46 protein-coding genes, 2 rRNA genes and 1 riboswitch (2 of these 49 running past the window's edge) are annotated in these 53986 nt (G+C 67.2%); of the genes, 11 read left to right on the forward strand and 37 right to left on the reverse strand.

Going from position 1 to position 53986, the window contains the following annotated elements; all coding sequences use genetic code 11:
- From ACQY8B_RS23065 to ACQY8B_RS23110, 10 genes are all read right to left on the reverse strand, one after another.
- Positions 1–1007 carry the 5' portion of an ABC transporter substrate-binding protein gene (locus ACQY8B_RS23065; protein WP_422088840.1) on the reverse strand. The gene continues 163 nt to the left of window position 1, outside the view, so only the first 1007 of its 1170 coding nucleotides appear in the window; its start codon is at positions 1005–1007; the stop codon falls past the left edge of the window.
- Between the two features lie 44 nt (positions 1008–1051).
- Positions 1052–1777: a bifunctional nicotinamidase/pyrazinamidase gene (pncA, locus tag ACQY8B_RS23070; protein ID WP_422088841.1), complete on the reverse strand. Its 726-nt coding sequence runs from the start codon at positions 1775–1777 to the stop codon at positions 1052–1054.
- Between the two features lie 28 nt (positions 1778–1805).
- Entirely contained in the window at positions 1806–2540 is a 735-nt protein-coding gene (locus ACQY8B_RS23075; RefSeq protein WP_422088842.1) for an ABC transporter ATP-binding protein, read from the reverse strand.
- Positions 2541–2599: 59 nt separating this feature from the next.
- Entirely contained in the window at positions 2600–3400 is an 801-nt protein-coding gene (locus ACQY8B_RS23080) for an ABC transporter ATP-binding protein (RefSeq protein ID WP_422088843.1), read from the reverse strand.
- Positions 3397–5331, reverse strand: a complete 1935-nt coding sequence (locus ACQY8B_RS23085; RefSeq protein ID WP_422088844.1) for an ABC transporter permease — start codon at positions 5329–5331, stop codon at positions 3397–3399. The genes ACQY8B_RS23080 and ACQY8B_RS23085 overlap by 4 nt, the downstream gene beginning before the upstream one ends.
- A gap of 217 nt (positions 5332–5548) precedes the next feature.
- Entirely contained in the window at positions 5549–6754 is a 1206-nt protein-coding gene (locus ACQY8B_RS23090; RefSeq protein WP_422088845.1) for an ABC transporter substrate-binding protein, read from the reverse strand.
- Positions 6755–6824: 70 nt separating this feature from the next.
- Complete coding sequence (locus tag ACQY8B_RS23095) at positions 6825–7409, reverse strand: amino acid synthesis family protein (protein WP_422088846.1); 585 nt, start codon at positions 7407–7409, stop codon at positions 6825–6827.
- Positions 7410–7450: 41 nt separating this feature from the next.
- A complete protein-coding gene (locus ACQY8B_RS23100) occupies positions 7451–8092 on the reverse strand; it encodes an amino acid synthesis family protein (RefSeq protein WP_422088847.1) in 642 nt (213 codons plus the stop codon).
- Between the two features lie 21 nt (positions 8093–8113).
- Complete coding sequence (locus ACQY8B_RS23105) at positions 8114–9031, reverse strand: UPF0280 family protein (protein WP_422088848.1); 918 nt, start codon at positions 9029–9031, stop codon at positions 8114–8116.
- Positions 9032–9039: 8 nt separating this feature from the next.
- The gene (locus tag ACQY8B_RS23110) at positions 9040–10659 is read right to left on the reverse strand and encodes a 6-hydroxynicotinate reductase (RefSeq protein ID WP_422088849.1); all 1620 of its coding nucleotides are present in this window, start codon (positions 10657–10659) and stop codon (positions 9040–9042) included.
- Positions 10660–10982: 323 nt separating this feature from the next.
- Between ACQY8B_RS23110 and ACQY8B_RS23115 the strand changes: the two genes are divergently transcribed.
- The 3 genes from ACQY8B_RS23115 to ACQY8B_RS23125 all read left to right on the forward strand — a co-directional run bounded on the left by ACQY8B_RS23115 (position 10983) and on the right by ACQY8B_RS23125 (position 13775).
- Positions 10983–11756 (forward strand): ferredoxin--NADP reductase, encoded by a 774-nt coding sequence (locus ACQY8B_RS23115; protein ID WP_422088850.1) that lies wholly within the window; start codon positions 10983–10985, stop codon positions 11754–11756.
- A gap of 118 nt (positions 11757–11874) precedes the next feature.
- On the forward strand, positions 11875–12621 hold the full coding sequence (locus tag ACQY8B_RS23120) for a TetR family transcriptional regulator (protein WP_422088851.1): 747 nt from the start codon (positions 11875–11877) through the stop codon (positions 12619–12621).
- Positions 12576–13775, forward strand: coding sequence for an amidohydrolase family protein (locus ACQY8B_RS23125; RefSeq protein WP_422088852.1), 1200 nt, complete (start codon positions 12576–12578; stop codon positions 13773–13775). The genes ACQY8B_RS23120 and ACQY8B_RS23125 overlap by 46 nt, the downstream gene beginning before the upstream one ends.
- Positions 13776–13804: 29 nt before the next feature.
- Here the strand turns inward: ACQY8B_RS23125 and ACQY8B_RS23130 are convergent, their stop codons facing one another.
- From ACQY8B_RS23130 to metH, 4 genes are read right to left on the reverse strand one after another with little or no spacing between them, the layout of a single operon-like run.
- Positions 13805–14206, reverse strand: a complete 402-nt coding sequence (locus ACQY8B_RS23130; protein WP_422088853.1) for a GtrA family protein — start codon at positions 14204–14206, stop codon at positions 13805–13807.
- A complete protein-coding gene (locus tag ACQY8B_RS23135) occupies positions 14203–15177 on the reverse strand; it encodes a glycosyltransferase (RefSeq protein ID WP_422088854.1) in 975 nt (324 codons plus the stop codon). Before ACQY8B_RS23135 ends, ACQY8B_RS23130 begins: the two co-directional genes overlap by 4 nt.
- Positions 15174–17003: an ArnT family glycosyltransferase gene (locus ACQY8B_RS23140; protein WP_422089097.1), complete on the reverse strand. Its 1830-nt coding sequence runs from the start codon at positions 17001–17003 to the stop codon at positions 15174–15176. Before ACQY8B_RS23140 ends, ACQY8B_RS23135 begins: the two co-directional genes overlap by 4 nt.
- A gap of 54 nt (positions 17004–17057) precedes the next feature.
- Positions 17058–19772 (reverse strand): methionine synthase, encoded by a 2715-nt coding sequence (gene metH, locus ACQY8B_RS23145; protein ID WP_422088855.1) that lies wholly within the window; start codon positions 19770–19772, stop codon positions 17058–17060.
- Between the two features lie 79 nt (positions 19773–19851).
- Positions 19852–19927: riboswitch (S-adenosyl-L-homocysteine riboswitch) on the reverse strand.
- 187 nt (positions 19928–20114) lie between these two features.
- Here metH and ACQY8B_RS23150 point away from each other — a divergent pair.
- On the forward strand, positions 20115–21071 hold the full coding sequence (locus ACQY8B_RS23150; protein ID WP_422088856.1) for an esterase/lipase family protein: 957 nt from the start codon (positions 20115–20117) through the stop codon (positions 21069–21071).
- A gap of 16 nt (positions 21072–21087) precedes the next feature.
- Entirely contained in the window at positions 21088–22017 is a 930-nt protein-coding gene (locus ACQY8B_RS23155; protein WP_422089098.1) for a lipase secretion chaperone, read from the forward strand.
- A 12-nt stretch (positions 22018–22029) separates the two neighbouring features.
- On the opposite strand, the gene ACQY8B_RS23160 is transcribed toward ACQY8B_RS23155, so the two are convergent.
- Complete coding sequence (locus ACQY8B_RS23160; protein WP_422088857.1) at positions 22030–22467, reverse strand: PACE efflux transporter; 438 nt, start codon at positions 22465–22467, stop codon at positions 22030–22032.
- A 123-nt stretch (positions 22468–22590) separates the two neighbouring features.
- Here ACQY8B_RS23160 and ACQY8B_RS23165 point away from each other — a divergent pair, with 123 nt between their 5' ends.
- Positions 22591–23517 (forward strand): LysR family transcriptional regulator, encoded by a 927-nt coding sequence (locus tag ACQY8B_RS23165; protein WP_422088858.1) that lies wholly within the window; start codon positions 22591–22593, stop codon positions 23515–23517.
- Positions 23518–23524: 7 nt separating this feature from the next.
- Here ACQY8B_RS23165 and ACQY8B_RS23170 read toward each other — a convergent pair whose 3' ends face one another.
- From ACQY8B_RS23170 to ACQY8B_RS23240, 15 genes are all read right to left on the reverse strand, one after another.
- Positions 23525–24187 (reverse strand): SH3 domain-containing protein, encoded by a 663-nt coding sequence (locus tag ACQY8B_RS23170; RefSeq protein WP_422088859.1) that lies wholly within the window; start codon positions 24185–24187, stop codon positions 23525–23527.
- Positions 24188–24354: 167 nt separating this feature from the next.
- The gene (locus ACQY8B_RS23175) at positions 24355–25407 is read right to left on the reverse strand and encodes a homocysteine S-methyltransferase family protein (RefSeq protein WP_422088860.1); all 1053 of its coding nucleotides are present in this window, start codon (positions 25405–25407) and stop codon (positions 24355–24357) included.
- A 40-nt stretch (positions 25408–25447) separates the two neighbouring features.
- Positions 25448–26272, reverse strand: a complete 825-nt coding sequence (gene hutG, locus ACQY8B_RS23180; protein ID WP_422088861.1) for an N-formylglutamate deformylase — start codon at positions 26270–26272, stop codon at positions 25448–25450.
- 7 nt (positions 26273–26279) lie between these two features.
- Positions 26280–27662, reverse strand: a complete 1383-nt coding sequence (locus ACQY8B_RS23185; protein ID WP_422088862.1) for a formimidoylglutamate deiminase — start codon at positions 27660–27662, stop codon at positions 26280–26282.
- Positions 27659–28885, reverse strand: coding sequence for an imidazolonepropionase (gene hutI, locus ACQY8B_RS23190; RefSeq protein ID WP_422088863.1), 1227 nt, complete (start codon positions 28883–28885; stop codon positions 27659–27661). Before hutI ends, ACQY8B_RS23185 begins: the two co-directional genes overlap by 4 nt.
- A gap of 27 nt (positions 28886–28912) precedes the next feature.
- Entirely contained in the window at positions 28913–29485 is a 573-nt protein-coding gene (locus ACQY8B_RS23195; RefSeq protein ID WP_422088864.1) for a HutD family protein, read from the reverse strand.
- 11 nt (positions 29486–29496) lie between these two features.
- Positions 29497–30165, reverse strand: coding sequence for an amino acid ABC transporter permease (locus tag ACQY8B_RS23200; protein ID WP_422088865.1), 669 nt, complete (start codon positions 30163–30165; stop codon positions 29497–29499).
- A gap of 7 nt (positions 30166–30172) precedes the next feature.
- Positions 30173–30934: a transporter substrate-binding domain-containing protein gene (locus ACQY8B_RS23205; protein WP_422088866.1), complete on the reverse strand. Its 762-nt coding sequence runs from the start codon at positions 30932–30934 to the stop codon at positions 30173–30175.
- Positions 30935–30979: 45 nt separating this feature from the next.
- Positions 30980–31714 carry an IclR family transcriptional regulator gene (locus ACQY8B_RS23210; protein WP_422088867.1) on the reverse strand — a complete coding sequence of 245 codons (735 nt, stop codon included), beginning with the start codon at positions 31712–31714 and terminating at the stop codon, positions 30980–30982.
- A gap of 143 nt (positions 31715–31857) precedes the next feature.
- Positions 31858–33585 carry a urocanate hydratase gene (gene hutU / locus ACQY8B_RS23215; RefSeq protein ID WP_422088868.1) on the reverse strand — a complete coding sequence of 576 codons (1728 nt, stop codon included), beginning with the start codon at positions 33583–33585 and terminating at the stop codon, positions 31858–31860.
- A gap of 30 nt (positions 33586–33615) precedes the next feature.
- Positions 33616–35175, reverse strand: coding sequence for a histidine ammonia-lyase (gene hutH, locus ACQY8B_RS23220; protein ID WP_422088869.1), 1560 nt, complete (start codon positions 35173–35175; stop codon positions 33616–33618).
- Positions 35176–35236: 61 nt separating this feature from the next.
- A complete protein-coding gene (gene hutC / locus ACQY8B_RS23225; protein WP_422088870.1) occupies positions 35237–35974 on the reverse strand; it encodes a histidine utilization repressor in 738 nt (245 codons plus the stop codon).
- An 8-nt stretch (positions 35975–35982) separates the two neighbouring features.
- Positions 35983–36777, reverse strand: coding sequence for an ABC transporter ATP-binding protein (locus tag ACQY8B_RS23230; protein ID WP_422088871.1), 795 nt, complete (start codon positions 36775–36777; stop codon positions 35983–35985).
- Positions 36762–37637, reverse strand: a complete 876-nt coding sequence (locus tag ACQY8B_RS23235) for an ABC transporter permease (RefSeq protein WP_422088872.1) — start codon at positions 37635–37637, stop codon at positions 36762–36764. Before ACQY8B_RS23235 ends, ACQY8B_RS23230 begins: the two co-directional genes overlap by 16 nt.
- Positions 37618–38589, reverse strand: a complete 972-nt coding sequence (locus ACQY8B_RS23240) for an ABC transporter substrate-binding protein (RefSeq protein ID WP_081271417.1) — start codon at positions 38587–38589, stop codon at positions 37618–37620. Before ACQY8B_RS23240 ends, ACQY8B_RS23235 begins: the two co-directional genes overlap by 20 nt.
- A gap of 289 nt (positions 38590–38878) precedes the next feature.
- Between ACQY8B_RS23240 and recQ the strand changes: the two genes are divergently transcribed.
- Positions 38879–40771, forward strand: a complete 1893-nt coding sequence (gene recQ, locus ACQY8B_RS23245) for a DNA helicase RecQ (RefSeq protein WP_422088873.1) — start codon at positions 38879–38881, stop codon at positions 40769–40771.
- 20 nt (positions 40772–40791) lie between these two features.
- Positions 40792–41673, forward strand: a complete 882-nt coding sequence (locus ACQY8B_RS23250; RefSeq protein ID WP_422088874.1) for a LysR family transcriptional regulator — start codon at positions 40792–40794, stop codon at positions 41671–41673.
- A 2-nt stretch (positions 41674–41675) separates the two neighbouring features.
- Here the strand turns inward: ACQY8B_RS23250 and ACQY8B_RS23255 are convergent, their stop codons facing one another.
- The 5 genes from ACQY8B_RS23255 to ACQY8B_RS23275 form a co-directional block, all read right to left on the reverse strand.
- Positions 41676–42668, reverse strand: a complete 993-nt coding sequence (locus ACQY8B_RS23255; RefSeq protein ID WP_422088875.1) for a tripartite tricarboxylate transporter substrate binding protein — start codon at positions 42666–42668, stop codon at positions 41676–41678.
- Positions 42665–43462, reverse strand: coding sequence for an amidohydrolase family protein (locus ACQY8B_RS23260; RefSeq protein ID WP_422089099.1), 798 nt, complete (start codon positions 43460–43462; stop codon positions 42665–42667). Before ACQY8B_RS23260 ends, ACQY8B_RS23255 begins: the two co-directional genes overlap by 4 nt.
- A 169-nt stretch (positions 43463–43631) precedes the next feature.
- Complete coding sequence (locus ACQY8B_RS23265; protein ID WP_422088876.1) at positions 43632–44810, reverse strand: nucleoside hydrolase; 1179 nt, start codon at positions 44808–44810, stop codon at positions 43632–43634.
- A 152-nt stretch (positions 44811–44962) separates the two neighbouring features.
- Entirely contained in the window at positions 44963–46576 is a 1614-nt protein-coding gene (locus ACQY8B_RS23270) for a S41 family peptidase (RefSeq protein WP_422088877.1), read from the reverse strand.
- Between the two features lie 117 nt (positions 46577–46693).
- Complete coding sequence (locus ACQY8B_RS23275; protein ID WP_422088878.1) at positions 46694–49018, reverse strand: ATP-binding protein; 2325 nt, start codon at positions 49016–49018, stop codon at positions 46694–46696.
- 115 nt (positions 49019–49133) lie between these two features.
- On the opposite strand from ACQY8B_RS23275, the gene ACQY8B_RS23280 reads away from it, so the two are divergent.
- From ACQY8B_RS23280 to ACQY8B_RS23290, 3 genes are all read left to right on the forward strand, one after another.
- Complete coding sequence (locus ACQY8B_RS23280) at positions 49134–50333, forward strand: threonine ammonia-lyase (protein ID WP_422088879.1); 1200 nt, start codon at positions 49134–49136, stop codon at positions 50331–50333.
- 111 nt (positions 50334–50444) lie between these two features.
- The gene (locus tag ACQY8B_RS23285) at positions 50445–50597 is read left to right on the forward strand and encodes a hypothetical protein (protein WP_422088880.1); all 153 of its coding nucleotides are present in this window, start codon (positions 50445–50447) and stop codon (positions 50595–50597) included.
- Between the two features lie 153 nt (positions 50598–50750).
- Positions 50751–52622 (forward strand): phosphoenolpyruvate carboxykinase (GTP), encoded by a 1872-nt coding sequence (locus ACQY8B_RS23290; RefSeq protein WP_422088881.1) that lies wholly within the window; start codon positions 50751–50753, stop codon positions 52620–52622.
- Positions 52623–52783: 161 nt separating this feature from the next.
- Here ACQY8B_RS23290 and rrf read toward each other — a convergent pair.
- A 5S ribosomal RNA gene (gene rrf, locus ACQY8B_RS23295) occupies positions 52784–52896 on the reverse strand.
- Positions 52897–53024: 128 nt separating this feature from the next.
- Positions 53025–53986, reverse strand: a 23S ribosomal RNA gene (locus ACQY8B_RS23300); it runs 1909 nt beyond the window's last position.

The raw sequence follows: 53986 nt of genomic DNA on the forward strand, positions 1-53986 counted from the left end.
CGGCGCAGGCCCTCGACCATCACGCGCGCGACGATGTAGCCCTCCAGCGCGGTGTAGCTGTCGATCTTCTCGCCGAACTCGGCGCGGTCGTGCTGGTAGTCGGCCACGATGGGCACGCGCTGCGCCTGCGGCGGCGGCACGATGCTGGCCGTGACCAGCCCCGCGAGCTTGCCGTCGAGCCGCTTGGCCGAGCCTGCCGCGTCGGTGATGCCGACCGACAGCGTGTACAGCGGCGCGCCCGCGCCGCTGGCACGGTAGTCGCGCATGAAAACCTCGACCATGCGCCCGGCCATGATCATCAGCACGGCGCCGGGCTTCGCATCGGCAAGGCCCGCGACGACCGGCTTCGCGTCTTCGGCGGCGATGGCCAGCGGGAAGGTCTTCACCACCTTCACCTTGTGGTCGGCCGCCAGCTCCTCGCAGGTCGCGAGGTTCGACTTGCCGAAGGCGCTGTCCTGGTAGACCACGGCAATCGACTGGATGCCGATGGTCGACAGGTGGCTGATGATCTTGCGCAGCTCGAGGTCGTAGCCCGCGCGCACATGGAACAGGTAGCGGTTGGTCTTGGTGCGGAACGACGTGGTGCCCACCAGCGGCGCGAACATCGGCACGCCGGCCTTCTCGGCGAGCGGCATCGCGGCCGCGAGATTGCCGGTTGCCACGTAGCCGGTGAGCGCGAAGACCTTGTCCTCGTCGATCAGCTTCGCGGTGTTGACGGCGGTCTTCGCGGGGTCGTATGCGTCGTCGTAGGTGACGAGTTCGATCTTGCGGCCGTTGACGCCGCCCGACTTGTTGACGCGGTCGAAGTACAGCTTGATGCCCGCGCGGTAGTCGACGCCGAAGTCTTTTGCCGGCCCGCTGAACACGGCCGACTGGCCGATGCGGATGGCGGTGTCGGTCACACCGTTCGTGCCGTTTTCCGCGCGTGCCGACCGCAGCGGGCCGGGGCCGAGGGCCAGGGCAGCGCTGCCCGCCACCATGGCGCGCCTTGAAATGGAGAGCTTCATGCGTCGTGGGTCCCGCTTTTTTTTCTGTTCTTCTCGGCTCGGGCTCAGGCGGCCTGTATGTCGGACGACTGGATGCGCTTGACGCCCTTGGCCGTCATCTGCTTCCACGCCGCGGCCAGCGAGCCGTTGAGGTCGATGCCGCGCGTGGCGTCTTCGATTACGTAGGCCTCGAAGCCGGCCTTGCGCGCGTCCATCGCGGTCCAGGCCACGCAGAAGTCGGTGGCCAGGCCGGTGACGAACACGGTCTTTATGCCACGCGCCTTCAGGTAGCCGGCCAGGCCGGTGGCCGTCTTGTGGTCGGCTTCCTCGAAGGCGGAGTAGCTGTCCATGTCCTTGTGGAAGCCCTTGCGGATGATGAGCTGGGCTGTGGGCACCTTCAGCTCCTTGCCGAGCGCGGCATCGTCGGTGCCCTGCACGCAGTGGTCGGGCCACAGCACCTGCGTGCCGTAGCTGAGCTTGGTGGTCTCGAAGGGCTTCTTGCCGCTGTAGGTGCTGGCAAAGGACGCATGGCCCGCCGTGTGCCAGTCCTGCGTGACGACGATGTTCTGGAACGCGGGCGCCAGCGCGTTGATGACCGGAATGACTTCGTTGCCGCCCTTCACCGCCAGCGTGCCGCCGTCGAGAAAGCAGTTCTGCACGTCCACCACGATCAGCGCGGCCTTGTCGCCGGGCTTGATCTTGCCCGCCGCGAAAGCGTTGAAACCGACACTGCCGAGGCCGCTTGCCAGCCCGAGGGCGGCGGCGGATTTCACGAGGGTTCTGCGATGCATGGCGTGGACTCCGGGGTTGAAGAAAAACTCAGACGCTCAGATAGGCGCGGCGGACTTCGTCGTTGGCCGCGAGCTCGGTCATCGTGGCGTGATAGCGGATCTGGCCCTTCTCGAGCACATAGGCGCGGTCGGACACCAGTTCGGCGAAGTGCATGTTCTGCTCCGACAGCAGGATGCTCACGCCCTGCGCCTTGAGCTCGAGGATCATGTTGGCCATCTGCTCGACGATCACCGGCGCCACGCCTTCGGAGGGCTCGTCCAGCAACACGAGGTAGGGGTTGCCCATGAGCGTGCGCGCCACGGTGAGCATCTGCTGCTCGCCGCCGCTCATGCGGCCTCCGGGGCGGTTGGGCATTTCACCGAGATTGGGGAACAGCTTGAACAGGCGCTCGGGCGACCACAGCGGCGCGTCGGTGCCGTCGGCCCAGCGGCGAGCGGGCTGCTTGCCGACCTCCAGGTTCTCCATCACCGTGAGGTCGGTGAACACGCGCCGGTCTTCGGGCACGAAGCCCAGGCCCAGGCGCGCCGCATGATGCGGCTCGCTCTTCGAGATGTCGTGGCCCAGGAAGCGCACCGCGCCGCGGCGCTTGGCCAGCATGCCGATCAGCGCCTTCAGCGTGGTCGACTTGCCCGCGCCGTTGCGGCCCATGAGCGCGACCACTTCGCCGCGCCGCACTTCGAGGTCCACGTCATAAAGAATCTGCGCGGCTCCGTACCAGGCGCACAGGGCCTTGGCCTGCAGAAGGGGTTCATGCGTGTTCATCAAACTACCTCCGTGCTTCGCACTACGGTGCGAGCTTGCTTGGGGCGGCCCGGCGCTGCTCATGCGGCTTCTCCAACGGCCGCGGCCTTCTTCTCGAATGTCTTGCCGGTGCCGAAGTACACCTCCTGCACCTTGGGATGGTCGCGGATCTCCAGCGGCTTGCCCTGCGCGATGAGTCGGCCGCGCGCCAGCACGATCATGCGGTCGGCATACGCGAACACCACGTCCATGCTGTGCTCGGTGAAGAGCACGGCCATGCCGCGCTGGATGACGAGGTCCTTGGTCAGCGCCATGAGCGAGTTGCGTTCCTTGGGCGCCATGCCGGCGGTGGGCTCGTCCATCAGAAGCAGCTTGGGGCTGTTGGCCATCGCGATCGCGAGCTCGACGCGCTTCACGTCGCCGTACGCCAGCACGCTGCAGGGCCGGTCGGCCTGCGACTTCATGCCGACCTGCTCGAGCAGCGCCAGCGCCTCGTCGCGCTTGTGGTCCGCCGCGCGGCGCCACATCGAAAACAGCTTGCCGTCGTGCGACAGCAGCGCCATCTGCACGTTCTCGACCACGGTAAGCGAGGCAAAAGTTTCGGCAATCTGGAAGGTGCGGCCCACGCCCCGGCGCCAGATGGCACGCGGCTTCTGGCCCACGAGCTCGTGGCCGTCGAAAAGGATCGATCCCTGGTCGGCCTTGAGCTGGCCGTTGACCATGTTGAAGGTGGTGGACTTGCCGGCGCCGTTGGGGCCGATGAGCGCGAGCAGTTCGCCTGCGTGCAGCTCGAAGCCGATGCCGTCCACGGCCTTCACGCCACCGAAAGACTTGCCCAGATTCTCGACCTTGAGCAGGGGTGTGTTGGAGGCGGTCGTCATGCCTTGGCCTCCTTTGCCTCGACGGCCACGGGCGCCGCATCGGGCTTGGCGCGGCGCAGCAGCTTGTCGGTCAACTGCTTCGCGAAGCCGGCGATGCCCTGCGGGAACAGCAGCACGAGGATCAGGATGATGGCGCCGAGCGTGGCGCGCCAGTAGTCGGTGTTGCGCGCCACGGTGTCGTGCAGCCAGCTGAATGTGACGGCACCGACCACCGGCCCGGCCAGCGTCTGGATGCCGCCCAGCAGCACCATCACCAGGCCGTCGACGGACTTGTCGACGCTGAGGCTCTCGGGCGAGATGCTGCCCTTGGAGAAGGCATAGAGCGAACCGGCCAGCCCGGCCGCGGCGCCCGCGACGACAAAGGCCGTCCACTGCATGCGCTTGACGTCGATGCCGATGGCGTCGGCGCGCAGCACCGAATCGCGGCCCGCGCGCAACGCATAGCCGAAGGGCGAGAACAGCACGCGGCGCAGCATCAGGATGCCGGCGGCCACGAACACCAGCGTGAGCCAGTAGTAGGTGCGCTTGTCCGACAGCCATTCCGACGGCCACACGCCCGTGAGGCCGTTGCTGCCGCCGGTGAACGAGTCCCACTGGTAGACGACGGCCCAGGTGATCTGCGCGAAAGCCAGCGTGAGCATGGCGAGGTACACGCCCGACAGCCGCACTGCGAACCAGCCGTAGACGAAGGCGCCGATGGCCGCGACCAGCGGGGCCACGATGAGCGCCGCTTCCATCGGCAGGCCGCTCGCGCGCACCAGCAGCGCGGCGCCGTAGGCCCCGAGGCCGAAGTAGGCGGCGTGGCCGAACGAATGCATGCCGGCCGGCCCCATGATGAAGTGCAGGCTGGCGGCGAACAGCGCGGCGATCAGCAGGTCGATCATCAGCACCGTGGTGTAGGGCGAGTCGGCGGTGAGCAGCGGCATCGCCATGAGCACCACGCCCAGCGCCGCGACCAGCCACAGGTAGCCCTTGCTCGCGCGGCGCAGCGGCTCTTCGGCCATGCCCACATAGCGGCTCGGCGCCTGCGGCCGTCCGAACAGGCCCCACGGGCGCCACACCAGCACGATGGCCATGACGATGAAGTCGACCACCAGCGTGAGCTTCGAGAAGGACACGCTGTAGCCGAAGATTTCCACCACGCCGAGCCAGATGCACACGGCCTTGATCTCCGAGATCAGCAGCGCCGCCGCATAGGCACCCGGAATGGAACCCATGCCGCCCACCACCACGACCACGAAGGCCGCACCGATGGTGTTGAGGTCCATCGCGAGCGTGGCCGGCTCGCGCGGCAACTGCAGCGCGCCGCCCAGGCCCGCGAGCATGGCACCGAGCGCGAACACGGCGGTGAAGAGCCAGGCCTGGTTCACGCCAAGCGCGCTGACCATCTCGCGGTCTTGCGTGGCGGCACGCACCAGCGTGCCCCAGCGGGTGCGCGTGAGCAGCAGCCACATGAGGCCGAGCACGACAGGGCCGACGACGATCAGGAACAGGTCGTAGGTCGGGAACTGCCGGCCCAGGATTTCGACGGAGCCCGACAGGCCCGGCGCGCGCGGCCCGAGCAGTTCGTCAGGCCCCCAGATGTAGAGCACCGCGTCCTTGATGACAAGGACCAGTGCGAAGGTCGCCAGCAGCTGGAACAGCTCGGGCGATTTGTAGATGCGGCGCAGCAGCACCATCTCGATCAGCGCTCCGAGGACGCCGACCGCGATCGCGGCAATCAACACCGCAGGCCAGAAGCCCATGCCGCCGCCGAGCTTCTCGACCAGCGTGTAGGCCAGGTAGATGCCGACCATGAAGAAGGAGCCATGCGCAAAGTTGACGATGCGCGTGACACCGAAGATCAACGAAAGGCCGGCCCCCACGAGGAACAGCGACGAAGCCGACGACAGTCCGGTGAGGAACTGAAGCAGCAATGACGAAAGACTCATCCGAAGGCCTTTTGGTGGCGGTTTTCATTCATGGGGAGAAGCATCCGCATTCAACGCAGCCCCGCGGTCGGCGCCGTCGTGCCCCACCCCAGGCCTCCCCCGACGAAGAGGAAAAATTCCGGGAACACCACGGAACCGGCTTTGCCGCGCCGTTGGTGTTGCCCCGGCAGGGGGGTGGAGGAGCGACACGAAGTGCGCGCAGCCTGGGGGCGAGTCATCAATCCGTGGCGCGCGACTTCTTGACGTCGGCTGCGGAGGGCTGGAACTTGGCGCCGTCGAAGTAGGTGTAGTCGACCATCACGCCCTTGCCGTTTTCGTTCTTCGTCTTGCCGACGAAGGCGCCCATGGTGGACTGGTGGTCTTCGGCGCGGTAGCTGATCTTGCCGAACGGCGTGTCGACCTGCAGGCCCTTGAATGCTTCGAGGAGCTTCGGCGTTTCGGTGCCCTTGGCCTTGGCGACGCCGGCCGCGACCGACTTGATCATGCTGTAGCCGACCACCGAGCCGAGGCGCGGATAGTCGTTGTACTTGGCGTGGTACGCGAGGAAGAAGGCCTTGTGCTCGGGCGTCTGGATGCCGTACCAGGGGTAGCCGGTCACGATCCAGCCGTTGGGCGTTTCGTCCTTCAACGGGTCGAGGTACTCGGGCTCGCCGGTCAGCACGCTGACGACCGCGCGGTCCTTGAACAGGCCTCGTGTGTTGCCTTCGCGCACGAACTTCGACAGGTCGGCGCCGAACAGCACGTTGAAGATCGCGTCAGGCTTGGCGTCGGCCAGCGCCTGCGCCACCGCGCCCGCATCCACCTTGCCCAGCGGCGGCGCCTGCTCGGCGACGAACTCGACGTCGGGCTGCGCGGCCTTCAGCAGCGTCTTGAACGCGGCCACTGCCGACTGCCCGTATTCGTAGTTGGGGTAAACGACGGCCCAGCGCTTCTTCTTGAGCTTGACGGCCTCGGGCACGAGCATCGCGGCCTGCATGTAGGTGCCGGGACGCAGGCGGTAGGTGTACTCGTTGCCGCCCTGCCAGGTCATCTTGTCGGTCAGCGGTTCGCCGGCAAGGAAGAAGATCTTCTTCTGCTTGGCGAAGTCGGCCACGGCCAGGCCGGTGTTCGACAGGAAGGTGCCGGTGAGCACGTCGATCTTCTCGCGCGCCACCAGCTCTTCGGCAACGCGCACGGCGTCGCCGGGGTTGGCGTTGTCGTCGCGCGTGATGAGCTCGACCTTCTTCCCGTTCACGCCGCCCTTGGCGTTGATCTCTTCGACGGCCAGCTCCATGCCCTTCTTGTAGGGCTCGAGGAAGGCGGGCTGGGCCTTGTAGCTGTTGACCTCGCCGATCTTGATCACGCCCTGCGCGTGCGCGGGAACGAGAGCGGTGGTCAGCGCGGCGAGGGCCGCGGCGCTGAAGACGTGACGCAATGGATTCATGGGGAAAGCTCCTTGAGATCGAATGAGGAAAGGAAACACCGTGGTTGGGCTTGATGCGCGGAAGACGGGGTCAACGAAGACCGTCTTCGCCCTTGATTTCATGCGCCTGCAGGCCGCCGATGCGCGGCAGCGGTCGGCCGCTGTCGGTGACGGCAACCGCCACCACGATCTCGTTGGCGCGCGGCGCGTCGCTCACTCGGGCCTCGATCGCGTCGAAGTGGCTGCGCACGAAGGCCGCGTCCTTGTGGCCCAGCGGCACGTCGACGGCGGTGCCCAGCGAGCCGCGCTTCTTGGCCGAAGGCACCAGCGCAGCGCCCTTCTCGACCGCCACGCGCAGCGGCGCGCCGAGCTTGGGATGCAGGATGGCGGCGGCGTGCTCGAGCTCGCCGTTCTCGCCGACGATCGCGGCCTTGCCGTAGCTTTGGGCCTGGCCGGGCTCGATGCCCAGAGCCTTCACGGCCTTCTGGCCCAGCAGCGCGCCGAGTTCCTCGCCGATGGCGATCAGGTCGTCGAGGTTCTCGCTGTAGCGCCCGGCATAGGGGTTGTCGATCACGGCGATGGCCACGGCGCGGCGCGTGGGCGGCGTGATGTCCTTGCCCATTTCCTTGCGGGTTTCGTCGACCTGAATGACGAGCTTGCGGATGTTGGCGGTCATGTTCTGTGTTCCTTGTCTTGTCTCTGTATGGATGCCGCGGCTCAGCGCAGTCCGTCCCATTTGCTGATGTCTTTTGCGAGCAGGCCGCCCACGCGTGCGTGAATGCGGTAGCCGGTGCTCATCGCGAGGATGAAGACGATCTCGTCGGCCGCGGGCGCGCCGGGCACGCGCACCTCGATGGCGTCGAACTGGCCGCGCACATAGCTGGCATTGATGTTGGTGAGCGGCACGTCGAGCGCGGCGCCGGGCGGTCCGACCTTCTTGGTCGAGGGCACGATCGACAGCGCGTTGCCGGGCTGGCCGGTCTTTTCCTCGGGCTTGCCCGCGGTGTAGGCCGCGCGATCGCCCTTCCAGCCGAGCAGTTCGCGCATCGCGTAGCCGCCGGGCACGTGCCACAGCGCGCCGTGCTCCAGCTCGCCGCCGGCGCCGACGATGGCGCCCTTGCCGTAGGTGGCGATCTGCTCGAGCGGCACGTCCATGGCGGCGTGCAGGCGGTGCGCCATGTCGACGCCCACGGGGTCGAGCAGCGCCATCATCGGCAGGATGTCGGGCTCGTAGCGGCCCGCGAACGGATTGGCCAGCACCGCGCCGATGGCACCGCGCACCAGCGGGGTGTCGGCGCGCGGTCCGAACTCGTGGTGGATGTGCTCGACATGGGTGAAGACGCGGCGGATTTCGATCATGAAAAAGAACCTTGCTTTTCGTTAAGCAAATACTGAACCAACTGTTTTCGACGGCTCTGTCTCGAGCGCCTTCGAGCATAAGGGTTCGACAAGGCGCCACTGCCCCTGGCAAACGAGTAGAGCAGCCCACACGAGCCCGCCTTTTTGCAGGACTTTGGCGCACACCGTGCCCGTATCGAGTGCGCTGCGCACCTGTGCGGGGGGCAGCGCGGGCACGTCGACAGTGACGAGTGCGTCGCCCAGGTCGCTGTCGTCCTTGCATTCGCTGGCGGGGCGGCGCGCGATGGCGTCGTCGTCGACATCGACGGCATTGGCGATCACCGTGGCGGCGGCGTCGGCCTGCGCCGCCGTGGCGGCCAGCACCGTCACGCTGTCGGCGATACCCAGCGAGAAACTGCGCCCGCGCCAGCCGCTGGTGGCGACGCCGCGCACAGGCTGCCCGGCGCGCAGCTCGAACTGGCCGTCGGTGGTGAGCAGGCCGCCCTCGCCGGCCATGTGACTGCGCAAGTCGAAGCGGGCGAGGTCGGCGTACACGCCCACGCGCGCCGACTGGCCGGGCGCGAGGTGCAGCGCGATGTCGCCGCCGTTGTTGATCCATGCGCGCTCGATGCCGGGGCGCTCGTAGAAAGCGATGAGCTCCTGCGCGACCGAGCCGGCCACGGCGGCCATCGGCGTGATGAACATCGGCGAGAACGCGGCGCACGCGTCCCACATGCGGCGCGCCACCACGTTGCGCGGACGCATCCTGTCTGTCACGGGCAGGCGCAGCAGGGGCAACTCGCGCACCAGTTCTTCGAGCACGTGGACGAAGCGCGCCCACGCCGCGTCATGCGCGGCAGCCACGGCGTACGGGTCGCCATGCGCCTCGGCCACGATGTCGATCGGGCCGTGGTTGAAGTGCCAGCGCCCTTCGCCGAGCGCGCTGCGTTGGGCGGTCATGGCCTGCCTCAGCCGAGCATCGGCGTGTGGCCCAGGGGCCACGGGTTGGCGTCGTCCATGGCGAGCCATTGGCGCGCGAGCGGCGCGCCGTCTTCCTGCCATGCACCGCGCGCGAGCGCCTGCTCGAGCGGGAAGATGTGTTCCATGTGGCCGCCGAGCGCCTCGTAGTCGTCGCGCCGCATGCTGAATTCGATGGGCGCGACGATGGCCGGCGTGGGCACGGTGCCGAAGCTGTTGTCGGGCATGCGCATGACGTCGGCCATCACGGTGATGCCGCCGCCGGGCCACACATAGGCCGGCGCGCCGCCGCAGGTGACGTTGACCAGCGCGCGCTTGATGGCGCGCGTGAGCAGCACCGGGTTTTCGGTGACGCCGGCGCGCAGGCTGCCGCCCGCACCGCCGAGGAACAGCACGGTGCACAGGGAAGGCTCGCAGTTCTCGCCGATGCGCTCGACGATGCGGCGTACCTCGGGCGGCATCGGCTGCTCGACGGGGTTGAGCGCGTCGTCGAGCACGTACCACTGCGCGTGCTCGCCGGTGGTCGATGTCATGAGCAGGCGCAGGCCGGGGCGCGCGACGCCCTCTTCCCAGCCTTCGATGATGGCGAGCGGATCGGCGATGTCGGTGCCGCCCCAGCCGTTGCCAGGATTCGCCACCTGGAAGTAGCGCCCCGGCGTGGACTTGCGCCCCAGCATCTGGATACCCGAGGGCGCCATGTCGAGGCAGCGGCCGGCCTGGTGCTCGGTGAGCACGCCGGTGATGTGGTCGTCGACCACCACCACCTCGTCGGCCACACCCGCGAACTGCCGCGCGAAGATGCCCACCGCCGCGGAGCCGCAGCCCACGCGCATGCGCCGCTCTTCCACACCGTTGACGATGGGCGCCTTGCCGGCCTGGATGACGAGCGTGGAGCCGCCGTCGATGGTGCACTCCACTGCCTTCTTGTTGCCCAGCAGCTGCATCAGCTCGGCCGTCATGCGGCCTTCCTTCTTGCTGCCGCCGGTGAGGTGGTGCACGCCACCCAGCGACAGCATCTGCGAGCCGTACTCGGCGGTGGTGACATGGCCGACCACCTCGCCGCGGTAGCGCACGTTGGCCTGCTCTGAGCCGAGGAAGCGGTCTGTGTCGATCTTCACCTTGAAGCTGCAGTAGCTGAAGATGCCTTCGGTGACGACGGTGACCATGTCGACGCCCTTGGCCCTGGAGGCCACGATGAAAGGCGCGGGCTTGTAGTCGGGGTAGGTGGTGGAGGAACCCACGCCGGTGACGAAGACTTCGTCGGCATGCAGCAGGTCGCCGTTCCAGTCGGGCTCGGCCAGGGCCTCGGCGGGCGCCGCCCCGGGACGGTCGAAGGGCACCAGCACCGCAGCCTCGCTCTCGACCGCGCGGCGCAGCAGCACCACGGGATCGACGCGCACCAGCACGCCTTCGCGGTTGGCGTAGCGGTCGCAGGCGCCGGTACGGCCGTCGGAAATCTGGCACAGCACGGGGCAGGCGTTGCACTCGACCTTGGCCGTGCTCATGCGTTCGTTGCGCGGAGGCGCCTTGCCGAAGGCGCCGCTGCCGGCGTCGGCCACCACGGGCATGTCGATGCCGGGCAATCCGTCTGTCTTGGTGTGTTCTGTCATCGGGTCGGTCTCGTGGGCGTGTCGGTCGTGTGCGAAGGTGCAAACCAGGAAGCCGGTCTTTGCAACAAACGTGCCGTCTGCCCGCTTGTGCGCCGAGTTCCGTTTGTGTAGCATTCCCTACACTTTCATGTTGCGTTCACTACATTCGAGGGCAATGTAGCAAACAGGCCCGATGCTTGCAATGGTGTTTTCTCGCGATGTTCATCGGGTTTTTCCGACCAACGACAATGGAGGGTTCGAAGCCGGCCGACGGCTGCATGCCCCACAGGCGTGCATTTCGGCTCAGCCACCTTCCTCCGTCCCAACCAACTCTTGAGTTTCGTATGAGTGCATTCAGCGAAGAACGCGTCCTGAGCGTCCACCACTGGACCGACCGCCTGTTCACCTTCACCACCACGCGCGACCCCGCGCTGCGCTTCTCGAACGGTCATTTCACGATGATCGGCCTGAAGGTCAACAACAAGCCCCTGCTGCGTGCCTACAGCATCGTGAGCCCGAACTACGAGGAGCACCTCGAGTTCCTGAGCATCAAGGTGGAAGACGGCCCGCTCACCTCGAAGCTGCAGCACATCCAGGTGGGCGACACCATCATCGTGGGCCGCAAGCCCACCGGCACGCTGCTGATCGACTACACGCTGCCGGGCAAGCGCCTGTACCTGTTCGGCACCGGCACCGGCCTCGCACCATTCATGAGCATCATCCGCGACCCGGAGACCTACGAGAAGTTCGAGCAGGTCATCCTGGTGCACGGCGTGCGCCAGGTCGACGAACTGGCATACCACGACCTGGTGACCGACCACCTGCCCAAGCACGAGATCCTGGGCGAAATGATCGCCAACCAACTGCTGTACTACCCGACCGTCACGCGCGAGGAGTTCCGCAACCAGGGCCGCATCACCGACCTGATCGAGAGCAACAAGCTCACCGACGACCTCGGCCTGCCGCCGCTCAACGTCGAGGAAGACCGCGTCATGCTGTGCGGCAGCCCCGGCCTGCTGGTCGACCTGAAGCACATCCTGGAAAAGCGCGGCTTCAAGGAAGGCAACACGAGCACGCCGGGCGACTTCGTCGTCGAACGCGCATTCGCTGAAAAGTAATGAAGGCCCCCCGGCTTTTCACTCGCTGTGCTCGTGTAACTCCACCCCCCATGGGGGAGGCGCGGTCCGCCTTGGGGCGGCCCGGCGGCGACCGCCTCCCTCTTCATCCCGCCCTCCGATGGAACGCAAGGTAGTCACCAAGCCGCAGCGCCGCACGGGCGTGCGCGAGGCTGCCGCGCAGGCCACGCGCGACAGCATCCTCAAGTCGGCGACCAAGGTGTTCGCCAAGTACGGCTACGACGGCGGCAGCGTGGAGAAGATCTCCAAGGCCGCCAAGTCGTACGACCGCATGATCTATTACTACTTCGGCAGCAAGGAAGGCCTCTTCATTGCGGTGCTCGAAGGCATCTACCAGCGCATGGACGACGCCGAGGCCGCCATTGCGCTAGACACCTCGCGGCCGGTGGAAGCGCTGACCGAAGTCATCCGCTTCGTGCTGGGCTACTACCGCAAGAACCCCGAGTTCGTCACGCTGCTGAACTCCGAGAACCTGCACAAGGGCCGGCACATCTCCAAGTCGCTGCGCGCTCGCGAGTATTCGTCGCGCGCGGTGGCCATCATTGCGGAGATCCTTGCCAGCGGCGCCGCGCAGGGCCTGTTCCGCAAGGACCTCGTGGCGCGCGACATCTACCTGCTGATCGCGTCCACCGGCTATTTCTATACCTCCAACAGGCACACGCTCACCGCCTTCCTCGGCGAGCCGCTGGAGTCGCCGGAGGCGATCACGCACTGGGAAGACTTCGTGATCGAGACCGTGCTGCGCACCGTGCGCGCGGACGACATACAAGACAACACCCCACCCCACGAGGAAAACACGAAATGGCAGAAATCGCAGCCGACGGCAAGTCGGGCAAGGTCGTCATAAAGAACATCGGGCTGCTGCTCTCGGGCGACATCGACAAGCCCATCCTCGATGCCGACACCATCGTGGTGAACGACGGCCTGATCGTCGCGGTCGGCAAGGAGAAAGACTGCGACCTCGAAGGCGCGAAGACCGTCATCGACGCGAAGAAGACCTGCGTCGCGCCCGGCCTGATCGACAGCCACGTGCACCCGGTGTTCGGCGACTGGACGCCGCGCCAGGGCCAGCTCGGCTGGATCGACTCGACCATGCACGGTGGCGTGACGACGATGATTTCCGCCGGTGAAGTGCACCTGCCAGGGCGCCCGAAGGACATCGTGGGCCTGAAGGCCTTGGCCATCACCGCGCAGCGCGCGTTCGACAACTTCCGCCCCGGCGGCGTGAAGGTGCTGGCCGGTGCGCCGGTCATCGAGAAGGGCATGGTCGAGAGCGACTTCAAGGAACTGGCCGAAGCCGGCGTGGGCCTGCTCGGCGAAGTGGGCCTGGGCTCGGTCAAGGCCGGCTACGAAGCCAAGGAAATGGTGGCCTGGGCACGCAAGTACGGCATCCAGAGCACCATCCACACGGGCGGCCCTTCGATTCCCGGCTCGGGCCTGATCGACAAGGACGTGGTGCTCGAAGCCGACGCCGACATCATCGGCCACATCAACGGTGGCCACACCTCGCTGCCCGAGGCGCACGTGTGCGAGCTGTGCGAGAAGAGCTCGCGCGCCATCGAGATCGTGCACAACGGCAACGAGAAGGTGGCCATCGCGGCGGCCAAGGCGGCGCTGGAGCTCAAGTGCCCGCACCGTGTGATTCTCGGCACCGACGGCCCCGCGGGCTCGGGCGTTCAGCCGTTGGGCATCCTGCGCATGGTGGCAATGCTGTCGTCCATCGCGAACATCCCGGCCGAGCTGGTGTTCTGCTTCGCTACCGGCAACACCGCCAAGATCCGCAAGCTCAACTGCGGGCTGGTCGAAGTGGGCCGCGACGCCGACTTCGTGTTCATGGACCGCGCGCAGCATTCGCCCGCGCCGGGCCTGCTCGAAAGCGTGCAGCTCGGCGACATTCCGGGCGTGGGCATGGTGATGATCGACGGCATCGTGCGCTGCGGCCGCAGCCGCAACACGCCGCCGGCGACCGAGATACCGGTGGTCGTTTCCGGCGCGCACTAACAACGGGCATCGCCGCCCGGGTGGCGGCTTCAGCCGCCGCGGTGCGAACGGAAGACCAGGTAGCGCGCAGACAGAAAATTGGCGCTCATGCCGGCAAGGCTGCCCATGGCCACGCCGAGCGCGGCGGCCCAGCGGCCTTCGACCCAGTGCAGGGTCAGCACGTAGGCACCGTAGTTCAGCACCGCGCCTGCGGTCATGGTGGCGAGGTAGCCGAAGTATTCGCGCCAGATGGAACGGCTGGCCGCCGCACCGGCCGCGAAGGTGTAGCGGCGGTTGAAGGCCCAGGTGGTGGTGGCCGCCGCCAGGAACGACACCACGCGCGCGGCATACCAGCCCAGCAGCGGTGCCAGCAGGTACAGCACCACCACGTCGACGACGAGGCCGATCACGCCGATCACGGCGAACGACAGGAACTCCCGTCCGATCTTCATTTGCGAACAGCCGCCCGCACGCCCGGTATCGCGAGGTAGCGCAGCCGCTTGGCCTCCCTCCGCCCGAGCGTGACGGCGTGCATCACGATGCCGCAGACGAAGGACAGCATCGCGGCCAGCATGGCGCCCGTCACCAGCACCGCCGTAGGCAGGCGCGGCACGAGTCCGGTGTGCATGTAGGTCATGAAGAGCGGCACCGCCAGCACGACCGACAGGGCCACCAGCAAGCCCCCGATGATCGAGAAGAACTGCAGCGGCCGCTCGCTCACGAACAGCTTGCAGATGGTCTTGAGGATGCGCCAGCCGTCGCGATAGGTCGAGAGCTTGCTCTCGGAGCCCTCGGGCCGCGTGCTGTAGGCGGTGCTTTCCTCCGCATAGGGCATGCGCAGTTCGAGCGCGTGCACGGTGAGTTCGGTCTCGATCTCGAAGCCGCGCGACAACGCAGGGAACGACTTGGTGTAGCGCCGCGAGAAAACGCGGTAGCCCGAGAGCATGTCGGTCAGGCCGCCGCCGAAGAGCTGCACCACGGCACCGGTCAGCAGCCGGTTGCCGAAGCGGTGGCCCGCACGGTAGGTGAGCGCGTTCTGGCCGTCGTCGACGCGGTTGCCGACCACCATGTCGAGATTGCCCTCGACCAGCCGGTCGATCAGCCGGCGCGCGGCGGTGGCGTCGTAGGTGGCGTCGCCGTCTGCCATGACGTAGACGTCGGCTTCGACGTCGGCGAACATGCGCCGCACCACGTTGCCCTTGCCGCGCGCGGCCACGTGCGTGACGACGGCGCCGGCCGCGCGCGCGACGGCGGCTGTGTCGTCGCTGGAGTTGTTGTCGAAAACGTGGACTTCGGCTTCGGGCAGCGCCGCGCGAAAGCCCTCGACCACCTGCGCGACGGCCAGCGCCTCGTTGTAGCAGGGGATGACCACTGCAATGCGCAAGGGATGGCGGGCGTGAGCGTGGGTGTCGGCGTCGGTCATGGTGCGACGGGGAGGATACGGTAGACGCGGCTGCCGTCCTGTTCGAACTGCACGGCGAAGTACTTGTCGAAGTCGACCCGGGCGCTGAACACGGGCACGACGGAGTCCGGCAGCACCACGGCAACGAAGCCCAGGCCCTTGAGCTTGCGCGCGAGGTCGCCGCCCGACAGCTTGCCGAAGTCGGTGTAGCGCCAAGGGCCGAGGGTGTCACCCCAGATCGGGTTGGGGCCGTAGTAGATCGCCTCGTTCAGCGCGACCTGGTAGACCCGGCCGGTGGCGTTGCGGCGCAGGTAGTCCATGGCGGCATAGCCCGGCACGTGCTTGCGCAGGAAGGCTTCGCGCGTCTCGGGCGTGACCGAGATCATGCCGACCTTGACCGCGGTCTGGCGCACGGCAACGGCCGCCAGCACGGCCAGCAGCAGCACGGCCACCCAGTCGCCCATGCGGGCGCCGGCGCGCGCGGTGTCGCGGCTCATGGCGCCGGTCGCGACCGCCGCACCGGCCTCGCGCTCCTCCTTGCGACCGAACACGCGGCGCAGGCCCGACGAGATCCAGCCGAACAGCACCTGCCAGCCGACGGCCGAGACCAGGGCCAGCAGCGGGAACGACGCCATCAGGTAGCGCGGGTAGCGCGAGGTCACGACCCACACGGCCACCGAGTAGATGCAGAACCAGCCCGCCGCGCGCACGGCGGCGGACCGCTTCCACAGCAGGCCGAAGGGCGCGAGGAAGAACGACCAGATCAGCGCATTGGGCATCTCGGCGTGCACGCGCACGTCGGCCACCTGCTGCACGTAGTCGGCCGGCGTCCATTCGGTGAAGCCGAACACGCGCGCGCCGATGGGGTTGAAGGGGTCGCCCGTCATGACGAAGTTGCGCGCGTACCAGTAGATGCACGGCAGCAGGAAGCACACCAGCGCCAGCCCCCAGGCCTTGGGGCTGCGCTCCTGGCGCACGACGAACAGCGCCACCAGCGGCATGAAGACCAGCGCCTGGTACTTGGAGCCTGCCGCCACGCCAAGGAAGAAGGCCGCGAGCCCCAGCCAGCGCATGCCGCCATGAACCGGCCTGCCGGGCTGCGACTCGCGCCACCACCACAGCGCAACGCAGGCCGACAGCACGAACAGCGCGACGCCCATGTCGATGAGCGCATTGGAATAGTCGCCGAGCCCCAGCCAGATGGCAGCGCCGATGCAGGCGGTGAGCCGGTTGGCATGCTGCATGCCGAGGCGGTAGAGCATCACCACCGACAGCGCACCCGCCAGGGCGTTGAGAAAGTGCGGCAGCACGTCGTCGCCCAGTTGCAGCGCGGCGGCGTACAGCAGGTTGTAGTTGTACGGGAACCAGGGATAGCGCAGCCAGTCGTGGATGCCCAGCGTGCCCTGCTGCGCGACCTGCCGCGCATAGGGCAGGTGGTACATCAGCTCATCGAAGGCGAAGGGCGGCGCGAGCGGCGCCACCAGGGCTGGCAGCGCGACCAGCGCCAGCGCGATGGCGGCAATGCGCTCGTAACGGGTCCACGGCGCGGCGGCCTCGTTGGAGCGCAGGGCACGCCGCTCGCGCAGCCAGCCGGGCAGCTGGAGCGCGGCGGCCGCCACGCCCGCCAGCACCAGCGCCAGCGTGGCCCCGGGCCGGAAGGCACCGAAGATGGCCAGGGCCTGGAAGGCGCAGATGAAGAGCCCCATGCCCAGCGCCACGGCCATCGCGGCCTCCAGCCATGCGTCCCGCCGGGGCGGCGGGGCCAGGCGGCCCAGCAATGCGCGTCCGAAACCCCAACTGCCGACGATGAAGACTGCCAGTGCCGCGTAGTGCGAGGCAGCGAATATCAATTTCTGAATAGCAACTCCCGGTGCCGGTCGGCTACGGACCGGCCGGCGGGTTCAAAGATTGGGTGCCAGCAGGCGCTCCAGGTCAGACTCGCTCTCCTTGCGCCGCGCGGCCTGATCCTGCAACTGGTCATGCCCGATCTTGCCGACGTTGAAGTAGGTGGAATCAGGGTGACTCAAGTAAAAACCACTCACGCTGGCGGCGGGCATCATAGCGAGGCTTTCCGTCAGGGTCATTCCAATGTCCGCGCAGCCCAGAAGGTCGAACATGGGCCGCTTCACGCTGTGGTCGGGGCAGGCCGGGTAGCCGGGCGCGGGGCGGATGCCGCGGTACTTCTCGGCAATCATGTCGTCGTTGCTCAGGCTCTCGTCGCTGGCGTAGCCCCAGAGGTCGGTGCGCGCGCGGTGGTGCAGCGACTCGGCGAAGGCCTCGGCCAACCGGTCGGCCAGGGCCTTGAGCATGATGGCGGAGTAGTCGTCGAGGTCGTCGATGAAGTACTTCTCTTTTTTCTCCACGCCCAGGCCGGCCGTCACGGCGAACACGCCCACGTAGTCCTTCAGGCCGCTCGCCTTGGGCGCGACGAAGTCGGCCAGGCAGCGGCTCGGGCGCATCACGCCGTCGATCACCTGCTTCTCGGTCTGCTGGCGCATGCCGTACCAGGTGAGCGCGACTTCGCTGCGCGTCTCGTCGGTATAGAGCTCGATGTCGTCGTCGTTCACCGTGTTGGCGGGCCAGAAGCCGACGATGCCGCTCGCGCTGAGCCAGCGGCCTTCGATCAGGCGCTTGAGCATGCGCTGGCCGTCGGCGTACACGCGCACGGCCTCGGTGCCGACGATCTCGTCCTTCAGGATGGCGGGGAACGGACCGGCCAGGTCCCAGGTCTGGAAGAACGGCCCCCAGTCGATGTACTTGGCAAGCTCGGTCAGGTCGAAGTTCCTGAACACGCGCCGGCCGATGAACTTGGGGCAAGGCGGCGTGTAGCTCGACCAGTCGATCGGCGTCTTGTTGGCGCGCACCTTGGCCAGCGGCCACAGCGGCACCTGCTTCTTGTTGGCGTGCTGGTGGCGCACCTTCTCGTAGTCGGCGTTGATCTCGTCGATGTACGCGGTCGCCTGGTCGCTCAGCAGCGACTGCGCCACGCTCACGCTGCGCGAGGCATCGGGCACGTAGACCACCGGGCCTTCGTAGTGCGGCGCGATCTTCACCGCCGTGTGCACGCGGCTGGTGGTGGCGCCGCCGATGAGCAGCGGAATCTTCTTGATGCGGAAGTGGTCGTCCTTCTGCATCTCGCCGGCCACGTACTGCATTTCTTCGAGGCTGGGCGTGATGAGGCCCGACAGGCCCACGATGTCAGCGCCCTCGACCTTCGCCTTGGCGAGAATTTCGTGGCACGGGACCATCACGCCCATGTTCACCACTTCGAAGTTGTTGCACTGGAGCACGACGGTGACGATGTTCTTGCCGATGTCGTGCACGTCGCCCTTCACGGTGGCGATGATGATCTTGCCCTTGGTGCGCACGTCGCGGCCCGCGGCCTCGTCCTGGCGCTTTTCTTCCTCGATGTAGGGAATGAGGTGGGCCACGGCCGACTTCATGACGCGCGCCGACTTCACCACCTGCGGCAGGAACATCTTGCCCTGGCCGAACAGGTCGCCCACGATGTTCATGCCGTCCATCAGCGGGCCTTCGATCACGTGCAGCGGGCGGCCGCCCTTGGCAAGGATCTGCTGGTAGGCCTCTTCGGTGTCTTCGACGATGAAGTCGGTGATGCCGTGCACCATCGCGTGCGACAGGCGCTGGTTGACGTGCACCGGGTTCTCGGGCGTGCCGCGCCATTCGAGCTTCTTGCTGTCGTCCTTGGCGCCGCTCCTGGCGGTCTCGGCCACCTCGACGAGGCGCTCGCCGGCGTCAGGGCGGCGGTTGAGCACCACGTCTTCCACGCGCTCGCGCAGGGTCGGCTCCAGGTCGTCGTACACGCCCACCATGCCGGCGTTGACGATGCCCATGTCCATGCCCGCCTTGATGGCGTGGTACAGGAACACGGTGTGGATCGCCTCGCGCACCGGGTCGTTGCCGCGGAAGCTGAAGCTCACGTTGCTTACGCCGCCCGACACCTTGGCGCCCGGCAGGTTCTCCTTGATCCAGCGCACGGCGTTGATGAAGTCGACCGCGTAGTTGTCGTGCTCCTCGATGCCGGTGGCAATGGCGAAGATGTTCGGGTCGAAGATGATGTCTTCCGGCGGGAAGCCCACCTCGTCGACCAGGATGCGGTAGGCCCGCTCGCAGATCTCGACCTTGCGTGCGTAGGTGTCGGCCTGGCCCTTCTCGTCGAAGGCCATGACCACGGCGGCGGCGCCGTAGCGCTTGACCAGCTTGGCCTCGTGCTTGAACTTGTCGACCCCCTCTTTCATGGAGATGGAGTTGACGATGCCCTTGCCCTGGATGCAGCGCAGGCCCGCCTCGATGACTTCCCACTTCGAGCTGTCGACCATCACCGGCACGCGTGCGATGTCGGGCTCGCTGGCAATGAGGTTCAGGAAGCGCACCATGGCGGCCTTGCTGTCGAGCATGGCCTCGTCCATGTTGATGTCGATCACCTGCGCGCCGTTTTCGACCTGCTGGCGCGCGACGGCCAATGCCTCTTCGAACTGGCCATTCAGGATCATCCGCGCGAAGGCCTTGGAGCCGGTGACGTTGGTGCGCTCGCCGATGTTGACGAACAGCGTGCCTTCGCCGATGGCGACCGGTTCGAGGCCGGACAGCTTCATGGGCGGGGGGGCCAGGGGGGCGGAATCGGGGGTAGCTGGAGCGGAAATCTGGGACATGGCCTCACCTGCGGAAGAGTCGAACAGGCGAGCGTCGTTGTCGCCCCAAGCCTGACGGCCGGCCGATGTGGCCCGCCGCTGCAACGCTCCTTGGGAAGGCGAGCATTTTAGGGCGATTCAATCCGCCACGGGGAAAACCCCAGTTTCCATTCCCGCCCGCATCCACAGAATGCGGCCACCGTTTTCGAACGAACGTTCGTTTTTTCAACCGACGCAAGGGAGTGCCGGATGGCCATGAAGTGGAATGTGGTTCTTTGCTGCGGGCTTGCCGCGGCGACGATGGCGATGACCCCCATGGCCCATGCGGCCGCCAGTGGCAGCTCGACGCTGGTGACCGCCCGGGCGACCTCCGACGAGGCGAAGACCAGATACCCCATCGTGCTGGTCCACGGCCTGCTGGGCTTCGACAACCTGCTGGGCGTCGACTACTTCTACGGCATTCCCGACAAGCTGGCCAGCGCCGGCGCGCGGGTGTATGTAGCGCAGGTCTCGGGCACCAACACCTCGGAGATCCGCGGCGAGCAGCTGCTGCAGGAGCTCAAGACCATCCGCGCGCTGGAAAAGAACCCGACGCTCAAGTTCAACCTGATCGGCCATTCCCAAGGCGCGCCCACGGTGCGCTACGTGGCGGCGGTGGCGCCCGACATGGTGGCGTCGGTCACCTCGGTGGGCGGCGCGAACGGCGGCTCCAAGGTGGCCGACCTGCTCGCCAGGCTGCCCGAGGGCGGCATCGCGCAAGGCGTGGTCGTCAAGGCCGTGGGGCTGCTGACGAACGTGATCGGCTTCCTCTCGGGCAAGGACCCGAGCCAGCTGCCGGAAGTGCCGCTGAACGCGCTGGCCTCGCTGACCACGGCCGGTGGCGCGGCCTTCGACGCCAAGTTCCCGCAGGGACGGCCCGCGCAGGGCTCGTCGTGCAACGTGAAGAGCGGCGCGGCGGTGGTGAACGGCGTGCGCTACTACTCGTGGGCGGGCGTGTCGACCGGCTTGAGCCTGTTCGACCTGAGCGACGCGCCGCTGTCGGCGCTGGGCACCCTCGCCTTCTTCGGCGAGGACAACGACGGCCTGCTCGCGACCTGCACCACGCGGCTCGGCACCCACCTGGGCGACTACCGCCAGAACCACCTCGACGAGGTCAACCAGGTGCTGGGCAACACCTACGGCAGCCAGTTCCCGTACTACGAGAAGAAGGTGCCGGAGATCTTCAAGGACCAGGCCGCGCGGCTGAAGAGCGCGGGCCTCTGAGGCGCCGGCCGTGGAAATGCGGTGGGTGCCCTGGGCGGCGGGCGGCGCGGTGCTGATCGCGGTCGGCGGCGGCTGGCTCGCGAGCCTCCCCGACGAAGACAGCCCCTTCGCCGCCGGGCGCGGGCCTGCCGTGGCGACCACCGCCACGGCAGGCCCCGACCAACGACCGGCGCAGCCGGCAGCGGCAGCCGTGGCACCCGACGCCCTGCTGAACAGCTCGCTCATCTCAGTCTTCGACCAGGTGCTGTCCGAGGCGCAGGCCGACAACAAGGCCGCGTTCATGGCCAAGGCCCCCGCCCTGCTCGCCAAGTACCTGCGCGAAGACTGGCGCGTGCGCGCGCTCGGGCTGCTCGAGCGCTATGTCGACATGCAGGAGGCCCTGACTTCGATGCCGCCGCCCGCGCCCGGCGACCCAGCGCAGCTGCGCCGCTCCCTGCAGGCGCGCGAGGCGATGCGCCGGCGGTACTTCGCGCCCGAGGAAATCGAAGGCCTGTTCGGCGATCAGATCCGGCAGGACAACTTCATGGCGGACAAGCTGGAAGCGCTCGCCAACACTGCCCTGACGCCCGAGCAGCGCACCGCCGCCCTGGTGCGAAGCGAGCAGGCATGGCTGTCGCCGGAACAGCGCGAAGTGCGCAAGGAAGCCGTCGCCCATGCCGACGTGATGCAGCAGACCGCCGCGCTCGAAGCACGAGGCGCGAGCCCGCAAGAGCGCTTTGCCGCGCGCAGCGAGGCCTACGGCTACGAAGTGGCCCGCAACCTCGCGGCGCTCGACCAGGAAAACGAGGACTGGAATGCGCGCCTCGACCGCTACGCGGCGGCGTCCGGAGCCGAACAGGCCCGGTTGCGCGAAACGCTCTTCAACGAAACCGAGCGCCTGCGCCTGAGCGGCGCGCTGGCGATGCGCTCGGCCGCGGCGCGCAAACCCGCGCCGGGCGGCCAGTAGGCCGCCGGCCCGTCAGGCCGGCTGCGCTTCGCCCATGGCCGAGGCCGGCAGGCCGAACACGCGGTCGAACGCCCAGTTGAAGACGAAGGTGTAGACCAGGAAGAACACCACCAGGCCCAGGTCCATCACCAGCGCCTGCCAGAGCGACACGCCCAGGCCCCAGGCGAACATCGGCACCAGGAAGGCGATCAGCCCGCCCTCGAAGCCGATGGCATGGGCGATGCGGCGGCGCACGCTGCGCCCGCGCACTGCCTGGCGCGACTCCCAGCGCTCGAACAAGGCGTTGAAAGCCAGGTTCCAGAGCACCGCGATGACCGATGCAGCCACCGCCAGCGCGCCGGAATGGCCCAGCCCGGCGTCAGTCATCAATGCCAGGCCGGCGCTGGCGGCGACGATGGCGATCCCTTCGTAAAGGGAGATGTAGACAACTCGACGGCGAAGCCCCTGCATGATTTTTCCTCTTGCGTTCTGAATGCATGAAATGCGATGGGTGGACTTTATGTGTCTTTTGCTGATATAAAAAGTTAACTTGTTTCAGTTTTACTGATAGATCGACCCGAAAGCGTAAAGCCAATGGCCTTCACCAGCGAGAACGTCGAAGTCTTCCTGGCCGTGATCGACCACGGCTCCTTTTCGGCGGCTGCGCGGGCGCTGCGCCGGGTGCCATCGGCCGTGAGCATGGCCATCGCCAACCTCGAGGCAGAGCTCGACCTGCCGCTGTTCGACCGCAAGGGCCGCGAGCCCCAGCCGACCGCCGCCGCGCGCTCGCTGGAGCCGCAGGCGCGCATGCTGGCGACCCAGCTCAAGCAACTGCAGGTGCAGGCCCTTGCGCTGACCCAGGGCCTGGAAGACCGGCTCACGCTGGCCATCGCGCCGGAGCTGCTGGCCGCGCCGTGGAGCGGCCCGCTGGCCACGCTGGCGCAGGAATATCCGCTGCTGCAGGTCGAAGTGCTGGCCGCCCCGCAGGCCGATGCGCTCGAGCTGCTGCACAGCGGCCGTGCGCAACTGGCGCTGGTGTTCGAGCGCCCCAGCCTCGACGGCCGCGAAGGCTTCCAGGAAGTCGGCAGCGACCTCATGGTGGCGGTGATGGCGCCCGACCACCCGGTACTGCTCGCCGCCCCCGGCGGCAAGCTGCGCGAGGACCATCTGACGAACACCCGGCAGATCGTGGTGGCCGGGCGCGATCTGGCCACCAGCGATCCGCGCTTCGTGTTCGCCCGCCACATCTGGCGCACCGACAACGCGCTGGCCGCGCTGAGCCTGATCACCGCCGGGCTGGGCTGGGGCTGGCTGCAGCGCAACTTCGCGCGGCCTCACGTGGCGGCAGGCGCGCTGGTGGAAATTCCGTTCGAAAACCTCAGCAACGGGCTCGACCTGTGGGTCGACGTGGTGTGGTCACGCGAGCGCCCGCTCGGCCTGGGGGCGCAGCGCTTCGTGTCGCTGATCGCACGGGATCGCCGGGCGGCCGGCGAATGCGGCCCCAAGACCGGCGGCGGCTGACGCCCGGTCAGGGCCGGTGGCCACCGCCACCGTGGTGCCCGCCACCACCGCCACCGGGATGCGGCATGCCAGGGGGCGGCCCGGGACGGAACCCCGGATGCGGCCGCGGCGGCCTGAAGCCGGGATCGACCGGCGGCCGGATGCCGGGCGGTGGCGGCGGACGCACGCCCGGCCCCGGCGGCCGGAAGCCCGGTCCCGGCCAGGGGCGCGGCTGCCATCCCGGCCGGATCGGCGGCGGCGGTTGCCAGCCGGCCACGGGTGGCGGCGGCATGCCGCCCCACCAGCGCCGGTCGCCGTACCAGGGACGGTTGCGGTAGTAATTGCCCCAGTAGCTGCCGATCGCGAAGCCGACGATCGGCACGCCGATCACCGCGCCGTAGGTGGCCAGTGGCACGCGCTGGTCCTGGTAGGCGTAGTCGAGGTTGCGCGCCCAGACCCAGCCGCGCCCGCCGTCGGGCAGCACCACGTCGCACCAGCCGTAGCCGCTGGTACAGCCCACCACCTCGAGCGGCTGGCCGGGCGCCAGGCGCGCCACCAGCGGATAGTCGCCCGACGGGCCAGCCCGCAGGTTCACGGCGCCGCGCGTGAACGCCTGCTGCGCCGCCGCCGAAAGCGGCAGCACCAGTGCGACCGCGGCGATGCCGCCCCAGCGTCGTGGGAATGAGTTCATGGCAAGGCTCCTTGCGCCCAGCCTATGCCGGGGCCCCCAGCCCGTCAATCAGCGTGGGCCTGATTCAAGGAACACCGAGGAACCGGCTCCGCCGGGCTTCAGGTGTTGCCCCTGGCAGGCGGAAAGCGCAGCGACACGAAGCGCGCGAAGCCTGGGGGCGAGCCTCTTTATGCCGCCTCGCGGTAGAAGCCGGCGCTGTGGGCGCCCAGCGCGCGGCCCGGCATCGGTGCCACGGCCCGGCCGATGGCGGCGATGTGGTCCGGCGTAGTGCCGCAGCAGCCGCCCACGATGTTCACCAGCCCCTCGGCCGCGAACTCGTGCAGCAGGCGCGAGGTGACGTCCGGCGTTTCGTCGAAGCCGGTGTCGCTCATCGGGTTGGGCAGGCCGGCGTTCGGGTAGCAGCTGATGAAGGTGTCGCCGGCCACGCGCGCCAGTTCCTGGATGTAGGGGCGCATCAGCGCCGCGCCCAGCGCGCAGTTCAGGCCGATGGCCAGCGGCTGCGCATGGCGCACGCTGTGCCAGAAGGCGGTGACGGTCTGCCCGCTCAGGATGCGGCCCGAGGCGTCGGTCACCGTGCCGCTGATGATCAGCGGCAGGCGGTTGCCGCTGTTGTCGAAATACTCGTCCACCGCGAACAGCGCGGCCTTGGCGTTGAGCGTGTCGAAGATGGTCTCGACCAGGATCACGTCGGCGCCGCCCTCGACCAGCGCTTCGGTCTGCTCGTAGTAGGCCGCGCGCAGTTCCTCGAAGTTGACGTTGCGCGCGCCCGGGTCGTTCACGTCGGGGCTGATGCTCGCCGTCTTGGGCGTCGGGCCGAGGGCGCCGGCCACGAAGCGCGGCTTGTCGGGCGTGCTGAACTTGTCGCAGGCCGCGCGCGCCAGCTTGGCGGATTCGAGGTTCATCTCGCGCGCCAGATGGGCCATCTTGTAGTCCTCCTGCGCGATGGTGGTCGCGCCGAAGGTATTGGTCTCGATCAGGTCGGCGCCGGCCGCGAGGTAGCCCTCGTGGATGTCGCGGATCACGTCGGGCCGCGTGAGCGACAGCAGCTCGTTGTTGCCCTTGATGTCGCGATCGAAGTCCTTGAAGCGCTCGCCGCGGTACTGCTCTTCGGTGAGCTTGAAGCGCTGGATCATCGTGCCCATGGCGCCGTCGAGGATGGCGATGCGCTTGGCGAGGATGCCGGGCAGGGCCTGGCCGTGGGTGTAGACAAGGGGCTTCATAACCCCCGATTGTAGAAAGCGGGCCCGTCCCTGGCGGCCGTCAGCCCTTTCGGTGGTTCTCCACGAACGCCAGCACCGCCTCGATCATGCGCCGCACATGCGGCTGCACGCCCGCCGCCACCTCGGGCAGGTAGTCGAACGGCAGCTTCTCCTGCATGTAGCTCGACTGCGTCATCTCCAGCTGCACAGCGTGCACGCCGCCCGCCGGATTGCCGTACTGGCGCGTGATGTAGCCCCCGGTGAAGCGGCCGTTGAGCACACCCGTGTAGCCGGTGGCGCTTTCGGCGATGCCCAGCAGCGTCTGCGCCAGCGCCGGGTCGCAGCTGATGCCCTTGCCGGTGCCCAGGTTCAGGTCGGGCAGCTTGCCTTCGAAGAAACGCGGCAGCACCGAGCGGATCGAGTGGGCGTCCCACAGCGCGGCCACGCCGTGCTGCGCGCGGATGCGGGCGAGTTCTTCGGCCAGCTTCGCGTGGTAAGGCTGCCAGATGGCGTCGCGGCGCTCGGCGGTTTCCGCATCGCCCGGCAGGTCGGCGGGGTTGGCATACACCGGCGTGTCGTCGAAGGTGTCGACCGGGCACAGGCCGGTGACGCTCTGGCCCGGGTACAGGCTGGCGCCATCCGGCGGACGGTTCAGGTCGACCACGTAGCGCGAGTGCGTGGCCACGAGCACGGAGGCGCCCAGTTCATCGGCAAAGTCGTAGAGCCGTTCGAGGTGCCAGTCGGTGTCGGGCACGTGGCGCGCTTCTTCCGTGAAACGCTCTGCAAGAGCCGGCGGCACGTGCGTGCCGACGTGCGGCATCGAAATGAGCAGCGGGCGCGTGCCCTGGCGAAAGCGGAACGGCGGCTCGGTGGTGGTGAAGGCCATGGTGGGGTCAATCCTTGAGAAGTTGGGTGCGCGCGGCCACGAAGGCGGCCGCGGCTTCGTCGTGCAGCGCGTGGCGGCCGGCCGACACGCGTGGGCGGCCCGCCACCCAGACGCTGTCGATGGCCGAGGTGCGGTGGCTCGCGAAGACGTGGGCCGAGAGCATATCGGGCGCCGGCAGCCCCTGCAGCGCGAGGTGCGATGCGTCGAGCACGGCGAAGTCGGCCTGCTGCCCCGCTGCAAGACCACCGACCGCGCGGCCCGCGGCCTGCGCGCCGCCCTGCACCGCCTCGAGCGTCAGCGCGGTCGCGACATGCGGCTGCGCCGCGCTGGCGCCGACGTTGCGCTGGCGCTTGGCCAGGCGCTGGCTGTATTCGAGCATCAGCAGCTCTTCGGCCGCATTCACGCTGGCGTGGCTGTCCGAGCCCACGCCCCATGCGCCGCCGTGGCTGCGCCATTTGGCGAAGTCGAAGATGCCGTCGCCGAGGTTGGCTTCGGTCGTAGGGCACAGCCCCGCGACCGCGCCGCTCTGGGCCGCGTATTCGTACTCGGCGTCGTTCATGTGCGTGGCGTGCACGAGGCACCAGCGCGCATCGACCGGCGCGTGGTCGAGCAGCCACTCGACCGGGCGCAGGCCGCTCCAGGCCACGCAGTCGTCCACTTCCTTCGTCTGCTCGGCGATGTGGATGTGGATGGGCGCTGTGCGGTCGATGGCTTCGAGCCCCGCGATCGCATCGCGCAGGCCTTCGGGCGGCACGGCGCGCAGCGAGTGCGGTGCGAGGCCGAGGCGTGCGCCCTGCGCGTCGCAAACCGGCTTGAGCGCTTCGAGCAGCCGCAGCATCGAATCGGTCGAGCGGATGAAGCGGCGCTGCCCGTCGGTGGGCGGCTGGTCGCCGAAACCGCCGGTCTGGTAGAGCACCGGCAGCAGCGTGAAGCCGATGCCGGCCTTCTTCGCGGCGCGCAGCAGCGCCAGGCTCAGCGTGGCGTCGTCTGCATACGGACGGCCGTCTACGTCGTGGTGCACGTACTGGAACTCGCACACGCCGGTGTAGCCCGCTTCGAGCATCTCGGTGTAGAGCCACGTCGCGATGGCTTCCATGTGCTGCGGGCCGAGGCGCGCGGCAAAGCGGTACATCAGCGTGCGCCAGCTCCAGAAGCTGTCCTGCTGCTCGGCGCGGTGTTCGGTGAGGCCCGCGAAGGCGCGCTGGAAGGCGTGCGAATGCAGGTTGGGCATGCCGGGGATCACGGGGCCGCTGGCGGCTTGCGTGTCTGCCGGGCGTTGCGCACCGGCCTGCACCTGCGTGAGCTGGCCCGCATCGTTCCACGTCAACAGGACGTTCCTGGCCCAGCCTTCGGGCAGCAGCGCATCGGCCGCGAAAAGTGTGTGTGTCATGCGTTGGCTCCAATGGCGATGCGGCCCTGGCGCACCACGGTGCGCACGGGCCGCTGGCCGAACCAGTAGGCGAGTTCGGCCGCTTCGCGCACGTTCCACAGCACGAAGTTGGCGGGCATGCCGGGCGCGATGGCGCCGTGTGTGCCTTGCAGGCCCAGCGCGCGCGCTGCGTGCACGGTGACGCCGTCCAGCGCCTCGGGCACGGTGAGGCGGAACAGCGTGCAGGCCATGTTCACCATCAGCAGCAGGCTCAGCGCCGGCGAGGTGCCGGGGTTGTGATCTGTCGAAACCGCCATCGGCACGCCCGCGGCGCGCAGCGCTGTGATGGGCGGCAGGTGCGTGTCGCGCAGCGTGTAGTAGGCGCCGGGCAGCAGCACGGCCACGGTGCCCGAACGGCGCATCGCCTCGATGCCCTCGGCCGACAGGTGCTCGATGTGGTCGCACGACAGCGCGCCGTAGCGCGCGGCCAGCGCGGCGCCGCCCATGTCCGACAGCTGCTCCGCATGCAGCTTCACCGGCAGGCCCAGCGCCTTCGCGGCCTTGAAGACTTGTTCGGTCTCCTCGAGAGAGAAAGCGATGCGCTCGCAGAACACGTCGACCGCATCGACCAGCCCTTCGGCTGCGAGCGCGGGCAGCATCTCGCGGCAGACGAGGTCGATGTAGTCACCACTGCGGCCCGCGTATTCAGGAGGCAGCGCGTGCGCGCCGAGGAATGTGGTGCGCACCGTCACGCCATACGCTTCGCCAAGACGCCGCGCCACGCGCAGTTGCTTGCGCTCGTGTTCCAGCGAAAGGCCGTAGCCCGACTTGATCTCGATGGCGCACACGCCGTCGGCCAGCAACTGTTCGAGCCGTTTCGCGGCCTGCGTGAACAGCGTGTCTTCGTCGGCCTCGCGCGTGGCGCGCACCGAAGACACGATGCCGCCGCCGGCCTTGGCCACCTCTTCGTAGCTCGCGCCGGCGAGCCGCATCGCGAATTCGTTGGCGCGCTGGCCGCCGTAGACCAAGTGCGTGTGGCAATCGACCAGCCCCGGGGTGACCAGCGCGCCGCCGCCGTCGTGCTGCTTGAGTCCGATGAATTCCGTCGGCAATGCGTTGCGCGCGCCGACCCAGCGGATCGCGCCCTGCTCCACGACGATGGCGCCCTCCCCTGCTGCATCGGTGGCAAGGCGAAGACCGGTCCAGAGGCCGTCGGCGGAAGGAAATTCGTTGGCGGGTTTCATCGTCTTTCTTCTCGTTGGCTTTGCGGGTCAGGCAGGCAGGATGCGCACCGCGAGCAGTCGTGGATCGGCGCCGTCGGGCACCGCCTGCCACGCCTGTGCCGCGTCGGCCCACTGCAGGCCCTCGCCTTCTCGGCATGCTTCGTCGTTCAGGCGCCACGTGCCGCGCAACGCGAGCAGCACGCCGTGCGGCGCGGCTTCGATGGCCGATGCGCTGTCGAGAACCCGCACCTCGGCGCGCCACTGTCCGCGTCGCGTCATCACGTTGAAGTCGTTGGACGCACCGCCGAGCAGCGTGCAGTCGATGGCCTCGTCGCCGCTGAAGGCAAAGGGCCGGTGCGGCTCGTCGAGGCGATGGTCGATGCGCCCGTCGTGCGTGAAGAGACGCACGCCGTCGCCTTCGAGCAGCGTGATGCTGCGGTCGACGCCCGCGAAGACCGAGAACGGCCCCGCCGCCGCGATGGTCGCGATGCTCACGCGCCAGCCGAAGCTGTCGAGCCCCGCGCCTTGCGGCCAGCTCATGATTTCCTGCGTGGTGCCGCCGCCGTTTTTCCAGGGCGTGACAGGTAGAGAAGTGCGCGAGAAGCGCTGCTTGCCGCTCATTGCCGCACAGCTCATCGCATCAACCCGCCTTGGCGCAGCTTCTGCTCGAAGTGCCGCAGCACCAGCGTCATCGTCCCGGTCAGCACGAAGTACACGACCGCAATCGCGAGGTACACCTCCAGCGAACGGTAAGACACGCTGATGATCTTCTGCCCTTCGTGCATCACGTCGTGGATGGTCAGCAGCGACACCAGCGCCGAATTCTTGATGAGCGCGATGAACTCGTTGCCCAGCGGCGGGATCATGCGAACCACCGCCTGCGGCAGCACGATCTGGCGCATGGCCACGCCGGGCGTCATGCCCAGCGACTGCGCCGCCATCGTCTGGCCCTTGTCGATCGACTGGATCGCGCCGCGCACGATCTCCGACACGTATGCACCCGAATACACGCCGAGCCCCAGCACGCCGCAAAGGAAGGCCGGCAGCAGGATGCCGAAGTGCGGCAGCCCGAAGAACAGGATGAACAACTGCACCAGCAGCGGCGTGCCGCGAATGGCGGCCACGTAGGCGGTGCACGCGCCGTAGATCCAGCGCCGCTTCGGGTTCAGCCGGCCGATGCCGACCAGGAGGCCCAGCACGCAGCCGAGCGCCAGCGCGCAGGCGGTGATCTCCACCGTGACCAGCGCGCCGCGCAGCAGGTCGGGCCAGCCCTGCCAGACGGGCGAGAAATCGAGATCCATGGCGGGCTTACTTTGCGGCCGTGCTGAACCACTTCTTCACGATCTGGTCGTAGGTGCCGTCGGCTTTCAGCTTCTCGATGGCGCCGTTCACCGCCTTGGTGAGTTCCGGCGTGTCCTTGCGGATGGCCATGCCGTATTCCTCGGTGGTGATCTGCTCGGGCAGCACCTTCAGGCCGCCGCGCGTGCGCACGTACTGGTAGGCGGCGGGCTTGCCGGTCACTGCGGCGTCGGCGCGGCCGATGTCCACGAGGTTGAACATCTCCTGGTTCTTCTCGACTTCCATCAACTGCACCTGCGGGAATTTCTCCTTTGTGTACGACACCGACTTGGTGCCCACCTGCACGCTGACCTTCTTGCCGTTGATGTCGGCCGGCGTCTTGATGGCGGTGTTGCCCTCCTTCACCATCACGACCAGGCCGCCCGCGTAGTACGGCACGGTGAAGTCGACGACCTTCTTGCGTTCGTCGGTGATGTAGATGCCCGAGACGGCCATGTCGAAGCGCTTGGAAATGAGGCCCGGCACGAGGCCCTTGAAGTCGATGTCGATCCACTCGATCTTGCGGCCCAGCGTCTTGCCGATGGCCTCGACCAGCTCCACGTCGAAGCCGGTGCGCTTGCCGTTCTCCACGAATTCCATCGGCGGGAAGGTGGCGTCGGTGGCCACGCGCAGCGGCTCGCCCTGCGCCTGGGCGGCGCCGGCGAAACCGAAGAGAGCAAGGCCGGAGAGTGCGGCGGCAGCAACGCAGACGAGGGTGCGACGGGTGTTCATGGTGAAAGGCTTCCGTGGGAGTAAAGAGGAAAAAGCAGCGCGCGACTACTGCAGGGCGCGAGAGATGCGGGCCGCCGTGACGACGGTCATGTGGAGCAATGCAGCTTCCATGCCCTCGACGCGCGTGAGCGGCGCCATGAGCGTGATCGCGCCGCGCAGCCGGCGGCCCGAGGCCAGCACCGGTGCGCTCGCGCCCCACACGCCGGCATCGACCTCGCCGTGGGTCACGGCATGGCCGGCTTCGCGGATGGCATCGAGTTCGGCGGCGCGTTCGGCGCGGCGTTCGGGGCTTTCGTCGAGACCGTCGAGCAAGGCGTCGCGCTGGTCGAGCGGCATGTGGGCCAGCAGGCACTTGGCGCTGGCGCCGTCGCGCGCGGGCACGCTGCGGCCGCGGTCGAAGGAGCAGCGCAGCGACTGCTCGCTGTCGATCATCTCCAGGCACACCACGCGGTCGTTCACCGCCGTGACCAGCGCGACGCTTTCATGCGTCTGCCGGGCCAGCTCGCGCATGTCGGCGCGCGCGGCCATCACGAGGTCGGAGTTGCCGTCGAAGCCGCTGGCGAGCTGCACGCTCACCGGGCCCGGCGAGTACCGGCCCTCGGACTCCATCACGAAGCCCCAGCGCCGCAGCGTGGCGATCTGACGGTACAGCGTGCTCTGCGACAGGCCGGTGGCCTGCACCAGCTCGGCCGCCGTCATCGCCGACTTGCTCTGCGCCAGCACCGACAGCACGTACAGGGCGCGGTCGTTGTGGGCAGGAGCGTCGGTCGGAGACGTCATCGGAGGCAGTCGCTGGAGGTCGAAAGTGGATGAAGCGGCGTGCAGTATCTTGCTCGCCGTTCTCACTTCCAAGCCTTGATTCCCATTCGATGGGAATGAGCGCGTTTTTTCTTTCTACCTTCGTCTTACCGCCCGGCTGGCCTTCACTTCACCATCGGCAGCTTCAGGCCCTGCTTCTTCGCGGTGGCGATGGCGATGTCGTAGCCGGCGTCGGCATGGCGCATGACGCCGGTGGCCGGGTCGTTCCACAGCACGCGTTCGATGCGCCTGGCCGCGGCGTCGGTGCCGTCGCACACGATCACCACGCCCGAATGCTGCGAGTAGCCCATGCCCACGCCGCCGCCGTGGTGCAGGCTGACCCAGGTGGCGCCGCCGGCCGTGTTGAGCAGGGCGTTGAGCAACGGCCAGTCGGACACGGCATCGGTGCCGTCCTTCATGGCTTCGGTCTCGCGGTTGGGGCTGGCGACCGAGCCGGTGTCCAGGTGGTCGCGGCCGATGACGATGGGCGCCTTCAGCTCGCCGTTCTTCACCATCTCGTTGAAAGCCAGGCCGGCGATGTGGCGCTCGCCCAGGCCCAGCCAGCAGATGCGCGCCGGCAGGCCCTGGAAGGCGATGCGCTCGCGCGCCATGTCGAGCCAGCGATGCGTGTGCTTGTTCTCCGGGAACAGCTCCTTGATCTTGGCGTCGGTCTTGTAGATGTCTTCCGGGTCGCCCGAGAGCGCCACCCAGCGGAACGGGCCCTTGCCTTCGCAGAACAGCGGTCGGATGTAGGCCGGCACGAAACCGGGGAAGTCGAAGGCGTTCTTCACACCCTCGTCGAACGCGACCTGGCGGATGTTGTTGCCGTAGTCGACCGTGGGGATGCCCATGGCCTGGAAGTCGAGCATGGCCTGCACGTGCACGGCGCACGACCTGGCGGCGGCCTTCTTCAGCGCGTCGTGCTGCGAGGCGTCCTTCATGGCCGCTTGCCATTGCGGCACGCTCCAGCCCGAAGGCAGGTAGCCGTTGATCAGGTCGTGCGCGGAGGTCTGGTCGGTCACGAGGTCGGGCTTCAGGCCACCGGCCTTCGCGCGCTTCACGAGTTCAGGAAGGATGTCGGCCGCGTTGCCCAGCAGAGCGATCGACACGGCTTCCTTCGCGTCGCAGTGCTGCTTGATCAGCTCGAAGGCATGGTCGATGTCGCGCGCCTGCTTGTCGACGTAGCGCGTGCGCAGGCGGAAGTCGATGCTCGACTGCTGGCATTCGATGTTGAGCGACACCGCACCGGCCAGCGTGGCCGCCAGCGGCTGCGCGCCGCCCATGCCGCCCAGGCCGGCCGTGAGGATCCACTTGCCAGCGAGGCTGTTGTCGTAGTGCTGGCGGCCGGCCTCCACGAAGGTCTCGAAGGTGCCCTGCACGATGCCCTGGCTGCCGATGTAGATCCAGCTGCCGGCCGTCATCTGGCCGTACATGAACAGGCCCTGGCGGTCGAGTTCGTTGAAGTGCTCCCAGTTGGCCCACTTCGGCACGAGGTTCGAATTGGCGAGCAGCACGCGCGGTGCGTTCTCGTGCGTCTTGAAAACGCCGACCGGCTTGCCCGACTGGATGAGCAGCGTCTCGTCGTCGTTCAGTTCCTTCAGCGACGCGAGGATCTGGTCGTAGCAGGCCCAGTTGCGCGCGGCGCGGCCGATGCCGCCGTACACCACCAGGTCTTGCGGGCGCTCGGCCACCTCGGCGTCGAGGTTGTTCTGCAGCATGCGGAACGGCGCTTCGGTGAGCCAGCTCTTGCAGTTGAGCTCGCTGCCGCGCGGGGCGCGGATCACGCGGGTCGGGTCGTGGCGCGGGTCGGTTGCGTCGGGGTTGTTCAGGGCGAATTTCTCGGGAGCGTTCATGGCGTGGTTCTCCTATCTGTCGGGTGTGTTTTACGAGTGGCTGGGCAGGATGTCGAGCAGCGCGGCCGGCAGCTCGGCCTTCAGCGCCCACTGGCGCATGGCTTCGATGTCGGGGGCGAGGTAGCGGTCGCGTTCGAGGAAGGCGACCTTCTGGCGGATGGCGGCGAATTCGGCCTCCACCAGCGGCGAGCTCTTGAGCTTGCGCTTGAGTTCGATGCCTTGCGCGGCGGCCATGGCTTCGATGCCGACGACCACCGCCGTGTTGTTGACCATGTCGGCCAGGCGTCGGCCCGCGAAGGTGGCCATCGACACATGGTCTTCCTGGTTGGCGGAAGTGGGCAGGCTGTCGACGCTGGCGGGATGTGCGAGCGACTTGTTCTCCGAAGCCAGCGCCGCGGCCGTGACCTGCGCGATCATGAAGCCGGAGTTGAGGCCGCCGTCGCGCACCAGGAAAGGCGGCAGGCCCGACAAGCCGCTGTCGAGCAGCAGCGCAAGACGGCGCTCCGCGATCGCGCCGACTTCGCTCACGGCCAGCGCAATGATGTCGGCCGCGAATGCGACAGGCTCGGCGTGGAAGTTGCCGCCCGAGATGACCTCGCCCGTGTCGGTGAAGACCAGCGGGTTGTCCGATGCGGCGTTGGCTTCGATCACCAGCACGCGCGCGGCATGCGCGAGGTTGTCGAGGCACGCGCCCATCACCTGCGGGATGCAGCGCACCGAGTACGGGTCTTGCACGCGGCCGCAGTCGGCATGCGACGGCACGATCTCGCTGCCTTCGAGCAGCGTGCGCACCGCGCCGGCCACGGCGATCTGGCCCGGCTGGCCGCGCGCGGCGTGGATGCGTGCATCGAACGGCTTGATCGAACCCTGGATGGCTTCGAGCGACAGCGCGCCCGACATCAGCGCCGAGGCGAACACGTCTTCCGCGCCGAACAGGCCGGCCAGCGCCAGCGCGGTCGACACCTGCGTGCCGTTGAGCAGCGCCAGGCCTTCCTTGGGGCCGAGTACGAAGGGTTCGAGGCCGATGCTGCGCATCGCCTCGGCACCGCCGACGACCTTGCCGTCGGCCAGCGTCGCCTGGCCTTCGCCGATCAGCACACAGGCCATGTGCGCGAGCGGCGCGAGGTCGCCGGAAGCGCCGACCGAGCCCTTGCACGGAATGCTCGGCGTGACGCCCGCGTTGAACAGGGCCAGCAGCGCATCGACCAGCGCGGGCCGAACGCCCGAATGGCCGCGCGCCAGGCTCACCGCCTTGGTCGCGAGGATCATGCGCACGACAGGCGCAGCCAGCGGCTCGCCCGTGCCCACGCTGTGCGACAGCACCAGGTTGCGCTGCAGCTCGGCCAGGTGGTCGTTGCCGATGCGCGTGCTCGCGAGCTTGCCGAAGCCGGTGTTGATGCCGTAGACGACCTGGTCGTTCTCGACGATGTGGCGCACGGCGGCCTCGGCGCGCAGCATGCCCTCGCGCACCGACGCATCGAGCGCAAGCTGCACGCCGCCGGCCTGGATGCGACGCAGCGTCGCAAGGTCGACCTTGCCGGGCATGAGGGTCAAGGTGGCATCTGGATTGGCTGTGTGATTGCTTGGCATGTGAACCTGTCTATACAAGTGGTTGCGAGAGAAAACGTAGGTCTATGAGGACGAAAAAAAGCTATCCGAAGCTCGGGTTGCCGTCGGCTCGGAAGCGGCTGCCCAGGCTGTAGCGCGAGGCGGGATGCAGGCAGCGCACCCAGGTCACGGGCGTGTTGCGTATCCAGGTGCGGCGCGTCAGCAGCAGGCAGGGGTCGGTGGGTTCCATCGCGAGCCTCTTTGCCTGCTCGACGTTGGGCAGCACGGCATCGACAACGTGTTCGATCTGGTCGAAGGGCACGTTGCGCACCAGGTACTCGCTGGGCGGCATGGCGGTGAAGTCCTGCTCGAGGTAGTCGGGCACGACCTGCGGATTGACGTAGCGCTCTTCGAGCTGCACCGGCGTTTCGTTCTCCAGGTGCAGGCAGGCGCTGTGGAACACCGAGTCGCCCGGGCGCAGGTCGAGCCACGCGGCCACGTCGGGCGAAGCGGCAATGCGCTCGACCTCGATCATTTCGCAGCGGTAGTCGTGCCCGCGCTGGCGGATTTCGCTGGCGATGTTGGCGATCTGCAGCAGCGTGGACTGCGGCTTGTTCTCGGCCACGAAGCTGCCGACGCCGGCCACGCGCACGATGCGGCCCTGCTCCACCAGCTCGCGCAGCGCACGGTTCACCGTCATGCGCGCCATGCCGAACTGCGCCACCAGCTCGTGCTCCGAAGGCAGGCGGTGGCCGGGCGGCCAGGTGCCGTCCTGGATCTTTCTGGAGATGTGATCCTTGACTTGCGCGTAGAGCGCGAGGGTCGGCAGGTCGCGTTTCATCGTTTCGGTCAATGCTCCGCCGCCGCCATCGACTCGGCGCGGATCTCTTCCGTCAACCGCGCCTTGATTTCCATGAACTCCGGCGAAGTCTTGATCGTGTAGCTGCGCGGATGCGGAAAGTCGACCGCGATCTCCGTCTTGATGCGTCCCGGCCGCGCGCTGAACACCGCCACGCGGTTGGCCATGAAGATCGCCTCGTCGATGTCGTGCGTGACGAAGAGCACCGTCTTCTGCGCCGACTCCCAGATGCCGAGCAGCAGCTCCTGCATCAGCACACGGGTCTGGTTGTCGAGCGCGCCGAAGGGCTCGTCGAGCAGCAGCATCTTGGGGTCGTTGGCGAGTGCGCGCGCAATGGCCGTGCGCTGCTGCATGCCACCCGAAAGCTGCTTCGGAAAATGGTGCTCGAAGCCGCGCAGCCCGACCTTGGCGATGAAGAACTCGCTGCGCTCCTTCTGGTCGGCCTCGCTCATGCCGCGCTCGCGCAGGCCGAAGCGGATGTTCTGCGCCACCGTGAGCCACGGGAACAGCGTGTAGCTCTGGAACACCACGCCGCGGTCGGCTCCCGGGCCTTCGATGCGCTCGCCGTCGAGCAGCACCTGGCCGGTGGTCGGAAAGTCGAGCCCCGCCACGATGCGCAGAAGCGTCGACTTGCCGCAGCCCGAGGGGCCGAGGATGGTGACGAAGTCGTTCTCCTTCACCTCGAAGTCGATCGGCTGCAACGCCTGTGTGCGCTGGCCCTTGGTGCCGGTGAAGACGCGCGACACGCCCTGGATGGAAAGTTGGTTCTTCACAGTGCGGCCCATGCGAACAGACGGCGGTTGAGTGCCTTGAAAGCGAAGTCGGACAGCAGGCCGATGACGCCGATCACGATGATTCCGAAGATGATCTGGCCGGTGTTCAGCAGCGCCTGGCTGTCGGTGATCATGTGGCCGATGCCCGACGAGGAGCCGATCAGTTCCGCCACGATCACGTAAGTCCAGGCCCAGCCCAGCACCAGGCGCAGCGTTTCCGCGATGCCCGGCGCCGCGCCCGGAATGAGCACGCGCGCCACGATGCCTCGGCTGTTGGCGCCCAGCGTGTAGGCCGCTTCGACGAGGTCGCGCCGCGCGCCGCCCACGGTGACGGCCACCATCAGCACGATCTGGAAGAACGAGCCGATGAAGATCACCAGCAGCTTCTGCATTTCGCCCAGGCCCGCCCACAGGATGAGCAGCGGAATGAAAGCCGAGGCCGGCAGGTAGCGGCAGAACGAAACGAAGGGCTCGAAGAAGGCCTCGACGGTCTTCCAGGTGCCCATAGCGATGCCCAGCGGCACCGCGAACACGGCCGCCAGCAGGAAGCCGCCGAACACGCGCCACACGGTCATGCCGATGTCGCCGATGAAGCCGTACTCGGTGAAGAGCAGCCAGCCTTCCTTGACCATGGTGGGCGGGCTCGCCAGGAAGGTCGGCGGCACGAAGCCGCCGAGCGTGGCAATGGCCCAGACCAGCACGAAGACGACGAAGAACGCGAGCCCCAGCAGCACGCGCGCACGCGTGCCGATGGGTTCGAGCGGCGCGAGCGCGCGGCGGCGCGCGGGCACGACGACGGCCGGTGCCGCAGCCGCCGCGGCGGACGGCGCCTGCGCCATCTGCGGCATGGCCTTACTTGACGAAGCTTGCATCGAAGGTCACAGAAAGATCTTCAGGCGCCTTGCGGATCACGCCGGCTTCCAGAAGGATGGGCGTGGCCTCCTTCATGAAGCTGGTGAGTTCACCCGCGAAGAACTTCTGGTTGGCCGCCTTGTCCTGCCAGCGCAGGAAGGCCGACGACTTGGCGAACTGCTCGCCGCTCTGCTTCACGGCCGAGCCCATGAGTTCGTTCGACTTCTCGGGTTCGGCCTTGATCATGTCCAGCGCGTCGAAGTACGACTTGGTGAGCGCGGCGGCGGCCTTGGCGTTGGCCTTGAGCCAGGTGGGCGCGCAGCCGACGGTGTCCATCACCATCGGGTAGTCGAGCGTGGTGGCCAGGATCTTGCCGGCGGCGGGGTTGGCGCGCACGGTCGACAGGTACGGCTCGTAGGTCATGGCGGCGTCGTTCTGGCCGGCCACGAAAGCCTGGGCCGAAGCCTGCGGCGACAGCGTGGTGGTCTTCACGTCCTTCAGCGTCATGCCGTTCTTGCTGAGCATCCAGGCCAGGCCGAAGTAGGGCGCGGTGCCGGGCGCGTCCACGCCGATGGTCTTGCCCTTGAGGTCGGAGAACTTGCTGACGTCGCCGCGCACCGCGAGGCCGTCGGCGCCGTAGGACTTGTCCATCTGGAAGATCTGCACGATGGGCACGCCGTTGGCGTTCCAGGCCACGTGCGTTTCCACCGTGGTGGCCGCGCACTGGATGGCGCCGGAGGCCAGCGCCAGGTGGCGGTCTTTCTGCGGAATCATCTTGAGCTCGACGTCGAGCCCGTTCTTCTTGAAGATGCCGGCCTTGTCGGCCAGCGAGAGCGGCGCGAAGCCGGTCCAGCCGGACATGCCGAGCGCAATCTTCGTTTCCTGGGCGGCGGCCGTTCCGGCCATGCCCGCTGCACATGCACCTGCTGCCAGCAGCGAAGCGACTTTCACAACTACCGTCTTCTTGACCATGGGTACTCCTGGGTCTGTTTCTTGGGAAAAGGCTCGGCGGATGCACCCGGTGGCCGGGTAACGCGCGCCTCGCATTGTTGCCAAGCGCCCCAACTTGTATATACAGGATAACCCGGAAGGTCATTTTTGGTGCACTTCCTTGGGGAATGCACCGATTTGCTGTCTAGACAAGAAAGGTCGCGGGACGGGGGCAACTATTGCAAACCTCGTGCCACGGCCACTTGGGTGCCGCTGGGGGACAATCGACGGCCCGCGCCCCCAGTCCCTTTCCGCCCCTCATTCCCCGCCTGTGTCCTCTCTCGCTCCCCGCCCCATCGACGCCTCCGGCAGCAGCGCTCCCGCCGACATCCTCCACGAGGTCTTCGGGTACTCGCAGTTCCGGGGAGCCCAGCAGGACATCGTCGATCACGTGGTGGCCGGCGGCGACGCGCTGGTGCTGATGCCCACGGGCGGCGGCAAGTCGCTGTGCTACCAGATTCCCGCCATCGCCAGGCAGCGCGCGGGGCAAGGCGTGGCGATCGTGGTGTCGCCGCTGATCGCGCTGATGCACGACCAGGTGGGCGCGCTGCACGAGGCCGGCGTGAGCGCGGCCTTTCTCAATTCCACGCTCGACTGGGAAGAGACGCAGGACGTGGAGCGCCGCATGCTGCGCGGCGAGATCACGCTGCTGTACGCGGCGCCCGAGCGGGTGAACACCCCGCGCTTCCTGTCGCAGCTCGATTCGCTGAAGGAGCGCGGCAAGCTGTCGCTGTTTGCCATCGACGAGGCGCATTGCGTGAGCCAGTGGGGCCACGACTTTCGCCCCGAGTACCGCGCGCTCACCGTGCTGCACGAGCGCTATGCGGGTGTGCCGCGCATCGCGCTCACGGCCACGGCCGATGCGCTCACGCGGGCCGACATCGTCGAGCGGCTGCAGCTGGAAGAAGCGCGCCAGTTCGTCTCCAGCTTCGACCGGCCGAACATCCGCTACACCATCGTCGAGAAGAAAGACGCCACCACGCAGCTGCTGCGCTTCATCGAGCGCGAGCACGAAGGCGACGCCGGCGTGGTCTATTGCCAGTCGCGCAAGCGGGTGGAAGACGTGGCAGTGACGCTGCGCGACGCGGGCATCAACGCCCTGCCCTATCACGCGGGCCTGGACGCGGCGGTGCGCCAGAAGCACCAGGACCGCTTCCTGCGCGAGGAAGGCATCGTGATGGTGGCAACCATCGCCTTCGGCATGGGCATCGACAAGCCCGACGTGCGCTTCGTGGGCCACCTCGACATGCCTAAGAACATCGAGGGCTACTACCAGGAAACCGGCCGCGCCGGCCGAGACGGCGGCCCTGCCGACGCCTGGATGGCCTATGGCCTGCAGGACGTGGTGAACCAGCGCCGCATGATCGACGAGAGCCCCGCCGGCGAAGAGTTCAAGCAGGTGATGCGCGGCAAGCTCGACGCGCTGCTCTCGCTGGCCGAGGCCAGCGACTGCCGCCGCGTGCGCCTGCTGGGTTACTTCGGCGAGAAGAGCACGCCCTGCGGCAACTGCGACAACTGCCTGAACCCGCCGCAGGTGTGGGACGGCACCGATGCCGCGCGCAAGCTGCTGAGCACCATCTACCGCGTGCAGCAGCTGAGCGGCATCAGCTTCGGCGCGGGGCACATCATGGACATCCTGCGCGGCAAGGCCACCGAGAAGGTCAAGCAGTTCGGGCACGAGCGGGTCAGCACCTTCGGCATCGGCGCGGAGTTCAGCGAGGTGGCGCTGCGCGGCGTGTTGCGCCAGCTGATCGCCACCGGCGCGCTGGCGGTCGACGCGGAAGCGTTCAACACGCTGAAGCTCACCGAAGGCTCGCGCGCGGTGCTCAAGGGCGAGGCCCAGGTGACGCTGCGCGAGTCGGTGTCGTCGCCGGCGGAGCGCAAGTCCCGGCGCGAGAAAACCGTCAAGGGCGCGCCCTCGCCGGCCGCCGCCAAGCTCGACGACACCGGCAAGAAGCGCTTCGAGGCGCTCAAGGCCTGGCGTGCCGAGGTGGCGAAGGAACACAACCTGCCGGCCTACGTGATCTTCCACGACGCCACGCTGGCGGCCATTGCCGAGCGCGCGCCGGCCACGCTCGAAGACCTGCAGGGCATCAGCGGCATCGGCACCAAGAAGCTCGAGGCCTACGGGGCCGAAGTGCTGCGGGTCTGCGAAGCGTTCTGACGCAAAAAGAGAGCGCTGCCTTGGACACCCGGCAGATGCGCTGCGTCGTCGCGATTGCCGAAGCCGGCAGTCTCACCAAGGCGGCCGAGCGGCTGGGCCTGGCACAGCCGGCACTCACGCAGACGCTGAACCGGCTGGAGCAGGAACTCGGCACGCGGCTGTTCACGCGCTCGCGCCGCGGCGCTGCGCTGACCGACGCGGGCCTGGCCGTCATCGACGACATGCGCGCCAGCCTTGCCTATGGCGACACGGCCGCCGAGCGTGCCCGCGCGATGGGCGCCGGGCGCGCGGGCCGGCTCACGATCGGCTTCGTGACGCACGCGGTCTACGAGGTGCTGCCGAACGCGCTGCGCCGGCTGCGTGCCGGGCATCCGCAGCTCGACGTGGTGCTGCGCGAGATGAGCAATGCCGAACAGGTGGCGGCGCTGGAGGGCGGGCGCATCGACATCGCGCTGCTGCATCCGCCGGTGTCGGTCACGGCCCGGGTGCACGAGCTGCGGCTGGGCGAGGAGTCGCTGATCGCCGCGCTGCCGGCCGCATGGCCGCTGGACGAGGACGGCTGCGTCTCTCTCGCGGACATCGCGCGGCACGGGCTGGTGTGGTTTCCGGAACAGCAGATTCCCGCCTTGCGCGCGCAGCTGCTGGGTGCGCTGCGCCGTGCCGGCCACGAGACGCGGGTGGTGCAGGACGCCAACCGCACGCTGACGGTGCTGTCCTGCGTGGCGGCGGGGCTGGGGTGGTCGCTGCTGCCGCGCTCGGTGCGCGCGCTGCGGCACGAGGGCGTGCGCTATGCCGAGGTGCGCGACGGCGCGGGGCTGCCGCCCTTCGAACTGTCGGCGCTGTGGCTGGCGCGCTCACGGCCGACCTTCGCCGATGCGTTCGCGGCGATGCTGCGCGGCTGACGTCAATCCATCTGGATCTTGTTGTCCTTCGCGAGCTTGGTCCACTTGGCGATCTCGGCGCGGCGGAAGCCGTCGAGCTCGGCAGGGGTGGAGCCGATCACCTCGGCGCCCAGCGCTTCGAGCCGGCCGCGCACCTCGGGGTCCTTGAGCGTGGCCGCGAACTCTTTCGAGAGCCGATCCGCCACCGGCGCGGGCGTGCCCGCCGGCACGAACACGGCATTCCATTCGTAGACCTCGTAGCCGGGCAGGCCGGCCTCGGCCACGGTGGGCAGTTGCGGCAGGGCCGGCGCGCGCGCCTTGCCGGTCACGGCCAGCGGGCGCAGCTTGCCGTCCTTGATGAAAGGCAGGCTCGAAGCCAAGCTGGCGAAGAACACCGGCACATGGCCCGACATCACGTCGGTGAGCGCGGGACCGCCGCCCTTGTAGGCCACGTGCGTCATCTGCACGCCGGCCATCGAGGCGAACAGCTCGCCCGCAAGGTGCTGCGCCGAGCCGTTGCCCGACGAGGCGTAGTTGATGGCGCCCGGCTTCGCCTTGGCCTCCGCGATCAGGTCGGCCACGCTCTTGATCGGCGCCGACGGGTTCACCACCAGCACGTTGGGCACCCTCACCAGCAGCGACACCGGCGCCAGTTCGCGCAGGGTGTCGAAGGGCATCTTGCGCAGCGCCGGGTTCTGCGCGTGGTTGGAAGCGTCGAGCAGCACGGTGTAACCGTCGGGCGCGCTCTTGGCGACGAGGTCGCCGCCGATGGCGCCACCGGCACCGCCGCGGTTGTCGATCACCACCGGCTGGCCCAGCTTCACCGACAGCTTGGGCGCGATGATGCGCGCCACCGCGTCGACCGTGCCGCCCGGCGGATAGCTGACGACCAGCCGCACCGGCTTGGAAGGCCATGTCTCGGCATGGGCGCAGAAACCGCTCAGCAGCAGGGCCGCGCCCGCGAGGGCGAGGGGAATGGCGCGCAGCAGGCGCGCGCGTGGAATTTCATTGGTCATTTGTCGATGTCTCCTGTCTTGAACTTGAACAACCGGGCGGGCGTGTCGACCAGGATGCGGCGCCGCGCGGCGGCATCGGGCACCCAGTCGGCCAGCGCCGCATGGGCGGCGGCGTAGTCGGCAATCTCGCGGTGCTGGGTGTGCGGCCAGTCGCTGCCCCACACCAGGCGATCGGGGCCGAAGGCCTTCAGCAGCGCCTGGGCGGCGTCGTGTGCGGCGACGGCTTCGGTGGCCGCGGGCCAGTTGCGGTAGGCGGCCGAGAGCTTGACCCAGACGCGCCCGCAGGCCGCGGCATCGAGCAGCCAGGCAAAGCCTTCATCGGAACATGCGGGCGCCGATGCGGGCCGGCCGAAGTGGTCCACCACCAGCGCGCAGCCGGCGTCGAGCACGGCTTGCGCGGCCAGCGGCAGGTCGCGCGATTCGCGGTGCAGCTCCACATGCCAGTCCAATGCGCGCACGCGGGCGAAGAGCTGCCGCCAGTCGGGCTGCGAGAAATCGGGCAACGGCATGCCCACGAGGTTGAGGCGGATGCCGCAGACACCGGCGGCGGCCATCGCCTGCAGCGTGGCGTCGTCCACCCCGGGGTCGACCACGGCAACGCCGCGCAGGCGCGCCGGGCAGGCACGCAGCGTGTCGATCAGAAAACCGTTGTCGGTGCCGAGAAAGCTGGGCTGCACCAGCACGCCATGCGAGACACCGTGCGCATCGAGCAACCCGAGGTACTCGTCCAGCGTGGCGTCGTAGTCGGGCGCATGCCGGCGCGTGGCCGCCAGGGGCAGGCCGCGCACGAACATGTGGGCGTGGCTGTCGATGGCGGTGATGGCGGCGGAGGGCACGGCGTTGTCTCTGGCGGAATCGTTGTGCGTCCGCGAAGTTGCGGACGTGGGCGAGTATCCGAAGGACGGCGCCTGCCTGGAACGTATCTCCCGGTTGTGTTTGGATAAGCGCGGCTTATGGAAACGCTCAGTTCGCCGCCGGCAGCGTGATGGGTACCGGCCGCGTCAGCAGGTCGACATACAGCTCGAAAAAGCGCGCGTTGTCGAACTTCTTCACCACCGTCATCTTCTGCAATGTGGGCCCGGAGGGCTGCGAGGAATAGCCGATGGAACGGCCGTTGTCGGGCGCGCCGGGCTTGGCGATCACGTCCACATAGCGGTCGGCGGTCTGTGTGGCGTAGCTAGGGTCGAGCAGGTAGGCCAGCGTGAGGGTGTCCCAGATGTTCTGGGTGTAGTCGGGGTTGGTCTCGAAGCCGTTCTTGCCGTCGAAGCCATAGCCGTTGAGCTTCTGGAACACATCGGTCACGGCCGTGGGCTTGGCCGGGTGCGCGATGCGGTCGTAGATGGGCTTGGTGAGGAACACGGTGTCGGTCACGTCCAGCGGTACCACCACCTGCGGGATCGGCAGTCGCACCACGAACTGCGCGGCGTCGGGGTCGAACCACCAGTTGAACTCCGCCGCCTTGGTGGTGTTGCCCGGCACGTCGATGGCGCCGCCCATGTAGATGATCTGCTTGATGAGCGGCACGATCTCGGGGTTCTGCTTGACCGCGAGCGCGATGTTGGTGAGCGGGCCGATGGCCAGGATGGTGATCTCGCCGGGGTTGGCCTTCACCGTATCGACGATGAAATCGACCGCGCCCTTGCGCTGCACCACGGTGTGGGTGGCAAAGCCGTCGGGCGAGGGCTTGAGGTCGGCGTCGGTCTTGGGCTCCGGGCCTCCCCAGGCGCCCAGGTAGCCGTCGCCGCCGGCGCCCGCGGCCAACTCGGCCTGCACGTCGGCATAGGTGTGGTTGAGTGCGTAGTTAGCTCCCACGTAGACGCCTATGCGGTCGCCCACGCCGAGCCGCTCGACCGACTTCAGCGCATCGGCCACGCCTTGCCTGAGCCACTGGTTGCCCGAAACCACGCTGATACCCATGACCTGCACCTTGCCCTGCGCCTGCAGTTGCGCGGCCATGACGCCGAGCTGGCCGTCGTCGCTCATGGTGTTGTAGTCGCTGTCGATGATGATCTTCTGCGCGGTGGCCGCGGGAGTGCCACCGAAGCCCGGGCCGAGGCCGATGCCTCCTCCTCCGCCACCCCCGCCGCAACCAGCCAGCACCGCGATGACGACGATGAACATCGTCCCGATCCATTTGCGCATTTGCTTCTCCTAAGCGTTTGGTTTTCAGTCGAAAAATCTGAAATACAAACGTTTCGCAAAGGTTTGCGCAAACGTTTGCCAAACTTTAGGGCGCAAGCCGGCAGCGTGGCAAGCGCTCCGGCTCAGGGTTTTCCGCGAGGTGCGGTGGAGGGTCAGCCCGGCTCGGGGGCGAAGTCGAGCAGGCGGTTGCGGCGCAGCGGCGACTGGTCTATCAGGAAGGGCGCCTCGGCTTCGGCCGGCTGGGCCTTCTCGAGGCCTCGCGCCATCGCCTTGGCCATTGGCGCGGGACAGGAGCCCCCGCTGCGCAATGCGAGGGCCGCGGCCAGCCGGGCTTCGTTCGGGTCGCCAAGCTGGTGGTCGTAGTCGTCGGCCACGGTGCAGTTGGGCGCAAAGCCGTCGCCGTAGTCGCCGAAGCCCTGCTGGTTCACGCCCTTGACCTGGATCGCGAAATAGGTGGTGCCGCAGTTGTCCTGCGGGTAGAAGCCGTAGGGCTTGCCGCAGGTAGTGCCGCCCACGAGGTTTACCGTCACGCCCACGCCGCGCAGGCTGTTGATGACCGACTCGCTGGCCGAGCAGGTGTCGGGGCTGGTCAGCACGGTCACCCGCGACAGGCCGAGCGAAGGCAGCGCCGCGCCGGTGCGGCTGGTGCTGTAGAACGGCATCAGGCTCTGCGCCACCGAGAGGCGGAACGGGTTCTTGTCGTTGAAGGTCAGAAGCTCGAAGGTCTTGCCCGCCGTGGTCGACGGCGCGGCGATCATGTAGGCCAGCCGGCTCGCAATGGCCAGCTGGCCGCCGCCGTTGTAGCGCATGTCGAGCACGAGGTCCTTGATGCCGGGCCCGCTCTTGAGAGAGTTCACTGCATCGATGAGCTGCTGTTCGGAGGTCGTGATGTGGTCGTTGAACAGCATGTAGCCCACCTTGTCGCCACCGCCCCCGTCCAAGACAGTGACGTTCTGCACCGGCGTGCTCGTGACGTTGGCCGCCTTCAGGTTGTAGGAGACCTCAGGATCGCTGCCCAGCTTGAAAGTGAAGCTGTGCGACTCGCCCACCGTCTTCGGCGAGAGCGCCCTGTTGATCGTGGCGGCGTTGGCGTCGCCCGTTGCGTTGACGAAATCGACGCCGTCAACGCTCAGCAGCGTGGCGCCGCGTTTCAGGCCAGCGCGGTCGGCGGGCGAACCGGGCTCGACGAGAACCACGCGCAGCTCGCGCGGCGGCCTGGTGGCGATGGAAACGAACTCAGCGCCGTAGCTGACCGACACGCCGCCCTGCGACAGCTGGCGGTATGCCTCGGTGTCGTACACGAAGTGGAAGCGATCCTTGGGCTTGCCCGACGACGTGGTGAGCGGCGTCTTGAGCACGTTGAACCATGCGACTGGCGTGGCGTAGTCGGAAGCCTTGAGCGTGGTCGGCACCTCGCTGTACCAGAGGTAGGTCTCGTCGATCCAGGCACGCACCCAGCTCTTCTCGTTGTCCAGAGAGCCGGCGCTGTCGGGGTAGGCCAGGCCGGTTTCGGGGTTGGTGCCGGTGCGCGGCGCGGCGCAGAGGCCGGCGACCGATGACGACGCAACGATGCCCGTACTCGTGCCCGTGCTGGCGGGGGGCGTCGTGTTGTTGCCGGGCAGAAGGCCGATCGGCAAGCCGCCACCACCACCTCCGCCGCCTCCCCCGCCGCAAGCCGCCACGAAGCAAGCCGCTGCAAGCGCGGCACATGCCGCCCACGCCCCGGAACGCGGCGAGCGCCGCAGGTCGACCTTGCGAAATTCCATCTGCTGCTCCTCCTCGTGTCCGCGCCGGCGGACGGGTGTTCCGCTTCGAGGGCGAAGGCTCGCCTTCAAAGCGCTCCTGCGGGTTTCGAACCCGGTTGTTCTTTTTGCTGTCCGCTGCTACTGCAGGAAGCCCATGCCGCGTGACTCGCGCACTTCGGGCTTGATGCGGTGTTCGGCCTCGAGCTGGTCGAGGAATTCGGCCGCCGAGAACTCGGTCGCGAGAATATCGGTCTGCCGTTTCACCGCCGCGAAATCCCCTGGGCACAGCTGTGTCAATTGCGCGAGCCGCGCCTGTATGGCACCCGTGATGCGCCCGGCATCGCCCGCCAGCGCCTCGGTCACGAACATGCGTTCGCGCTGTGCGGACGTGAGCGGCATGAACTTGATCTTGAAGGTGAAGCGCCGCAGGGCCGCCTGGTCGAGCCGCTCGAGCAGGTTGGTGGTGCAGACGAAGACGCCGTTGAAGCGCTCCATGCCCTGCAGCATCTCGTTGACCTCGGTGACCTCGTAGGTGCGCTGCGCGCCTCGGCGGTCCTGCAGGAAGCTGTCGGCCTCGTCGAGCAGCAGCACGGCCTTTTCGTTCTCGGCCTCGCGGAACATGGCGGCCATGTTCTGCTCGGTCTCTCCGACGTACTTGCTCATGAGGTCGCTGGCCTGCTTGATGATGAGCGGGCGGGCCAGGGCCTTGGCGATGTGCTCGGCCAGCGCGGTCTTGCCGGTGCCGGGCGCGCCGTAGAAGCACAGCGTGCCGTGGCCGCGCGCCTTCAGCGCCTGGACGATGCGCGGGATCTCGAAGCGGGTTTCGACATTGAGCATGTCGAGGTCGTAGGTGGTGACGCTGCGGCGCTCCCCGCGGCCGGTGTCGAGCGTGCCCAGCGCGAGGTCGGCATTGCGCAGCTGGCGCTCGATGAGCGCCTCGACCGAGGCCTCGTCGGTTTTCGCGAGTCCCGCGAAGCGCACGGCGGTGCGGATCTGCGCGGGCGTGAGGCCCTTGCGCTCGGCCAGCTTGGCGGTGAAGGCCTCGGACACGACCACGCCTTCGAGCGTCTTCTTCACGAGCTGCTCGCGCGCGCCGGGCGGCGGCGACTTGAGTTCGAGGTGGTAGGCAAAGCGGCGGCGGAAGGCCGGGTCGATCTGCTCGATGCGGTTGGTGACCCACAGGGTAGGCACGGGGTTGGCTTCGAGGATCTGGTTGACCCAGGCCTTGCCGCTGACGCTGCCGCTGGTGGGCGCGGGAATCTGCTCGGCGCGCGCCATGAACTGCGCGGCTTCCGTGCTGATGGGCGGGAAGACGTCCTCGACCTCGTCGAACAGCAAGGCAGCCTGCGCGCTGCCCTTGAGGAACACCTGCGCGATCTGCAGCGAACGGTAGCGGTCGCGGCCGCTGAGCGAGTTGCCGTCGCGGTCCGCGTATTCGACTTCGAAAAGCTCGAGCCCGGCGGCCTGCGCGACCACCTTGGCCAGCTCCGTCTTGCCGGTGCCCGGCGGCCCGTAGAGCAGCACGTTGACGCCGGGCTCCTTGCGCGCGACGGCGGCGCGCAGCAGCGTGACTAGCATCTGCGCGTCTTCCTGCACGAATGAGAAGTCATGCGGCGTGAGCGCGCTCTTGGCCGAGGGCCGCGTGAACACGGCCATCAGTTCGTTGTGATCGCGGTACTCGCGCATGAGCACCGGCGGCAGCTTCTCGCTGACCTTCATGAGGTCGGCGAGGTCGGTGATGTTGTGCTCCGAGATGAGGTTCTCGACGAGGCCGATGCGTTCGAGCCGCGAGCCCGCGCGCAACGCCTCGCCGACTTCGCTCGCATTCACGCCGGCGATGTCGGCAATGGCGGCATAGGCCTCGGGGGCGTTGTTGACCTTGAACTCGACCAGCAGCGAGCGCAGGTCACGCTGGTAGCGCGCGAGCGTGCCGTACAGCAGCAGAGCGCGCTCGGCCTTGTTGAGCTGCAGCAGGCCCGCGAGCGCATCGATGTTCTTCTCGACCAGCGTCGACTGCTTGCGCAGTGCATGCGTGAGCCAGTCGCGCGTGACGGCCAGCACCGAGAGCAGGTCCTTGGGCTGGTCCTTGGCGTATTCGTCGAGGTAGAAGAACAGCGTGCCCTCTTCATATGGGCCGCGCCACACGCCGTGGCGTTCCAGCAGCGTGCGGCCGTCGAAGTCTTCGACGCCCTTCCATGCTTCATTGCCTGCGCATCGGCGCCCGAGGAATTCGCGCAGGCGCTGCAACACCGCAGCGGGCCACACCAGGTGCCGCCCGGTCAGCGACAGCAGGCCGTTGATATCGCGCCGCACATTGAAGCGCGGCCCCTGCTTGGCGGCGAGCGTGAGCACGAAGTGCGAGCACATGAGCTCGAGCACCGGCGCCTCCTTGAGGCCGGGCGACGGCAATGCCTGCCCGCGTACCGCAGCAGCCACGACATCGACACCCGCACGCTTCGCCATCAGGCAACCTCCAACGAGGAAAATCTCGGAGAGACCATAACGCAGACTTTTGGCTTCGGGAAGACCGGCAAACGGTAAAAACCCTCATGGTGCGATTCCAGCCACAATGCGCGCCATGGTCGGAATCGAAGAAATCCAGCGCGCCGCGGCGCGCCTGCAAGGCCAGGTGCTCGATACGCCCTGTGTCGAATCGCGCACGCTGTCGGAGATCGTCGGCGCGCAGGTGTTCCTGAAGTTCGAGAACCTGCAGTTCACATCGTCGTTCAAGGAACGTGGTGCGTGCAACAAGCTGGTCGATCTTTCCGAGAACGGTACACGGGGAGTGATCGCCATGTCTGCCGGCAACCATGCGCAGGGTGTGGCCTATCACGCGCAGCGGCTCGGCCTGCGAGCGCTCATCGTGATGCCGCGATTCACCCCCGGCGTGAAGATCGAACGCACGCGCGGCTTCGGGGCCGAGGTGGTGCTGCACGGCGACACCCTCGACGCAGCCCGCGCCCATGCCCTGGAGCTCGCGGCGCGCGAAGGACTGACCTTCGTCCACCCCTACGACGACGAGGCGATCATCGCGGGCCAGGGCACCGTGGCGCTCGAGATGCTCGACGCGGTACCCGATCTCGACACGCTGGTGGTTGCCGTCGGCGGCGGCGGGCTGATCGCCGGCATGGCGGTGGCGGCGCGCGAGCGCAAGCCCGGCATCGAGATCGTCGGTGTGCAGACCACGCGCTTTCCGGCAATGGTCAACGCGGTCAAGGGTACGCATCACGCGCAGGGCAAGAGCACGATCGCCGAGGGCATCGCGGTCGGCACGCCGGGTGTGCTGACGCAGGAAATCATCGCAAGCAAGGTCGACGACCTGCTGCTGGTGGACGAAGGCGACATCGAGCAAGGCGTACTGATGCTGCTCGAGATCGAAAAGACACTGGTCGAAGGCGCCGGCGCGGCGGGGCTGGCGGCGCTGATCCGACACCCGGAGCGCTTCAAGGGCAAGCGCGTCGGACTGGTTCTTTCCGGCGGCAACATCGATCCGCTGCTGCTCGCGGCCATCATCGAACGGGGCATGGTGCGGGCCGGACGGCTGGCCCGCGTGCGCGTGAGTGCGCGCGACGTTCCGGGCTCGCTGGCCCAGATCACGGCCACTGTGGCAGAAGCGGGCGCTAACGTCGACGAGGTTCACCACCAACGCGCATTCACAATGCTGGCAGCGCAGAACGTCGACATCGAGCTCGTGCTGCAGACCCGTGGACGCGCCCACTTGGCAAGCGTGCTGACGGCGCTGAAGGATGCGGGCTTCGAGGCCGAGGAGCAGCATTGACCCTCGGCCGGCGGGCGGCCAGGGGGCTCGGAAGCCCCTAGAGCCGTTCGCGGCGCCCCACCGGTAAAATGCCCCTCAGTCTGTCAATTTGTGTATTCGAGGTACTTCCCGATGTCCAACCCCACTCCCGTCGAGCCCGGCCACAGCGCCGCGGTTGAAAAGGACGCCGTCGAATCGGTCGTTCACCTGATGCCGCTGGTGCTTCCACTGGCAGGCGGCGTGCTGATGCTGCTGCTGGCGTCGATCGCGGTGTACATGGCCTGACGCTGACAGTCATTGACGCTTTTGTCCGCGGGCAGTGCGGCTCGCGTTGACGCAGTCTCCCTAAGCGAAACGTTTTCTCAAACGGACCTCCGTGCCTGAGCAGGTACGGCGCCCCGTTCGGAAAGACGATTTTTCAACTTAGGAGATTTTCCGATGAACGCACCCACGATGAAGGGCCTCACCATTCAGGCGCCCTCATACGTCAAGAACGCCAAGCTGATCGCCTGGGTGGCCGATATGGCCGCGCTGTGCAAACCCGATGCCGTCCATTGGTGCGACGGCAGCAAGGAAGAATACGACCGCCTCTGCCAGCAGCTGGTCGACGCCGGCACGTTCAAGAAGCTCAATCCGGTCAAGCGCCCCAACTCGTTCCTCGCGGTTTCCGACCCGAGCGACGTGGCGCGCGTGGAAGACCGCACCTACATCTGCTCCGCGCAGAAAGAGAATGCCGGCCCGACCAACAACTGGATGGCGCCCGCCGAGATGCGCGCGACTCTGCAACCGCTGTTCGACGGCTGCATGAAGGGCCGCACGATGTATGTCGTGCCTTTCAGCATGGGTCCGCTGGGTTCGCCCATTGCGCACATCGGCATCGAGCTGTCGGACTCGCCCTATGTGGCGGTCAACATGCGCATCATGACCCGCATGGGCAAGGCCGTTTACGACGTGCTGGGCACCGACGGTGAATTCGTGCCTTGCGTGCACACCGTAGGCGCACCGCTCGAGGCCGGCCAGAAGGACGTCTCCTGGCCCTGCAACAAGACCAAGTACATCGTTCACTACCCCGAGACGCGCGAGATCTGGAGCTATGGCTCCGGCTACGGCGGCAACGCACTGCTGGGCAAGAAGTGCTTCGCGCTGCGCATCGCCTCGAACATGGGTCGCGACGAGGGCTGGCTGGCCGAACACATGCTCATCCTGGGCGTGACGAATCCTGAAGGCAAGAAGTACCACGTGGCGGCCGCATTCCCCAGCGCTTGCGGCAAAACGAACTTCTCGATGCTCGTGCCCCCGGCCGGCTTCGAAGGCTGGAAGGTCACGACCATCGGTGACGACATCGCCTGGATCAAGCCGCAAGCCGATGGCTCGCTGCGCGCCATCAACCCTGAAGCGGGTTATTTCGGCGTGGCCCCCGGCACGAACATGCTGACGAACCCGAACTGCATGCGCAGCCTGGACAACGGCGTGATCTTCACCAACGTCGCGCTGACAGACGACGGCGACGTATGGTGGGAAGGCATGGAGCAAGATGCACCGGGCAAGGCGCTTCCGTCGCACCTGATCGACTGGCAAGGCAAGGACTGGACGCCGCAGATCGCCAAGGAAACCGGCGCCAAGGCTGCTCACCCGAACGCCCGCTTTACCGTGGCCGCGACCAACAATCCCGCGCTCGACGAAGCCTGGGACGATCCGAAGGGCGTGACCATCGACGCCTTCATCTTCGGCGGCCGCCGCTCGACCACCGTGCCGCTCGTCACCGAAGCCCGCAACTGGGTCGAGGGCGTCTACATGGCCGCGACGATGGGTTCGGAAACGACCGCTGCCGCCGCCGGCCAACAGGGTGTTGTACGTCGCGACCCATTCGCGATGCTGCCGTTCATGGGCTACAACATGAGCGACTACTTCCAGCATTGGCTCGACCTCGGGAAGAAGCTCGAAGCCTCTGGCGCGAAACTGCCGAAGATCTACACGACCAACTGGTTTCGCAAGGGCGCAGACGGCAAATTCGTGTGGCCTGGTTATGGCGAAAACATGCGCGTACTGAAGTGGATGATTGATCGTGTCGAAGGCAACAAGAAGGAAGGCGTTGAGCACATCACCGGCGTAAGCCCGCGCTATGAAGATCTGAACTGGACGGGCCTGGATTTCAGCGCCGAGCAATTTGCGACGGTGACCAGTATCGACAAGGCAGCTTGGGAGGCCGAGCTGAAGTTGCATTCAGAGCTTTTCAAGCAACTGGAGCATCATCTGCCCAAGGAATTGCCGCAGACTAAGGCTGCGATCGAGCAGCGTCTGGCTGCCTGATTAGCATCAGCGCTTAAATAAGAAAGCCCGATGGATGAGAGTCCATCGGGCTTTTTTGTTTCTGCGTATTTAAAAGCAGAGCTTTTCGCAATGCATTCTCCAATGCCCCAAAGCAAAAAACCCCGGTCAATTGCTTGACTGGGGTTTTCTGGGCTGTAAGAGCCTGACGATGACCTACTTTCACACGGGAACCCGCACTATCATCGGCGCTGAGTCGTTTCACTGTCCTGTTCGGGATGGGAAGGAGTGGGACCAACTCGCTATGGTCATCAGGCATAAAGGGTTGTCCGGTTGATCACGCGATCAATCGAACGAATTCATAGAGTTTGGAATCAGCTTTTGGCGAATTGTTTTGAATGCGTCAACTTGGCATAACACCTTGATCTGATCGATCAAAGTTATAGGGTCAAGCCGCACGAGCAATTAGTATCAGTTAGCTTAACGCATTACTGCGCTTCCACACCTGACCTATCAACGTCCTGGTCTTGAACGACTCTTCAGGGGGCTCAAGGCCCCGGCAGATCTCATCTTGAAACGAGTTTCCCGCTTAGATGCTTTCAGCGGTTATCTCTTCCACACTTAGCTACTCGGCAATGCCACTGGCGTGACAACCGATACACCAGAGGTGTGTCCACTCCGGTCCTCTCGTACTAGGAGCAGGCTTCCTCAAATCTGCAGCGCCCACGGAAGATAGGGACCAAACTGTCTCACGACGTTTTAAACCCAGCTCACGTACCTCTTTAAATGGCGAACAGCCATACCCTTGGGACCGGCTACAGCCCCAGGATGAGATGAGCCGACATCGAGGTGCCAAACACCGCCGTCGATATGAACTCTTGGGCGGTATCAGCCTGTTATCCCCAGAGTACCTTTTATCCGTTGAGCGATGGCCCTTCCATACAGAACCACCGGATCACTATGTCCTGCTTTCGCATCTGCTCGACTTGTCAGTCTCGCAGTTAAGCACGCTTATGCCATTGCACTATCGTCACGATGTCCGACCGTAACTAGCGTACCTTCGAACTCCTCCGTTACGCTTTGGGAGGAGACCGCCCCAGTCAAACTGCCTACCATGCACTGTCCCCGATCCAGATAATGGACCTAGGTTAGAACCTCAAACACACCAGGGTGGTATTTCAACGTTGGCTCCACAAGATCTAGCGACCCTGCTTCAAAGCCTCCCACCTATCCTACACAGATCTGTTCAAAGTCCAATACAAAGCTACAGTAAAGGTTCATGGGGTCTTTCCGTCTTTCCGCGGGGAGATTGCATCATCACAAACATTTCAACTTCGCTGAGTCTCAGGAGGAGACAGTGTGGCCATCGTTACGCCATTCGTGCAGGTCGGAACTTACCCGACAAG

It is taken from the genome of Variovorax sp., assembly GCF_965279555.1.
Taxonomy (GTDB): Bacteria; Pseudomonadota; Gammaproteobacteria; order Burkholderiales; family Burkholderiaceae_C; genus Variovorax.

Bases quoted from the DNA above. Each gene is read 5' to 3' on its own strand.
- pncA (WP_422088841.1), bottom strand. From the start codon at position 1,777: ATGCATCGCAGAACCCTCGTGAAATCCGCCGCCGCCCTCGGGCTGGCA.
- ACQY8B_RS23075 (WP_422088842.1), bottom strand. From the start codon at position 2,540: ATGAACACGCATGAACCCCTTCTGCAGGCCAAGGCCCTGTGCGCCTGG.
- ACQY8B_RS23080 (WP_422088843.1), bottom strand. From the start codon at position 3,400: ATGACGACCGCCTCCAACACACCCCTGCTCAAGGTCGAGAATCTGGGC.
- ACQY8B_RS23085 (WP_422088844.1), bottom strand. From the start codon at position 5,331: ATGAGTCTTTCGTCATTGCTGCTTCAGTTCCTCACCGGACTGTCGTCG.
- ACQY8B_RS23090 (WP_422088845.1), bottom strand. From the start codon at position 6,754: ATGAATCCATTGCGTCACGTCTTCAGCGCCGCGGCCCTCGCCGCGCTG.
- ACQY8B_RS23095 (WP_422088846.1), bottom strand. From the start codon at position 7,409: ATGACCGCCAACATCCGCAAGCTCGTCATTCAGGTCGACGAAACCCGC.
- ACQY8B_RS23100 (WP_422088847.1), bottom strand. From the start codon at position 8,092: ATGATCGAAATCCGCCGCGTCTTCACCCATGTCGAGCACATCCACCAC.
- ACQY8B_RS23105 (WP_422088848.1), bottom strand. From the start codon at position 9,031: ATGACCGCCCAACGCAGCGCGCTCGGCGAAGGGCGCTGGCACTTCAAC.
- ACQY8B_RS23110 (WP_422088849.1), bottom strand. From the start codon at position 10,659: ATGACAGAACACACCAAGACAGACGGATTGCCCGGCATCGACATGCCC.
- ACQY8B_RS23115 (WP_422088850.1), top strand. From the start codon at position 10,983: ATGAGTGCATTCAGCGAAGAACGCGTCCTGAGCGTCCACCACTGGACC.
- ACQY8B_RS23120 (WP_422088851.1), top strand. From the start codon at position 11,875: ATGGAACGCAAGGTAGTCACCAAGCCGCAGCGCCGCACGGGCGTGCGC.
- ACQY8B_RS23125 (WP_422088852.1), top strand. From the start codon at position 12,576: ATGGCAGAAATCGCAGCCGACGGCAAGTCGGGCAAGGTCGTCATAAAG.
- ACQY8B_RS23130 (WP_422088853.1), bottom strand. From the start codon at position 14,206: ATGAAGATCGGACGGGAGTTCCTGTCGTTCGCCGTGATCGGCGTGATC.
- ACQY8B_RS23135 (WP_422088854.1), bottom strand. From the start codon at position 15,177: ATGACCGACGCCGACACCCACGCTCACGCCCGCCATCCCTTGCGCATT.
- metH (WP_422088855.1), bottom strand. From the start codon at position 19,772: ATGAAGCTGTCCGGCCTCGAACCGGTCGCCATCGGCGAAGGCACGCTG.
- ACQY8B_RS23150 (WP_422088856.1), top strand. From the start codon at position 20,115: ATGACCCCCATGGCCCATGCGGCCGCCAGTGGCAGCTCGACGCTGGTG.
- ACQY8B_RS23155 (WP_422089098.1), top strand. From the start codon at position 21,088: ATGCGGTGGGTGCCCTGGGCGGCGGGCGGCGCGGTGCTGATCGCGGTC.
- ACQY8B_RS23160 (WP_422088857.1), bottom strand. From the start codon at position 22,467: ATGCAGGGGCTTCGCCGTCGAGTTGTCTACATCTCCCTTTACGAAGGG.
- ACQY8B_RS23165 (WP_422088858.1), top strand. From the start codon at position 22,591: ATGGCCTTCACCAGCGAGAACGTCGAAGTCTTCCTGGCCGTGATCGAC.
- ACQY8B_RS23170 (WP_422088859.1), bottom strand. From the start codon at position 24,187: ATGAACTCATTCCCACGACGCTGGGGCGGCATCGCCGCGGTCGCACTG.
- ACQY8B_RS23175 (WP_422088860.1), bottom strand. From the start codon at position 25,407: ATGAAGCCCCTTGTCTACACCCACGGCCAGGCCCTGCCCGGCATCCTC.
- hutG (WP_422088861.1), bottom strand. From the start codon at position 26,272: ATGGCCTTCACCACCACCGAGCCGCCGTTCCGCTTTCGCCAGGGCACG.
- ACQY8B_RS23185 (WP_422088862.1), bottom strand. From the start codon at position 27,662: ATGACACACACACTTTTCGCGGCCGATGCGCTGCTGCCCGAAGGCTGG.
- hutI (WP_422088863.1), bottom strand. From the start codon at position 28,885: ATGAAACCCGCCAACGAATTTCCTTCCGCCGACGGCCTCTGGACCGGT.
- ACQY8B_RS23195 (WP_422088864.1), bottom strand. From the start codon at position 29,485: ATGAGCGGCAAGCAGCGCTTCTCGCGCACTTCTCTACCTGTCACGCCC.
- ACQY8B_RS23200 (WP_422088865.1), bottom strand. From the start codon at position 30,165: ATGGATCTCGATTTCTCGCCCGTCTGGCAGGGCTGGCCCGACCTGCTG.
- ACQY8B_RS23205 (WP_422088866.1), bottom strand. From the start codon at position 30,934: ATGAACACCCGTCGCACCCTCGTCTGCGTTGCTGCCGCCGCACTCTCC.
- ACQY8B_RS23210 (WP_422088867.1), bottom strand. From the start codon at position 31,714: ATGACGTCTCCGACCGACGCTCCTGCCCACAACGACCGCGCCCTGTAC.
- hutU (WP_422088868.1), bottom strand. From the start codon at position 33,585: ATGAACGCTCCCGAGAAATTCGCCCTGAACAACCCCGACGCAACCGAC.
- hutH (WP_422088869.1), bottom strand. From the start codon at position 35,175: ATGCCAAGCAATCACACAGCCAATCCAGATGCCACCTTGACCCTCATG.
- hutC (WP_422088870.1), bottom strand. From the start codon at position 35,974: ATGAAACGCGACCTGCCGACCCTCGCGCTCTACGCGCAAGTCAAGGAT.
- ACQY8B_RS23230 (WP_422088871.1), bottom strand. From the start codon at position 36,777: ATGGGCCGCACTGTGAAGAACCAACTTTCCATCCAGGGCGTGTCGCGC.
- ACQY8B_RS23235 (WP_422088872.1), bottom strand. From the start codon at position 37,637: ATGCAAGCTTCGTCAAGTAAGGCCATGCCGCAGATGGCGCAGGCGCCG.
- ACQY8B_RS23240 (WP_081271417.1), bottom strand. From the start codon at position 38,589: ATGGTCAAGAAGACGGTAGTTGTGAAAGTCGCTTCGCTGCTGGCAGCA.
- ACQY8B_RS23255 (WP_422088875.1), bottom strand. From the start codon at position 42,668: ATGACCAATGAAATTCCACGCGCGCGCCTGCTGCGCGCCATTCCCCTC.
- ACQY8B_RS23260 (WP_422089099.1), bottom strand. From the start codon at position 43,462: ATGTTCGTGCGCGGCCTGCCCCTGGCGGCCACGCGCCGGCATGCGCCC.
- ACQY8B_RS23265 (WP_422088876.1), bottom strand. From the start codon at position 44,810: ATGCGCAAATGGATCGGGACGATGTTCATCGTCGTCATCGCGGTGCTG.
- ACQY8B_RS23270 (WP_422088877.1), bottom strand. From the start codon at position 46,576: ATGGAATTTCGCAAGGTCGACCTGCGGCGCTCGCCGCGTTCCGGGGCG.
- ACQY8B_RS23275 (WP_422088878.1), bottom strand. From the start codon at position 49,018: ATGGCGAAGCGTGCGGGTGTCGATGTCGTGGCTGCTGCGGTACGCGGG.
- ACQY8B_RS23280 (WP_422088879.1), top strand. From the start codon at position 49,134: ATGGTCGGAATCGAAGAAATCCAGCGCGCCGCGGCGCGCCTGCAAGGC.
- ACQY8B_RS23285 (WP_422088880.1), top strand. From the start codon at position 50,445: ATGTCCAACCCCACTCCCGTCGAGCCCGGCCACAGCGCCGCGGTTGAA.
- ACQY8B_RS23290 (WP_422088881.1), top strand. From the start codon at position 50,751: ATGAACGCACCCACGATGAAGGGCCTCACCATTCAGGCGCCCTCATAC.